This window comes from Klebsiella sp. GG_Kp175 (genome assembly GCF_040062325.1).
Classification (GTDB): domain Bacteria; phylum Pseudomonadota; class Gammaproteobacteria; order Enterobacterales; family Enterobacteriaceae; genus Klebsiella; species Klebsiella quasipneumoniae.
Genome location: NZ_JBEAFX010000002.1, coordinates 574,866 through 615,782, shown reverse-complemented (window position 1 = coordinate 615,782; position 40,917 = coordinate 574,866). Strand labels below are relative to the sequence as shown.

General features: G+C 56.8%; 36 protein-coding genes and 2 tRNA genes (1 of these 38 cut by a window edge). 20 read left to right on the top strand and 18 right to left on the bottom strand.

Features of this window, described 5'->3' with window-relative positions; all coding sequences use genetic code 11:
* Positions 1 to 94: 94 nt before the first annotated feature.
* Both ABLU73_RS06015 and ABLU73_RS06010 read left to right on the top strand, forming a co-directional pair.
* Positions 95 to 170: transfer RNA gene (locus tag ABLU73_RS06015), tRNA-Ala, on the top strand.
* Positions 171 to 379: 209 nt separating this feature from the next.
* The gene (locus ABLU73_RS06010; protein WP_080841613.1) at positions 380 to 2,551 is read left to right on the top strand and encodes an EAL domain-containing protein; all 2,172 of its coding nucleotides are present in this window, start codon (positions 380 to 382) and stop codon (positions 2,549 to 2,551) included.
* A gap of 48 nt (positions 2,552 to 2,599) precedes the next feature.
* On the opposite strand, the gene nupC is transcribed toward ABLU73_RS06010, so the two are convergent.
* A complete protein-coding gene (gene nupC, locus ABLU73_RS06005) occupies positions 2,600 to 3,802 on the bottom strand; it encodes a nucleoside permease NupC (RefSeq protein ID WP_012540950.1) in 1,203 nt (400 codons plus the stop codon).
* A 345-nt stretch (positions 3,803 to 4,147) separates the two neighbouring features.
* Between nupC and ABLU73_RS06000 the strand changes: the two genes are divergently transcribed.
* Positions 4,148 to 5,389 (top strand): Nramp family divalent metal transporter, encoded by a 1,242-nt coding sequence (locus ABLU73_RS06000; protein WP_049093299.1) that lies wholly within the window; start codon positions 4,148 to 4,150, stop codon positions 5,387 to 5,389.
* Between the two features lie 57 nt (positions 5,390 to 5,446).
* Here the strand turns inward: ABLU73_RS06000 and ABLU73_RS05995 are convergent, their stop codons facing one another.
* Both ABLU73_RS05995 and ABLU73_RS05990 read right to left on the bottom strand, forming a co-directional pair.
* Positions 5,447 to 5,806 carry a DUF2502 domain-containing protein gene (locus ABLU73_RS05995; RefSeq protein ID WP_023318845.1) on the bottom strand — a complete coding sequence of 120 codons (360 nt, stop codon included), beginning with the start codon at positions 5,804 to 5,806 and terminating at the stop codon, positions 5,447 to 5,449.
* 130 nt (positions 5,807 to 5,936) lie between these two features.
* Positions 5,937 to 6,929 carry an aldo/keto reductase gene (locus ABLU73_RS05990; RefSeq protein WP_264924702.1) on the bottom strand — a complete coding sequence of 331 codons (993 nt, stop codon included), beginning with the start codon at positions 6,927 to 6,929 and terminating at the stop codon, positions 5,937 to 5,939.
* A 180-nt stretch (positions 6,930 to 7,109) separates the two neighbouring features.
* Between ABLU73_RS05990 and ABLU73_RS05985 the strand changes: the two genes are divergently transcribed.
* Positions 7,110 to 8,771, top strand: coding sequence for a thiamine pyrophosphate-binding protein (locus ABLU73_RS05985; RefSeq protein WP_017899493.1), 1,662 nt, complete (start codon positions 7,110 to 7,112; stop codon positions 8,769 to 8,771).
* Here ABLU73_RS05985 and ABLU73_RS05980 read toward each other — a convergent pair.
* On the bottom strand, positions 8,768 to 10,003 hold the full coding sequence (locus ABLU73_RS05980; RefSeq protein ID WP_023318842.1) for an ion channel protein: 1,236 nt from the start codon (positions 10,001 to 10,003) through the stop codon (positions 8,768 to 8,770). The two genes, ABLU73_RS05985 and ABLU73_RS05980, sit on opposite strands and share 4 nt — an antisense overlap.
* 263 nt (positions 10,004 to 10,266) lie before the next feature.
* Between ABLU73_RS05980 and glk the strand changes: the two genes are divergently transcribed.
* A complete protein-coding gene (gene glk, locus ABLU73_RS05975) occupies positions 10,267 to 11,232 on the top strand; it encodes a glucokinase (protein WP_004202027.1) in 966 nt (321 codons plus the stop codon).
* A 54-nt stretch (positions 11,233 to 11,286) separates the two neighbouring features.
* Here glk and ABLU73_RS05970 read toward each other — a convergent pair whose 3' ends face one another.
* Both ABLU73_RS05970 and ABLU73_RS05965 read right to left on the bottom strand, forming a co-directional pair.
* On the bottom strand, positions 11,287 to 12,024 hold the full coding sequence (locus tag ABLU73_RS05970; RefSeq protein ID WP_004202028.1) for a LytTR family DNA-binding domain-containing protein: 738 nt from the start codon (positions 12,022 to 12,024) through the stop codon (positions 11,287 to 11,289).
* 11 nt (positions 12,025 to 12,035) lie between these two features.
* A complete protein-coding gene (locus ABLU73_RS05965) occupies positions 12,036 to 13,733 on the bottom strand; it encodes a sensor histidine kinase (protein ID WP_136023301.1) in 1,698 nt (565 codons plus the stop codon).
* Between the two features lie 382 nt (positions 13,734 to 14,115).
* Here ABLU73_RS05965 and alaC point away from each other — a divergent pair, with 382 nt between their 5' ends.
* The gene (gene alaC / locus ABLU73_RS05960) at positions 14,116 to 15,330 is read left to right on the top strand and encodes an alanine transaminase (protein WP_004202031.1); all 1,215 of its coding nucleotides are present in this window, start codon (positions 14,116 to 14,118) and stop codon (positions 15,328 to 15,330) included.
* A gap of 69 nt (positions 15,331 to 15,399) precedes the next feature.
* Here the strand turns inward: alaC and ypdK are convergent, their stop codons facing one another.
* From ypdK to ABLU73_RS05945, 3 genes are all read right to left on the bottom strand, one after another.
* On the bottom strand, positions 15,400 to 15,471 hold the full coding sequence (gene ypdK, locus ABLU73_RS05955; protein ID WP_099119320.1) for a membrane protein YpdK: 72 nt from the start codon (positions 15,469 to 15,471) through the stop codon (positions 15,400 to 15,402).
* A gap of 337 nt (positions 15,472 to 15,808) precedes the next feature.
* Complete coding sequence (locus tag ABLU73_RS05950; RefSeq protein WP_106938822.1) at positions 15,809 to 17,005, bottom strand: CynX/NimT family MFS transporter; 1,197 nt, start codon at positions 17,003 to 17,005, stop codon at positions 15,809 to 15,811.
* Positions 17,002 to 17,460 carry a nucleoside deaminase gene (locus tag ABLU73_RS05945; protein ID WP_004202034.1) on the bottom strand — a complete coding sequence of 153 codons (459 nt, stop codon included), beginning with the start codon at positions 17,458 to 17,460 and terminating at the stop codon, positions 17,002 to 17,004. The genes ABLU73_RS05950 and ABLU73_RS05945 overlap by 4 nt, the downstream gene beginning before the upstream one ends.
* A 132-nt stretch (positions 17,461 to 17,592) precedes the next feature.
* On the opposite strand from ABLU73_RS05945, the gene cynR reads away from it, so the two are divergent.
* Entirely contained in the window at positions 17,593 to 18,501 is a 909-nt protein-coding gene (cynR, locus tag ABLU73_RS05940; protein ID WP_017899498.1) for a transcriptional regulator CynR, read from the top strand.
* 30 nt (positions 18,502 to 18,531) lie between these two features.
* Here the strand turns inward: cynR and ABLU73_RS05935 are convergent, their stop codons facing one another.
* The 5 genes from ABLU73_RS05935 to ABLU73_RS05915 all read right to left on the bottom strand — a co-directional run bounded on the left by ABLU73_RS05935 (position 18,532) and on the right by ABLU73_RS05915 (position 23,154).
* Complete coding sequence (locus ABLU73_RS05935; RefSeq protein ID WP_264924701.1) at positions 18,532 to 19,392, bottom strand: hypothetical protein; 861 nt, start codon at positions 19,390 to 19,392, stop codon at positions 18,532 to 18,534.
* A 366-nt stretch (positions 19,393 to 19,758) separates the two neighbouring features.
* Positions 19,759 to 20,241, bottom strand: coding sequence for a WbuC family cupin fold metalloprotein (locus ABLU73_RS05930; protein WP_043520206.1), 483 nt, complete (start codon positions 20,239 to 20,241; stop codon positions 19,759 to 19,761).
* Between the two features lie 118 nt (positions 20,242 to 20,359).
* Entirely contained in the window at positions 20,360 to 21,697 is a 1,338-nt protein-coding gene (locus ABLU73_RS05925) for a sensor domain-containing diguanylate cyclase (protein ID WP_156234154.1), read from the bottom strand.
* Between the two features lie 363 nt (positions 21,698 to 22,060).
* Positions 22,061 to 22,135 (bottom strand) — tRNA-Arg (locus ABLU73_RS05920).
* A gap of 89 nt (positions 22,136 to 22,224) precedes the next feature.
* Complete coding sequence (locus ABLU73_RS05915) at positions 22,225 to 23,154, bottom strand: formate/nitrite transporter family protein (protein ID WP_004201800.1); 930 nt, start codon at positions 23,152 to 23,154, stop codon at positions 22,225 to 22,227.
* 289 nt (positions 23,155 to 23,443) lie between these two features.
* Here ABLU73_RS05915 and mlaA point away from each other — a divergent pair, with 289 nt between their 5' ends.
* Positions 23,444 to 24,205 carry a phospholipid-binding lipoprotein MlaA gene (gene mlaA / locus ABLU73_RS05910; protein WP_004201799.1) on the top strand — a complete coding sequence of 254 codons (762 nt, stop codon included), beginning with the start codon at positions 23,444 to 23,446 and terminating at the stop codon, positions 24,203 to 24,205.
* A gap of 58 nt (positions 24,206 to 24,263) precedes the next feature.
* On the opposite strand, the gene fadL is transcribed toward mlaA, so the two are convergent.
* Positions 24,264 to 25,586 (bottom strand): long-chain fatty acid transporter FadL, encoded by a 1,323-nt coding sequence (gene fadL, locus ABLU73_RS05905; protein WP_004201798.1) that lies wholly within the window; start codon positions 25,584 to 25,586, stop codon positions 24,264 to 24,266.
* Between the two features lie 373 nt (positions 25,587 to 25,959).
* On the opposite strand from fadL, the gene ABLU73_RS05900 reads away from it, so the two are divergent.
* From ABLU73_RS05900 to sixA, 4 genes are all read left to right on the top strand, one after another.
* Entirely contained in the window at positions 25,960 to 26,244 is a 285-nt protein-coding gene (locus ABLU73_RS05900; protein WP_004201797.1) for a YfcZ/YiiS family protein, read from the top strand.
* A 158-nt stretch (positions 26,245 to 26,402) separates the two neighbouring features.
* A complete protein-coding gene (gene fadI / locus ABLU73_RS05895) occupies positions 26,403 to 27,713 on the top strand; it encodes an acetyl-CoA C-acyltransferase FadI (RefSeq protein WP_017899503.1) in 1,311 nt (436 codons plus the stop codon).
* Positions 27,713 to 29,857: a fatty acid oxidation complex subunit alpha FadJ gene (fadJ, locus tag ABLU73_RS05890; protein WP_048295256.1), complete on the top strand. Its 2,145-nt coding sequence runs from the start codon at positions 27,713 to 27,715 to the stop codon at positions 29,855 to 29,857. The genes fadI and fadJ overlap by 1 nt, the downstream gene beginning before the upstream one ends.
* A 209-nt stretch (positions 29,858 to 30,066) precedes the next feature.
* Positions 30,067 to 30,552 (top strand): phosphohistidine phosphatase SixA, encoded by a 486-nt coding sequence (gene sixA, locus ABLU73_RS05885; RefSeq protein ID WP_004201794.1) that lies wholly within the window; start codon positions 30,067 to 30,069, stop codon positions 30,550 to 30,552.
* 19 nt (positions 30,553 to 30,571) lie between these two features.
* Here sixA and smrB read toward each other — a convergent pair whose 3' ends face one another.
* Positions 30,572 to 31,123, bottom strand: a complete 552-nt coding sequence (smrB, locus tag ABLU73_RS05880) for an endonuclease SmrB (protein ID WP_017899504.1) — start codon at positions 31,121 to 31,123, stop codon at positions 30,572 to 30,574.
* Between the two features lie 167 nt (positions 31,124 to 31,290).
* Here smrB and prmB point away from each other — a divergent pair, with 167 nt between their 5' ends.
* From prmB to ABLU73_RS05850, 6 genes are read left to right on the top strand one after another with little or no spacing between them, the layout of a single operon-like run.
* Positions 31,291 to 32,223, top strand: coding sequence for a 50S ribosomal protein L3 N(5)-glutamine methyltransferase (prmB, locus tag ABLU73_RS05875; protein WP_002913346.1), 933 nt, complete (start codon positions 31,291 to 31,293; stop codon positions 32,221 to 32,223).
* A 42-nt stretch (positions 32,224 to 32,265) separates the two neighbouring features.
* On the top strand, positions 32,266 to 33,351 hold the full coding sequence (gene aroC / locus ABLU73_RS05870; protein ID WP_017899506.1) for a chorismate synthase: 1,086 nt from the start codon (positions 32,266 to 32,268) through the stop codon (positions 33,349 to 33,351).
* Positions 33,352 to 33,353: 2 nt separating this feature from the next.
* A complete protein-coding gene (gene mepA / locus ABLU73_RS05865; RefSeq protein WP_004201788.1) occupies positions 33,354 to 34,178 on the top strand; it encodes a penicillin-insensitive murein endopeptidase in 825 nt (274 codons plus the stop codon).
* The gene (locus ABLU73_RS05860) at positions 34,178 to 34,987 is read left to right on the top strand and encodes a sulfite exporter TauE/SafE family protein (RefSeq protein WP_004201787.1); all 810 of its coding nucleotides are present in this window, start codon (positions 34,178 to 34,180) and stop codon (positions 34,985 to 34,987) included. Before mepA ends, ABLU73_RS05860 begins: the two co-directional genes overlap by 1 nt.
* Positions 34,987 to 35,535: an elongation factor P hydroxylase gene (locus tag ABLU73_RS05855; RefSeq protein WP_017899508.1), complete on the top strand. Its 549-nt coding sequence runs from the start codon at positions 34,987 to 34,989 to the stop codon at positions 35,533 to 35,535. The genes ABLU73_RS05860 and ABLU73_RS05855 overlap by 1 nt, the downstream gene beginning before the upstream one ends.
* Positions 35,536 to 35,566: 31 nt before the next feature.
* Positions 35,567 to 35,848, top strand: a complete 282-nt coding sequence (locus ABLU73_RS05850) for a YfcL family protein (RefSeq protein WP_017899509.1) — start codon at positions 35,567 to 35,569, stop codon at positions 35,846 to 35,848.
* 61 nt (positions 35,849 to 35,909) lie between these two features.
* Here the strand turns inward: ABLU73_RS05850 and mnmC are convergent, their stop codons facing one another.
* Positions 35,910 to 37,898, bottom strand: coding sequence for a bifunctional tRNA (5-methylaminomethyl-2-thiouridine)(34)-methyltransferase MnmD/FAD-dependent 5-carboxymethylaminomethyl-2-thiouridine(34) oxidoreductase MnmC (mnmC, locus tag ABLU73_RS05845; protein WP_135731394.1), 1,989 nt, complete (start codon positions 37,896 to 37,898; stop codon positions 35,910 to 35,912).
* Positions 37,899 to 38,056: 158 nt separating this feature from the next.
* Between mnmC and fabB the strand changes: the two genes are divergently transcribed.
* Complete coding sequence (gene fabB / locus ABLU73_RS05840; RefSeq protein ID WP_002913291.1) at positions 38,057 to 39,277, top strand: beta-ketoacyl-ACP synthase I; 1,221 nt, start codon at positions 38,057 to 38,059, stop codon at positions 39,275 to 39,277.
* Between the two features lie 209 nt (positions 39,278 to 39,486).
* Complete coding sequence (locus ABLU73_RS05835; RefSeq protein WP_043520214.1) at positions 39,487 to 40,662, top strand: MFS transporter; 1,176 nt, start codon at positions 39,487 to 39,489, stop codon at positions 40,660 to 40,662.
* 86 nt (positions 40,663 to 40,748) lie between these two features.
* On the opposite strand, the gene flk is transcribed toward ABLU73_RS05835, so the two are convergent.
* Positions 40,749 to 40,917 carry the end of a flagella biosynthesis regulator Flk gene (gene flk, locus ABLU73_RS05830; RefSeq protein ID WP_017899511.1) on the bottom strand. 809 nt of this gene lie beyond the right edge of the window, so the window shows 169 of its 978 coding nt (coding positions 810–978); its start codon lies beyond the right edge, outside the window — the gene reads right to left on this strand; the stop codon is at positions 40,749 to 40,751.

Here is a 40,917-nt window from a genome sequence, read left to right as displayed (position 1 = left end):
GCGCTTGCATGGCATGCAAGAGGTCAGCGGTTCGATCCCGCTTAGCTCCACCAAATTCTGCACCCAGCGGATTTGGTTCGTAAAGAGGTCCTGTGGGGCTATAGCTCAGCTGGGAGAGCGCTTGCATGGCATGCAAGAGGTCAGCGGTTCGATCCCGCTTAGCTCCACCAAAATTCAGAACCCTCGCTTCGGCGGGGGTTTTTGTTTTTATCTATTTTCATGTAAAGCATTTTCTGCTTAAGTCAGTTAATCTCCAGCAATTAAAATCGAAAGTAATTTCAGACTTTTTCCTGATAAATCACCTTGCCTGCCCTAAATAAGCAACATAACATTTCCCCCATTAAACGTAATGAGGTTGCCGGAGTTTTAATTAACAATAATGGTTGATAAAATTAACATTAATATCAAAAAAACTCTGTTGGCCTTTATCGTCTGTTTAGTCGCTATTCCGCTGGCTCGTTTTATTTCACCGCAAACGGTTATTGATGGCAATCTTATTTATATTGCCTGGCTGCCCATTAGCGTGATGTTTTCTGTTATTTTTATCTTTGGCCGCTATGCGATTGCGCCATTAATCCTCGCATTTGCCATCACCAATTGCTTTCTTATTAAATTAACGCTACCGCAGGCGCTTATCTTACTCTTTTGTCAGCTGTTTGCGGTGTTCTTCTCCTGCGCTATTCTAAGACTGATGGTGGGTAAGCGCTGGCGCTGTGGCCCGACGGCAAAACATATGGGAGCGCGGATCTTCTGGGGCGGCTTCTTCGCGCCGGTGCTGCTGAAACTCACCATGTACCTTGCCGGGCAATATTTTGCTTTTCCCTTATCTATTACCAGCTATTTTGGCAGTATGCCATTGATTTATACCGTAATAGATATTCAAAGTTTAATCAGCGCGGCATTAATTTTTACCACTTTTTTATATTATCCAATGCGGATGATTATCAATCCACGCTACGCCCGACGTTTCTGGCGGCAGGAATGTTTACCGTGGCTGGCAGCAAAATATCGTTCCTTTACGCTATATTGGTTTATTGCGCTGGCGGTGATATTAACGCTATTGTGTGCGCCGTATCAGTCTGAATTTATTGCCGGTTATTTAGTTCCGGTGATTTTTATCGTCTACTTTATCGGGATTAGCCGAATTGGTCATGCGCTGCTGCGTATTTCATGGTCGGTCTCGGCTTTTTTACTGGTGGTGTATAACAAAAACTTTCTCCAGGGCGTCCAAAGCGAGTATTCATTATCCTTTGTGCTCTCAGTGCTGATCTCCTTTACTATCTGTTTGTTTTATATGGCAGACACCTATGCCCGTAGCGACCGCAATAAACGCCGCTGGCGTAGTCAGGCGGAAGAAGATCCGCTGACTGGCTTGCCTAACCTGCGCGCGCTGGAGAGCCATTTACAGAGCTGCCCGCAGCAGGTTATCTGCAGCCTGCGTATTCATAATCTCGACTTTCTCAGCAGGCATTATGGCCTGATGATGGGGGTGGACTGTAAACGGCAGATAATTCGGGCGCTGCAACCGCTGCTGGGGGCGGCGGATAAAGTTTTCCAGGTGCCGGGCAGCGAACTGATCCTCGTGCTTGACGGACCGGAGCCTTCGTCCCGTTTGCACCATATGGTCGCGGTTCTCAACCACAAAAAATTCAGCTGGCACAATCAGCCGCTGGATCTGGAGTTTGGCGCGGCCTGGGGCCGCGACGACGGTCAGCGCGAGGGTCTTCACCAGATGCTGGGTCAGCTAAGCTGGCTTTCCGAACAGGCGGGCAGCGAACGTCGGGTGCTGGCCCTGGATGAGGAGCAGGAGCTGGTGGTGGATCAAACCACCGAACAGGTGCGCCTCCTCATGCGCGTCAAGCAGGTGCTCAAAGAGCGGGCGCTGATGCTCTATGCGCAGCCGATTCATAACAGGGAAGGGGAGGGATATCATGAGATCCTCACCCGCATGCGCTGTGGCGATAGCGTCATTATGCCCGATCAGTTTATCCCGTTGATTGTGCAGTTTAACCTCAGCCAACGTTTCGACATGCTGGTGCTGGAGACCTTGTTCAGCGTGCTTCATCAGCACCCTGGCCAGCGATTCTCGGTCAATCTGCTGCCTGCAACTCTGATGCAAAAGGACAGCGCCGCGCAGATTATCGCGCTGTTTCAACGCTATGCGGTCTCACCAGGCCTTATCACTATTGAAGTCACTGAAGAGCAGGCCTTTTCCAATGCCGACATCAGCCAGCAAAATCTTGAAGCGCTGCGCGCGTTTGGCTGTGCCATCGCCATTGATGACTTTGGCACCGGGTATGCGAACTATGAACGACTGAAGCATCTGCAGGCCGATATCATCAAGATTGACGGCTGCTTCGTTCGCGACATCCTCACTGACCCGCTGGATGCCATTATGGTGAAATCGATTGTTGAGATGGCGCGGGCGAAACAGATGAGCGTGGTGGCGGAATATGTCGAAAGCGAACCGCAAAAAGCGCGCTTGCTGGAGCTGGGGGTGAATTATCTGCAGGGCTACCTGGTGGGCAAGCCCCGGCCGCTGGGCGAATGACGGGTAAAAAAAAGCCGGACATTGCCCGGCTCAGAGGACTGGCGCCTGTTACAGAACCAGAGCCGCAATTGAAGCAGACAGTACGCTGACCAGCGTGGAGCCGTAAACCAGCTTCAGACCGAAGCGTGAAACCACGTTGCCCTGTTCTTCGTTCAGACCTTTAATCGCCCCGGCGATGATGCCGATAGACGAGAAGTTGGCGAAGGAGACCAGGAATATAGAGATAATGCCTTCCGCACGCGGGGAGAGCGTCGAGGCGATTTTCTGCAGATCCATCATGGCGACGAATTCATTGGAGACCAGCTTGGTGGCCATAATACTACCCACCTGCAGCGCTTCGCTTGCCGGCACACCCATCACCCAGGCGACCGGGTAGAAGATATAGCCAAGGATCCCCTGGAAGGAGATGCTGTAGCCGAACCAGCCGGTCACGGTAGCGAACAGGGCGTTCAGCGCGGAGATCAGCGCGATGAAGCCGATCAGCATCGCCGCCACGATAATCGCAACTTTAAAGCCCGCCAGAATGTATTCGCCCAGCATCTCGAAGAAGCTTTGACCTTCGTGCAGATTCGACATCTGCAGATTTTCTTCACTCTCTTCCACGCGGTACGGGTTAATCAACGACAGCACGATAAAGGTGCTGAACATGTTGAGCACCAGCGCCGCGACGACGTACTTCGGCTGCAGCATGGTCATATACGCGCCGACGATGGACATCGATACGGTGGACATCGCGGTCGCCGCCATGGTGTACATACGGTTGCGCGACATTTTGCCGAGAATATCTTTATAGGCAATAAAGTTTTCCGACTGGCCGAGGATCAGCGAGCTGACGGCGTTGAAGGACTCCAGTTTGCCCATGCCGTTGATTTTCGACAGCACGGTACCGATGGCGCGGATAACAATCGGCAGGATGCGAATATGCTGCAAAATACCGATCAAAGCGGAAATGAAGACGATAGGGCACAGAACCTTAAGGAAGAAGAAGGCCAGACCTTTGTCGTTCATGCTGCCGAACACGAAGTTTGTCCCTTCGTTGGCAAAGCCGAGAAGTTTTTCAAACATCTCGGAGAAGCCTTTCACAAAACCCAGACCAATATCGGAGTTGAGGAAGAACCAGGCCAGCAGGACTTCAATGACAAGCAGTTGAACAACATAACGAATACGGATCTTTTTACGGTCATGACTGACCAACAGGGCCAGTATAGCCACCACAACGATCGCGAGGACAAAATGCAAGACGCGGTCCATAGTTGCTCCAAATATGAGGCAGGTTAAATTTCCGTGCACATTCTATGCAACGGCTTTAAAGAAAACGAGATCAATTGCACACTATTGCAAGGAACTGTGACCAATGGCAAAAATAGTGATCAAACATCCACTTTTGTTATGTTACGTAAAGGTTTTAAAAGTTGCATTCTTGTACTACTCTTAATATTTGGCGCGATCGGATTTTCTGACGCCCTTTTCCATATCCGGCCAGCAATTGTTCCCTCCTATCACAGCAATTATTATCTCCATTCTAAATGAACTTGATAATCATTCGCATTTTGATAGCATGAAACATAGCAAAGGCTATATTTCCAGAGGCAGAAGATGACTAGCAGTCGCGTTGAGAATAGCAGTAGTCGCGCCGCGCGCAAGGTGAAGTTCGCCTTAATGGGGCCCGCTTTCGTCGCTGCCATTGGCTATATCGATCCGGGTAATTTCGCCACGAATATTCAGGCTGGCGCCAGCTTTGGCTATCAGCTGCTGTGGGTCGTAGTATGGGCCAACCTGATGGCGATGCTGATCCAGGTGCTCTCTGCCAAACTGGGCATTGCCACCGGTAAAAACCTGGCCGAGCAGATCCGCGACCATTACCCGCGCCCGGTGGTGTGGTTTTATTGGGTACAGGCGGAAATCATCGCCATGGCCACCGATCTGGCCGAATTTATCGGCGCTGCGATTGGCTTTAAGCTGGTGCTGGGCGTATCGCTTCTGCAAGGGGCGGTGCTGACCGGGGTGGCGACCTTCCTGATCCTGATGCTGCAGCGGCGCGGGCAAAAACCGCTGGAGAAGGTGATTGGCGGCTTGCTGTTGTTTGTTGCCGTCGCCTATGTCGTTGAATTGATCTTTTCCCAGCCCGCGCTGGCTCCCCTGACCAAAGGGCTGGCGATCCCTACGCTGCCCAACGGCGAGGCGGTATTCTTAGCCGCCGGGGTGCTGGGGGCCACTATTATGCCGCACGTGATCTACTTACACTCCTCGCTTACCCAGCATCTGCACGGCGGGACGCGAAAAGAACGCTATAACGCGACCCGCTGGGATGTGGCGATCGCCATGACCATTGCGGGGTTCGTTAACCTGGCGATGATGGCGACCGCCGCGGCGGCATTCCACTTCAACGGCCATACCGGCGTCGCCGATCTCGATCAGGCTTACAGAACGCTTGAGCCACTGCTGAGCCACGCGGCGGCGACTATCTTTGGCCTCAGCCTGGTCGCTGCAGGTTTATCCTCGACGGTGGTGGGGACTCTCGCAGGCCAGGTGGTCATGCAGGGCTTCATCCGCTTTCATATTCCGCTGTGGTTTCGCCGGGCGGTCACCATGCTGCCGTCGTTTGTCGTCATTCTGCTGGGACTGGATCCAACGCGTATTCTGGTGATGAGTCAGGTGTTGCTCAGCTTTGGTATTGCGCTTGCCCTGGTGCCGCTGCTGATATTTACCAGCAATGCAAAGCTAATGGGAGACCTGGTGAATACCCGTTGGGTGAGAGGCATCGGCTGGGCGATAGTCGCCATCGTGGTGAGCCTGAACGGCTGGTTAATTGTGGGATCGCTGCTCGGGGTGGATTGATGACTTCCTGCTGCAGAATAAAGCAAAGGGGAGCCGATGGGCTCCCCTTTTCGTCTGTTAGTGATGGCCATGTCCATGACCGTGACCGCGTCCGCCGGGACCACGTCCCCAGCCGCCGCGATGGTCGTCGCGGTCGCTCCAGCCCGCGCGATAGCCGCGCTCCCAGGCTTTATCTCTGCCTTTGTACCAGCCTTTGTGCCAGCCGTTGTCATGACGATGCCAACGGTTATCACGCCATTCATAGTGACGACGCCAGTAATCACGGTCGCGCCAGCCGCCACCGTCCCAGTAGTTACCGTAATTGTCACGATCGCCTATTTGTAATTTTACCGATGGCAGCAGGGTGATTTCACCAGCGTTAGCGACTAGTGGCGCTGCGGCCAGCAGTACTGCTGCCAGAATCAGTGACCTGAACATACTCTTCTCCTTCACGATCGGGGCCGTAAGCGGCCTGTTAACCTGATATTACGGGCCGGTAAAGACCCGTCGCATCGGACGAACTCCGAAAGCGCAGAAAAGAGCACTTTTTGCTAAAGTAACATTTGCTTTACAGCGCCAGGATGGCATCAATCGCCGCGCACTCCCCGGCGCTGAAATGACGGTTTTTCAGCATCCCTACCGCATCATCCAGCTGGGCGGTTTTGCTGGCGCCGATCAGCACGGAGGTGACTTTCTCCTCGCGCAGCACCCAGGCCAGCGCCATCTGCGACAGCTTCTGCCCGCGGGCTTCCGCCAGCGTATTCAGCTGACGAATTTTTTCTAATTTGGCGCTGGTCAGTTGCTCCGGCTGCAGAAAACGACTGCTGCTGGCGGCGCGTGAGTCTGCCGGAATGCCGTTAAGATAGCGGTCGGTTAGCTGCCCGCCGGCCAGCGGTGAAAACGCTATACTTCCCACCCCTTCGGTATGCAAAAAATCCAGTAATCCCTCTTCCACACCGCGTTCAAACATGGAGTAGCGAGGCTGGTGAATGACGCAGGGGGTGCCGAGGTCGTTAAGGATTTTCACCGCTTCTCGCGCCTGGGCGAGCGGATAGTTAGAGAGGCCGACGTACAACGCTTTACCCTGGCGGACAAGATGATCGAGCGCGCGCATCGTTTCCGTCAGCGGTGTCTCCGGGTCCGGGCGGTGATGATAAAAAATATCGACATACTCCAGCCCCATGCGCCGCAGGCTCTGGTTCAGACTGGCCACCAGGTATTTGCGTGAACCCCAGTCGCCGTAAGGGCCGTCCCACATGGTGTAGCCCGCTTTGGTGGAGATGATCAACTCATCGCGATAGGGCAGGAGGGCCTCTTTAAGGATGCGGCCAAAATTGCTCTCCGCCGAGCCCGGCGGCGGCCCATAATTATTGGCCAGGTCGAAATGGGTAATGCCGAGATCAAACGCGTGCAGGAGCATCTGCCGGCTGGTTTCCACCCGCGTTTCATCGCCAAAGTTATGCCACAGACCGAGAGAAATAGCCGGGAGCTGAAGGCCGCTGCTCCCGCAGCGACGATAGGCCATCGTTTGATATCGCGTGGTGCTTGCCTGGTAAACCATTCTTCCTCCGCAGATAAAACAGGGTGTGTATACGTTTACACTAATCAATGTTTTGCGTGGAGTACACCGCTTTTTGGGCGTAACTATTGCTTTACACCGGCTTTATCGTCCCCCTTCTGGACAGGCGGATCGCTTATTCAATACTCAAATTACACCTGCACCAAAATGAGGATAATGGACATGCAACCGACCTACACTATTGGGGATTATCTGCTGGATCGCCTCGTTGACTGCGGTATTGACCGCTTGTTCGGCGTACCAGGAGATTACAACTTACAGTTTCTCGATCGCGTCATCGCGCACAGCGCCTTGGGGTGGGTCGGCTGCGCCAACGAGCTGAATGCGGCCTATGCTGCTGACGGTTACGCACGGATTAAGGGGGCCGGCGCGTTATTAACAACCTACGGCGTCGGCGAACTAAGCGCCCTGAACGGCGTGGCGGGAAGCTATGCGGAGCATATTCCGGTATTACATATCGTCGGTGCGCCCTCCACTGGCGCTCAGCAGCGCGGCGAACTGCTGCATCACACCCTGGGTGACGGCGATTTCCGCCATTTTGCGCGAATGAGCGAGCAGATCACCTGTAGCCAGGCGCTGCTGACCGCTGGCAACGCCTGCCATGAGATCGACCGTGTTCTGCGCGATATGCTGACGCATCATCGACCCGGCTATCTGATGTTGCCGGCCGATGTCGCCAGAGCGGCAGCGATCGCCCCAGCGCAGCGCTTGCTGGTGGAGGCCGCTCCGGCGGATCAAAACCAGCTCGCCGGATTCTGCGAACATGCTAGCCGCCTGCTGCGGGGCAGTCGACGCATTTCCCTGCTGGCAGACTTCCTCGCGCAACGCTATGGCCTGCAGAACACGCTCCGGGAGTGGGTAGCGAAAACCCCCGTCGCCCACGCCACCATGCTCATGGGCAAGGGGCTGTTCGATGAGCAGCAGAGAGGTTTTGTCGGCACTTACAGCGGCATCGCCAGCGCGCCGCAGACCCGGGAGGCTATCGAAAACGCCGACACCATCATCTGCATTGGTACGCGCTTCACCGACACTATCACCGCAGGGTTCACCCAGCATCTGGCGCGGGAGAAGACCATTGAGATCCAGCCCTTCGCCGTCAGGGTGGGCGATCACTGGTTCAGCGGCGTGCCAATGGATCAAGCCCTGGCTGCATTAATGACGCTTTCCGCCCCGCTGGCAGCGGAGTGGGCGGCGCCTCAGGTCGTGGCGCCGGAAGTGGAAGAGGAGGGCGAAGGCGAGTTAACCCAGAAGAATTTCTGGTCGACAGTGCAGGATGCGCTGCGCCCCGGCGATATTATCCTCGCCGATCAGGGGACGGCGGCATTTGGCATCGCGGCGCTTAAGCTCCCCTCTGAGGCATCGCTGATCGTCCAGCCGCTGTGGGGATCGATTGGTTTTACCCTCCCGGCCGCCTATGGCGCGCAAACCGCGGCGGCAGAGCGGCGGGTGGTGCTGATCGTCGGCGATGGCGCCGCCCAGCTGACGATTCAGGAAATGGGCTCTATGCTGCGCGATAAACAAAAGCCGCTTATTCTGCTGCTTAATAACGAAGGGTATACCGTAGAACGGGCGATTCACGGTCCGGAGCAGCGCTACAATGATATTGCCCTGTGGGACTGGCGGCGCCTGCCGGAAGCCTTCGCCCCGGACGTTGCCTCGCGCTGCTGGCGGGTTACGCACACTGCTGAGCTACGGGAGGCGATGGCGGAGAGTATCACCTCCGATACTCTCACCCTGGTGGAAGTGATGCTGCCGAAAATGGATATCCCCGATTTCCTGCGCGCGGTGACGCAGGCGCTGGAGGAACGAAACAGCCGCGTTTAGTCGGTATGGTGTCTGGCAATCATTAAGGGCCTCCCGGCCAGCAGCAGCCAGGCCGGGAGCATCACAATGCACAGCAGCGGCAGCAGCGTGGTGTCCGGAACCACCACAGCGGCCATAAACAGGCTCAGCCAGCCGTCGCGGGTGACGACCAGCACCATGCCGAGGATCGCGCAGGAGACGGTAATTGCCGCCGGCACGGCGTCCACGTGGGCATGCAGCATCAGCCCCAGCGCCACGCCGACGAAGACCGCGGGGAAAATCCGCCCGCCGCGAAAGCCGCAGGCCGAGGCGAGAACCAGCGCAGCCAGTTTGACCAGCGCAATGAGCAGATAATCCGAGGCGGTCAGCGTCTGGCTGAAGGCCAACTGCTGCATCTCATCCAGCCCCTTAAACAGCGTTAAATGTCCGCCAATGGTTCCAAGGATCCCTAACAGCAAGCCGCCGAGGCCCAGCGTCAGGATTGGGTTTTTCAGGCGATGCATCAGCGTGTGCAGGCGCGGCAGACACCAGACGGCGACCATACCGACAGCGATAGCGATCAGGGCGACGATCATGCCGCTGACGATATCGACGAAGTGCATCTGGCTATAGTGCGCGATCGGCAGCGTGAAGTGGGGGTGGAAAAACAGCCCGGTCGTCAGCGCGCCCGCGGCGGCGGCAAGCATCGGGGCAAACAGACGATCCCACAGCGGCGACTCGTTGCTGCTGTTCAGGGTTTGCGAAAAAATCAGCGCGGCGGCCACCGGGGTGCCGAAGAGGGCGCCGATGGTGCCTGAGGCCGCGAGAATGGTCCAGTCCAGAGAGCTGACCCGGGGGAACAGTCGGGAGCCGACGGCGACGGCCAGCGCAATATTCACCACCATAATTGGATGCTCCGGGCCCAGGCTGACGCCGCCGGCGAGGCCAAGGATCAGCGCCGCCAGCAGCCCGGGCAGCGCGCCGGTGGCAATAGGCGCGCCGATTAACGACTCGGTCGCCGGGTCCGGCCCGGCGTGCCCCGGGCTGTAACGGACGACCAGGCCCACCGCGATCCCCGTCGCCGTGAGAATGGCGATGATCCACAGCGGGTTGTCGGCGCTCACCCCAAACTGCACAGGCAGATTGCTCCACAGAAAGCGCTGCAGCAACGCGGCAACTTTCATCGCGCCGATCAGGATCAAACTGGAGGCGATGCCAATCAGGATAGCTGGCACCGACAGGATCAGCATTGTTCTGGCGCGAGGATGGAGCATGAAAATGTCCTTGTTAAAGTTCAGGAGCACTACTTTGCCTTTGTCGACGGGGACCGTCGATGCAAATGGTGCTGAAACGATAAAGTTAAGGCGGCGTCTGATACCCGTGGCCTCGTTAATAGGCTACTTTGCATTGATTACAAACTAAATGTGACCTGTGTCGCTAAACAAGGGGCGTCCGCGAGTTGGACGTTGTTGTTAAGCCGCCATGAATTTACAGTGTGCCAAAAGATTTATTTTGACTTTAGCGGAGCCGTAACGGAATGACAAAATTTGCTTTAGTAGGAGATGTCGGGGGGACCAACGCCCGCCTGGCGCTGTGTGATCTGGCGAGCGGAGAGATCTCTCGTGCAAAGACCTATTCCGGGCTCGATTACCCCAGTCTGGAGGCGGTGGTGCGCGTCTATCTCGAGGAGCATCAGGTGACGGTCAGCGAAGGCTGTATCGCCATCGCTTGCCCGATCACCGGCGACTGGGTGGCGATGACCAACCATACCTGGGCCTTCTCCATCGCCGAGATGAAGCGCAACCTTGGCTTTGCGCACCTGGAGATTATTAACGATTTCACTGCCGTTTCAATGGCCATCCCGATGCTGAAAGCTGAGCACCTGATTCAGTTCGGCGGCAGCGCGCCGGTAGCCGGCAAACCGATCGCCGTTTATGGCGCCGGAACCGGGCTGGGCGTAGCCCATCTGGTGCACGTTGATAAGCGCTGGGTCAGCCTGCCTGGCGAAGGCGGCCATGTCGATTTTGCGCCGAACAGTGAAGAAGAGGGCATTATTCTGGAAGAGCTGCGCGCTGAACTGGGGCACGTCTCCGCAGAACGCGTGCTCTCGGGGCCTGGTCTGGTCAACCTCTATCGCGCGATAGTCAAATCGGATGGTCGACTGCCGGAGAACCTGCAGCCGCGTGAGGTCACCGAGCGGGCGCTGGCGGATAGCTGCACCGACTGTCGCCGGGCGCTGTCGCTGTTCTGCGTCATTATGGGGCGCTTCGGTGGAAACCTGGCGCTGACCCTGGGGACGTTTGGCGGCGTGTATATCGCCGGCGGCATCGTGCCGCGCTTCCTGGAGTTCTTTAAAGCCTCCGGCTTCCGCGGCGGTTTTGAGGACAAAGGCCGATTTAAAGCCTATGTCCAGGATATCCCGGTTTACCTGATCGTGCATGACAACCCAGGCCTGCTGGGCTCCGGCGCGCATCTGCGTCAGACTCTGGGTCAGGTGCTGTAAGCGCATTCCTCCCGGGCTACCGCCGTAGCCCGGCAAGGCGGGGCTCCCCGCCGTCTACAGATTCATCAGCTGGCGAAACTCTTTCACTTTACTGCGACTGACCGGAACCTGAAACTCCAGGTCGCGCAGGCGTAGCACGTAGGTATTGTTAAACCATGGCTCAATTTCACGAATTTTGCTGAGATTCACACAGTACGAGCGGTGACAGCGAAAGAAATGTGCGGTGGGCAGTTTGCTGCAGAATTCGGTAATGTTCATCGGCATGACGAAAGACTCCCGGCGAGTGTAGACGAAGGTCATCTTCTCGTGTGCCTCTGCATAATAGATATCATGGATACTGGTGACGATGATCCGCTCATCTTTTATCAGATTGATGGTGTCGTTTTCCCGAGGCGCCGCGCTGGCTAGCCCGGAGGCGGCGTTATTTTGCTGCTGCCAGGCGGCGGTCAGCTTCTGCAGCATATTGATGATGCGCGACTCCTGGTAGGGCTTGAGGATGTAGTCAAACGCCTCAAGCTCAAAGGCTTCCACGGCGTGTTCTTTCCACGCGGTGATAAAAACGATAAAAGGCTTATGGGCGAACTGGCTGATGTTTTGCGCCAGCAGAACGCCGTCCAGCGACGGAATATTGATATCGAGAAAGATGGCGTCGACCTTGTTGTGCTGGAGAAATTTCAGCACGTCCAGGCCGTCGTCAAAGCTGCCGACGATCTCCATCTGGCTGTGGGTGTTGATAAGCCAGGAGAGCTCCTGTTGGGCCAGAAACTCATCCTCCACAATGATAACTTTCATCTTTTCTCCGCTCATGACAACAGAGACTCCGTCAGCGCCTGCGACGTAGAGTGATTGGGGACATAAAAGGCGATTTCCGTTCCTGGCGTCAGGGTGCGGATATGCAGCCCCTCGCCGTAGAGCAGTTTCACCCGATGATGAACGTTGAGCAGGCCGATTTTGTTACCTGGCATTTCATCGGCTTCCACGCGGGCGACCACGGCGGGATCGATGCCGTTGCCGGTGTCGCGAACGCTGATGCGAACCCGATTGCCGCACTCATTGATGCCGATCGTCACCACCCCTTTCCCTTTACACGGCTGAATGCCGTGCACAATGGCATTTTCCACCAGGGGCTGGATAAGCAGGCTCGGGATCACGCAGCTGACGTCGTCGTCAATATCATAGATGACCGTCAGTTTGTCGCCGAATCGCGCCTGTTCAATGGCGATGTAATCTTTGATCTGATACAGCTCTCGTTTGATATCGATCTGCTCATCGTCTTTTAATTCGATGTTATAGCGCAGATAGCGCGACAGATTAAAAATGAGCTGGCGCGCGGTGTCCGGATTAAGGCGAATCGAGGAGGAGATCGCGTTCAGGGCATTGAATAAAAAGTGCGGGTTAATCTTGCTTTGCAGAGCGCGCAGCTCCGCTTTGTTGGCCATCTCCCGCAGCTGTTCGGCGCGGGAAACCTCCAGCTGGGTGGAGATGATTTGTGACAGGCCAATCGCCATCTCCTGCAGCGTCGAGGTGATGCGATGGGCGTGGCAGTAATAGATTTTTAGCGTGCCGGTGACCACCCCCTTTTCCCACAGCGGGATGACCATTAAGGAGTGGATCTCCGGCGTGCGGTGGGCTTCGTCATTGTTTTTTATAATGATCTTTCCATAACGAATGGCCTGTCGGGTGGTGGGGCTGATGACATCGTCATGGTGTTGATAGTTGGCTTCACCGACGCCCACGTAGGCCAGCACGTGTTCCGTATTGGTGATTGCCACCGCGTCGGCGGTAATGTCGCGGCGGATGATGTCGCAAACCTGGCGCAGAGAATCGCTGTTGACCTGACGGAACAGCGGCAGGGTTTTGTTGGCAATGTCGAGCGCCAGTTTCGCCTGCCGCGCGGCGCTGGCCTCCTTTTCCCCTTCCACGCTCTGCACCAGCAGCACGATAAAACCGATGCAGACGCTGCCGAGGATCATCGGGATACCAATTTTCGAGACGATATCCAGGCCGAGGCTCAGAGAGGGCGCCCAGACTATCACCAGGATCATGGTCAGGGTCTCGCAGACCATGCCGGCCAGAATGCCGATTTTCCAGCGTTGATCGCGGGCCACCTTGCGGTTAATCAACCCCGACAGCAGACCGGCGATGATGCTGGTGATAAAGCAGGGTACAGCGGTCACGCCGTCAATATCAATCAGATAGCGGTGCACACCGGCAATCACCCCGACAATGGCTCCCACCCATGGGCCAAACAGGATCCCGCCGGACATCACGGCGATGATGCGCACGTTTACCAGCGATCCTTCCACCGGCACACCGGACCAGGTACTGAAGAGCGCGAACAGCGAGAAGATGGCGGTGACAGCCAGCAGCTCTTTCGGCGTATGCGCTGATTTATGCAGCAGTTCGCGGAACAGGCGCAGGCGAATAAGGAAAAACAGGCAAATAAGCATCAGGGCCGCACGATCATAGACCGCCAGCATCATAGTAAAGATTTCGTGCATGGGTGCGCCGCGTCAGTGGCCAGAAAAGAACATGATAAAAAACCTGACGACAGAAGACCAGCCGCAGAAAAATAATGAGGAAAAGACGCACTTTTAAAAGGGGATTGATTGGTGGGGGGCGATGTACCGCTAGACAGCAGGGGAAACGATAAATACCGGTGATAGAAAAGATATCAATATGTTACCACTTGCATACAAAACGGTATTCATCCCGCGGCGTACTGCCGTATTTAGCGCAGACGATACCCGTTTTTAACGCCAGTGATTATTTTTCGTCAGGGCTCTCGACAACGTGTTTTTTTTCAGGTTATTTTCTAAACGAGCCGCAACAGCGGCAGCGTCGCTCGGACGGTCCGGGCGCTAACGTTAATCAGAGGAACCTATGGCTGAATCCAGTCCTGAACGCCGTTTTACGCGTATCGATCGTCTCCCCCCGTACGTTTTTAATATTACTGCCGAACTGAAAATGGCTGCGCGCCGGCGCGGCGAAGATATTATCGATTTCAGTATGGGCAATCCCGATGGCGCGACGCCGCCGCATATCGTGGAAAAACTCTGCACCGTCGCGCAGCGGCCTGACACCCATGGTTACTCTACCTCGCGGGGGATCCCACGCCTGCGTCGCGCTATTTCGCGCTGGTATGAAGAACGCTATAACGTCGATATCGATCCGGAATCGGAAGCGATTGTCACCATTGGTTCGAAAGAGGGGCTGGCGCACCTGATGCTGGCGACGCTGGATCATGGCGACACCGTGCTGGTGCCGAACCCCAGCTATCCGATCCATATCTACGGCGCGGTGATTGCCGGGGCGCAGGTGCGCTCGGTGCCGCTGGTGGAAGGGGTGGATTTCTTTAACGAACTGGAACGCGCCATCCGCGAGAGCTATCCGAAGCCGAAGATGATGATCCTTGGCTTTCCCTCGAATCCGACCGCGCAGTGCGTCGAGCTGGATTTCTTTGAAAAGGTTGTCGCCCTGGCGAAGCAGTATGACATCCTGGTCGTCCACGATCTGGCCTATGCCGATATCGTGTATGACGGCTGGAAAGCGCCCTCCATTATGCAGGTGCCCGGCGCGCGCGATGTCGCCGTCGAGTTCTTTACCCTGTCGAAAAGCTATAACATGGCCGGCTGGCGCATTGGCTTTATGGTCGGGAATAAGACCCTGGTGAACGCGCTCGCCCGCATCAAAAGCTACCATGACTACGGCACGTTTACGCCTCTGCAGGTGGCGGCGATAGCGGCCCTGGAGGGCGATCAGCAATGCGTGCGGGATATCGCTGAACAGTATAAGCGCCGCCGCGATGTGCTGGTGAAAGGGCTCCACGAGGCCGGCTGGATGGTTGAGTGTCCGAAGGCGTCCATGTACGTCTGGGCGAAAATTCCGGAACCTTATGCCGACATGGGCTCGCTGGAGTTTGCGAAAAAGCTGCTTAACGAAGCGAAGGTTTGCGTCTCTCCGGGGATTGGCTTTGGCGATTATGGCGATACCCATGTCCGCTTCGCGCTGATCGAGAACCGGGACCGGACGCGTCAGGCGATCCGCGGCATCAAAGCGATGTTCCGCGCTGATGGCTTACTGCCCGCTGCGAGCTAGCGCTTCGGCGAATACGCTATAACAAAAACGGGAACCTGTGGGCTCCCGTTTTTTTGACACCGCTGCAGTCTAGATCATCAGGGCAAAAGTACCGGCCCAAACGATGACCATAAAAGAGAGACCCATAAAGAAGTATTTCACGACTCATTACTCCACGCGCTTATGCGACGTTCAAATGAATTAATTGTTCTGTTTTTCAAGGGCTGTCGCCGGTGAAATCTCACCCTGCGGCAGCTCGCAATTCTGTGCGTTTAGTGCTCCAGATGGCGCTAATGTACGCCTAAAAAATCAGGGAAACAAGGGGCATTTTTTTATTAATTTTTAGTTACTTACGAGTGTCGTGATTCGGCGACACATTAATTTCGCCCGATAATAAATTTAGCGCCAGCGACGCTACCAAAACGGGTTTCTCGTTAGTGAGATTAGCGGGGCTAGTCAGGCTTGGCGCGCGGCATTCAGGTTGCCACGCGCCGCCGGTTTAATGCAGATCAGAGGCGCGCTGTCGCCACTCGGCCGGGTAGTGCGCTGGGATAAAGCGCAGCGTGAGCGCCATGAGTAACAGGACACAAAGCGCATGCCAGGACCAGTCAAGGGTGTAGTTCCCGCTCAGGCTACGCAGCAGGCCGGAAAGCCAGGGCGACAGGCCGGCGATGATAAATCCGATACCTTGCATAAAGGCTACCAGCCGGCCGGCCACCGTCGGTTGCCCGGCGTGATCGAGGGCCAGCACCAGGCACAGGGGAAACGCGCCGCCCAGACCCACGCCGCAGGCGAGGGCCCAAAGCGCTGGGAAGTGCTGCGGCAGCCAGATGAAGCCGCAGAACCCAATCAGCTGTAGCGCCAGAGCAAGCAGCAGAAGCTGGCGCCGGTCATCCTGGCGAGCCAGCGCCGGCAGCAGCAGCGCGCCCGCGGTTTGCCCAACCGTCAGCAGCGCCAGCAGCGAGCCGCTGTACTGGGCGCTGTCGCCAAGCTGCATATAGTAGGGCGGCAGCCAGGCGATTAGACTGGCGTAGCCGGCGTTGATCAGTCCGAAATAGATTCCCAGCGTCCAGGCGCGGCGCTGGCCAATAATCGCCACCCGGGGCGCGGCGCTGGTCTGATGCGGGGCGCGGGGCAGGTGCCGACAAATCGCCAGCCAGCTGAACAGGGCGAGGAGGGCGGGGAGCGCCCACCAGGCCAGCGCATCCCGCCATGCTGTGCTATGCGACGCCAGCCATGGCGTAAACGCAGCGCCTAACCCGCCACCGCCCATTAGCGCCGCTGACCATAGCCCCATCACCAGCGGCGTCCGGCGGGCGAACAAGCGCTTAATTACCGCCGGGATGGCAGCCTGGATTATGCCGATGCCAACGCCTCCGGCCAGGGCGCTGGTGAGCAGTAGGCCGCTATTCGGAGCGATTTCCCGCAGCAGGGCGCCCGCCGCGATAATCAGCAGGCTTAGCGCAATGCTACGGTTTTGACCGACATAACGATCGACCGAACCGGCGGCCAGCGCCAGCACGCCCATCGCTATCACCGGCAGGGCGGTCAGTAGCGCGGCCAGGGTATAGCTCATCCCGCTGGCGGCGCGGATCTCCGGAAGCAAAGGGCCGATGGAGGTGAGCAGCGGTCGCATATTTATGCCGATCAGCACCAGGATCCCCAGCGTCAGATTCTGTCGCAATACGGCTTTCATGGCTGCTGTTCCGCCCACCGCTGATAAACTGCCAGCCCCTCCGGCTGCGGGCGATGATGGATCGGCAACGTCTGCTGCGCCAGCGGCTGCTGCAACTGCTGATAAATCGCGGCGGTAGATAGCTGGAAAGGTTCTCCGTCCTGATTGCTGTTGGCGAAAAACACTTCCCGCACGCCGGTTAAATAGAGGGCGCTAAGACACATCGGGCAAGGTTGTCCGCTGGCGTAGATAACGCACTCGCGCAGAACCTCGCTCCCCAGCCTGGCGGCAATATCGCGGACGGCATTCAGTTCGGCATGCGCCGTTGGGTCGCCGCTTAGATGAAAGGTATTGACGGCTTCGGCGACAACCTCGTCATGGCGCACCAGCACGGCGCCAAAGGGACGACCGCCGTGGCTGATGTTGTGGTTTGCCAGCGTTAGGGCGCGCTGGAGATAGCGATCGTGAGCGGACATAGTCACTCCTGCATAAGATGCTGTTCAGGGAAAAAAAGGCAACGGGTCGTGCGTAGAGGGTACGTAACTTGTTTCATAAGTTAAAAGACTTATTTATGATTAACCCTAGTTGAATTACTTATAGGTAAGCGGATGCTCCTGCGCCATCTTTCCTACTTTATCGCCGTGGCAGAACACCGTGGCTTTACTCGCGCCGCCGCGGCGCTGCACGTCTCCCAGCCTGCGCTGTCACAGCAGATCCGCCAGCTTGAAGCCATGCTGGAGGTTCAGCTTTTCGATCGTTCTGGCCGTTATACCCGGTTAACCGATGCCGGAGAGATCTGGCTGGAGTATGCCCGCCGGGCGTTACGCGATCTTGAGGAAGGGCGGCGCGCTCTGCATGACGCTGAGGATCTGCAGCGTGGCAAACTCCGCATTGCCATGACGCCGACCTTCACCACCTATATGCTGGGACCGCTGGTGGAAAACTACTATCGACGCTACCCCGGAGTGAAATTGCTGATTCAGGAGATGAACCAGGAGCGCATGGAAACGATGTTGCTGCAGGATGAACTGGATGTCGGCATTGCCTTTGACGAAAGCCGTTCCCGGGATATTGTCGTTCATCCGCTGCTGACGGAAACCCTCGCGTTGGTGGTGAGCCGCAGTCATCCTCTGGCCAGAGAGAACGCGCTCCGGCTGCAGGCGCTCGACGCGCAGCCGCTGATTTTACTGAGCAGCGAGTTTGCCACCCGGGAGCAGATCGATCGTTATTGCCGTCGTCATCGGCTCGAACCTGACGTGCGGATGGAGGCCAACTCTATCGGCGCCGTTATGTCGGTCATTCGGCGCACGCCCCTTGCGACACTGCTGCCGGCGGCGATCGCCGGGCAGTTTGATGATGTAGTGGCTATTGAGCTCGAACCTGCGCTGCTGCAGCGAACGGCCTGTTTGCTACAGCGCAGGGATGCATGGCAGAGCGCCGCGGCACGCGAATTTATCGCCCTGGCGCGGGAGATTGCGCTAACGCTTGAGCAGGAAAACCGCCTGCCTCCTGCCTGACGGCCTGCGTCGCTCGGCGGCGAGCCTGGACTAACTGTGGGTTGCGCTGCTGAAGTCGGCCTCATTGGGCAGGACATCCTCTCTCAGCATGACTTCCTCCTTAAGCCTTTCCAGCACGTGATGAAAGAGCTGGGTCTTGTCTGGCTCAGCCATCTTCTGCAATTTCACATTAAATAAAGTATGGGACTGAATTAGATCGTGGATAAATTCCAGCAGTACCTCACTTTGCGGAAGGGAGGTTAATTCCTGATGGATATAACCGGTTTGTTGCCGTAGCGGATTTTTTGTGACATCCATCGGTCGGGCGCTAATGCTATGGGCAAATATTTTCTCAATTGCCTGACTGGTAATATAGAGCCGGTTCAATGACAGGGTGGGGTTTTCTGCCTCCTGCGGAATGAAGTGACAATATACAAACGGTTTCTCAGGCAGCATCATGCTGAGCCTGTTTTCATGATGAATATCGTCAGGCGCCTCCAGTAACGCCATTAAATTCCGGCTGTGCGGATGCCAGAGACCTGACGCAGTGACCTTGACGTTGAACTGCGTGACGGTATTCCCGCGCAGGGTTTCCATGACGGGAATATCGCCATCAAGCCGCAGAATGCTATGGACATGAGAGTGTGGCGACCAGAAGGTTTCCACCGTCTCCGATGAATTGAGTGGATTAAATGTGCTGGTTACTTCTTTTTCCTGATGAGAAAGGACGGCGAGTTTTAATGTTCCCCGCGTCGGGTTAAGCTTCAGGCATAGATTGATCGCGCCGATATCATGCCAGTGAAGAATATCTTCAATTTCGCAGTTTAGTAATTTTTGCGCCCGGGGGAGAGAACAATACTCCATTGGCGGTAAATTATTTAATTTCCAGATATTCCGTTCTGTTATATTCATAAGGTTTTTTTGTTGCTGAAAAAATAGCGGTTAGTATTGGGCGTAATCATCTAACAGCCACGTTTTATTGCCTGGGTTTAATGACCTGATTAATGAAATGCATTCACGTTGAGAATATTATATCGATAAGTTGATTATTCTTATTGTTACGTCAGATATTAACTTGACTGCGTAATCCTATCATTTGTTTCGCTCGAGAAAAATAGTTTGCTTAGCGCCTGAATACAACACTTTTTTGTTATTTTTTATTAATGACTCCGACGAGGGAGAACACAGCATGAGGAAAATGCGGCTCTCGAGATAAATGCCATGACGACAGGGATAACGCAAACGGACGCTCTCGGCATCCGTTTGCGGCGGCCATGCTTATCGGCTGACAGAGGGATAGCGATCCCCCGGCTGCGCGATGGCATACCAGGCCATCATCTCCGCGGTTCCCGGCTGCCCTTCGGCTGGCGCCCAGTCCATGGTGTCGATTTCAGCAAGCGGCTGATAAGCGCCTTGTTTGACTTCAAATACCATTCCTCCTGCGTCAAGTGAGAGCACCGTATGCCAGGTGCCGGGCTCCATTTCCAGGGCCGTGCAGGTTTCACCCAGCACCACCCGGTTAGTAATCACGCCATGGTCATCAAAATTTAGCACCACAAAGCGGCCTTTCAGCGACAGCAAAAGTTCAAAAGTATGTCGGTGCCGGTGCGGGCGGATATAGGTGCCGGGTTCCATAGCGATAGCCAGGCGCTGCACCGGATCGCTCAGCTCAGGGTGAAAATTGCGATGGGCACGTAAGCGCGGGGAAGTGGCTGCCGCTTCGCTCTGCTGCTGCATATCGCTAAGGGTGATCTGTTTCATACCAACGCCTGGCTCCTTTGTTGTCCAGAGAGTGTTTCATCGGCAGGGCGGCAGGTTGACGCCCAGGCCACGCGATATTGTACGCAGAAAGCGTGTTGCTGTCGGTTAATTGTCGAGGCTATCGAGTACAGGAGGACTTCTGCCAGGCAACCACACAATTCCTTCCTGCTTTTTTTGCCTGGTACAGGGCGTCGTCGGCGCGGTTAAGTAATTCAGTCTCTACCGTTTTAGGATCCTCCGTAGTGGCAAGGCCGATACTGATCGTGACGCTCTCGGGGAGTTTAACCCTGCTGCTGACGTCGCCTGGGGAGATAATAGCCTGACGAATCCGCTCGGCGATGAGTTGCGCCTGCAGTTGGCCAACGTCAGGCAGTAATAGTGCAAATTCCTCGCCGCCTGTTCTGGCCACAATATCATCTCTTCGAACCTGATCCTGAAGAACCCAGGCTACATACTGAATAACAAGATCTCCCTGAAAGTGGCCATATTTGTCATTTATGCGTTTGAAATGATCGATGTCGCATAACAAGATAGACAATGGTTTTTGCACAGAGACCCGTTGCATTTTTTTTGTCAGCGCAAGGTAAAAATAGCGACGGTTGTACAGCTGCGTCAGATAATCACGAATCGAGTTCTGATAGGCATTCTCATATTTATTGTTGGATAATTGATAAAGCTTAAACGCATTAAGGAAAATAATAATAATAAAGATCAGGGTGCCCAGCGTTTCGAAAAGCCTCGCTTTATACCATGTGTTTTCGCTAGCGACATCTGCGGTTGTTAAGAAAGAGAAGGTTAAGATATAAACGAAGCAGTAAAAATAGATTCCTGTCCAGAATATATTTCTGAAGCGGGTTAATGCAATCGTCGTGAAAAAGAGGAGCGTCCACATGTAAACCATTATATTACTGGCTAAGCGTATCGTTGGTTCATACAAGTGCATTGAGGAAAATCCAACAATCAGGACGATAGCTAAAGTAAGGCTTATGCAGGCAAAGGTAATAATAATGTGATTATGGGAGGCCAGCAGGCGATGCGAACGAAATCTGGATACTAATGCCGCGGTGGTGATTTGGGTGAGTGTTAAGGCGTTGCGGTAAAAGTAATATCGCAGAAATTCATTGTATGAGATTGAGTCGTTGAGATTGCAATAAAACAGTTTGCTGTAATTTTGTAACGCAAGAATCATCATTATGGCAGAGCCAATAAAGGCACAGGCTACGGGTATGAGAAACAGACAGCGTTTATCACTTAAGTATTTTAAAGCGATAGTTATTGATATTAAAAAGTAAAATATCAGAATAATAAGGGTCATGCCGTAAAACAACAACGGCGCCGGGGTCGTTATCGTGTTAATGTAGGTTGTGGTAAAATTAATTAAGCAAAATAGCGCCAGTATAGATACTATAAAAAACAACGGTGTCCGGAGCGTTGATGAGGCTGAAGGCCTGTTCATTAGGTCATACCTGTCAGGGTAAGAAAACTATGTTGTTATGATCGTGAATATCAATATTGTGAATGACGGTGAGGAGTGAGCAGTATGCTTTTCGTGCGGTTGCTGCTGACGATATCATTACGTTTTACAACTCATCTTTTCCTGTGAGTCTTTCTTTTTATTTGTAAAATGATCACTGGTGTTTTCCTCTTTTTAAAAAGAGGAATGGCGCAACGGGTTTTATATCTATAAATAAATCACTTTGTGCGTTAACAGGGAGGGGCATTGATGATCAGGTCGGTACTAGCTTGAGTGAACTATCTACCGGAGCTGCAGAAAAATCATCAAAAATCGCCGTGGATCCGTCATAAAACAGGAGGGGCGTGGTGTCCCCTGCAGGAATCGAACCTGCAACTAGCCCTTAGGAGGGGCTCGTTATATCCATTTAACTAAGGGGACAAGGCGGCACGAGTATAGCGTTTTTCGCCCGCCTGAGTAAGTGCCATACCGTCTGACTGCTTAAACCCTCGCCATTCTGAGCGCTTTTTTTATGCCCGGTCGGCGTTTTTGGCTTTTCCGGCGGCCTGCGCGCGGGCTTCTGCTTTTCGCTTGTTGCTCATGTCGTTACGGATCTGCGCATGGCTCAACAGCGCGAAGATGAAGGTTCCGCCGCAGATATTTCCCGCCAGCGTCGGCAGGGCGAACGGCCAGATGAAGTCGCTCCAGGGAAGGCTTCCGTTAAATACCAGATAGAGGATCTCTACCGAGCCCACCACGATATGGGTGGTATCCGCCAGGGCGATAAGCCAGGTCATCAGAATGATCACCACGATCTTGGCGGCGCCGGCAAGGGGAAACATCCAGACCATGGTGGCGACCAGCCAGCCGGAAATAATCGCATTGGCGAACATCTCCGTCGGGCTGTTTTTCATCACATCTTCGGCGATGCTGACGAAGGCCTGGCGGGTCGGCTCATCAAAAACAGGCATATAATTGAAGGCCCATGCGGCCACCGCGGTGCCGATGAGATTGCCCGCCAGTACCACCGACCATAGCCGCATCAGCAAACCGACGTTTCCGGGGGTGGGATTGTGCATCACCGGCAGTACGGCGGTGACCGTGTTTTCCGTGAACAGCTGCTGGCGGGCCATAATCACGATAATAAAGCCGAAGGTATACCCGAGGTTCTCGAGTAAAAATCCGCCAGGGATCCCCTCCAGCTTGACGTGAAAAATCCCTTTCGCCAGCAGGGAGGCGCCCATCGACAGACCGGCCGCAATCGCCGACCACAGCAGGGCCAGCGCATCGCGCTCCATCTCTTTTTCCCCTTCCTGGCGAATATGTTCATGGATCGCCATCGCCCGAGAGGGAAGGCGATCTTCGTCAACTTCTATCTCTTCACCGCGCTGTTTTTCTTCACTTTCGACCTCGCGTTCGTCATCCGCAGGCTTTAATTTGTTATCGTCTGGTTCATCCATTTCACGGCCCTCGCTGACAAGTTATCTAGTTAAAGCGTAGCGGCTTTCCCTGGCGACTGGCTGGGGATACTCTTAAATCGCAAAAATGGTTACGCCAGATTTTTATCGCTCCGCTAGAATAGGAGCCCCGCGATCTCGTTATTCCCAGGCTATGATCAAATCAACAACTTGGGTGATATAGACATCGTTCAACGTGCTGTTACAATCGCTCACATCTTTACGGGCGGAAACGTTGTCTTTCCGTCATGGATGGCAACTCGCGATAGCCATAAAAACCAGGGAGACATCTATGAATTATCGCCTGTCGGCGCTTGCGCTTGGCGCCACATTGCTGGTGGGATGTGCCAGTTCCAGCTCTGGCGATCAGCCGCAGGGGCGCTCAGACCCGTTAGAAGGGTTTAACCGCACGATGTTCAATTTCAACTTTAACGTGGTTGATCCTTACGTGCTTCGTCCCGTCGCGGTGGCATGGCGTGACTATGTTCCGCAGCCGGCGCGCAATGGCTTAAGTAACTTCACCAGCAACCTGGAAGAGCCGGCGGTGATGGTGAACTCCTTCCTGCAGGGCGACCCCTATAAAGGGATGGTCCACTTTACCCGCTTCTTCCTGAACACCATCCTCGGGATGGGGGGGCTGATCGATGTCGCCGGGATGGCTAATCCGCAGCTGCAGCGCGTTGAACCGCATCGTTTCGGCAGCACGCTTGGCCACTATGGCGTCGGCTATGGTCCGTATGTGCAACTGCCATTCTACGGCAGCTTTACCCTGCGCGACGAAGGCGGCGATATGGCCGATGGCCTTTATCCGGTGCTCTCCTGGCTGACCTGGCCGATGTCGATCGGCAAATGGGCGGTGGAAGGCATTGAAACACGCGCTCAGCTGCTGGATTCCGACGGCCTGCTGCGCCAGTCTTCCGATCCTTACATTATGGTGCGTGAAGCTTACTTCCAGCGTCATGACTTTATCGCCAACGGCGGTAAGCTGACCCCGGCGGACAATCCGAACGCCCAGGCCATTCAGGATGAACTGAAAGATATCGATTCACAGTAATCGGCAAAGAAAAAAAGGGTGAACATGATGTTCACCCTTTTTTGTTGTGTGCCGCTTATCAGAAGCGGTAGTTGAAGTTGGCGCCGTACAGCCAGGCGGTCCCTTCGGAGCGGAAGGTATACGGGCCTTCCTTGATTTCAACATGCTGCCCGTGCATATAGGAAATCCCGACGTCAACCGACGCATCCTTGTTGAACGCGTAGGTGGTACCCGCGCTCAGCCACAGGCGATCCTGATCCGGAATGGAAATGGAGCGATTGTTGGCTGGTACCGGGCTGTCATCGAAGGCGATACCGGTGCGGAAGGTCCAGTTATCGTCATAATAATAGGTGGTCCCCAACGCAAGTCGGTAGGCGTCCTTAAAGCCTTCCTCTTTATAGAACAGCGTCTGGCCGTTGCTGCCGGTGGCTTTCAGCTCCTGGAACTGACTCCAGCTGGTGTAGGTCAGACTGTAGTGGACCGCCCACTGCGGCGCTACGCGGTTATAACCCGACAGCTCCCACATTTCCGGCAGGTTAAGGGTCAGTGAACCGTCGGTGGTTTGGCCATTAGTACCTGCTGGCAGACCGAAGTTGCCGAGGATCTGGTTATAGGCTGCCGGCAGGCTGCTGCGGTAGTTACCGTCGAAGTCGATCTTGACCTCGGAACGGTAGGTTAAACCGTAGCGGTTATTTTTATCCAGCTCGTAGAGGATACCGGCGTTCCAGCCAAAGCCCCAGGCGTTGCCGTTAAGATGGGCGATCTGCGTGTCGGCCGGGATCTTCGCTACCTGGCCCGCCAGCGCCGGCGGCAGCGCGCCCGAGCCAGCGACAATCTGCCCCAGATCGCCAGCATAGCGCTCGATCTTCGCCTTAGCGTAGACCGCGTCAAAGCCTAAGCCGAAGCTCCAGTTGCTGTCGAGACGGTAGGCGCCGCTCAGGTTAAAGTTCGCGGTGGTCAGGTCGGTTTTCCCGCCCATGCTGCCGGCGGCATAGTCATCGTTGTATTCGGTTGCCAGGCCGTAGTTGGAGGTGATGGACGCCCCCCAACCAAACTGATCGTTAATCGGCGCGACAAAGTGGAAGTTAGGTACCCACGCCGTCGGGGCGATATTGTCTGCATTCAGGCTTTTGCCGGTGGGTGAAGTCCCGGAGACATTGACGCCCGGGTCGACAAAAACGGCGCCCGCCGACATGGTCGGACGGTCAAACATCATAATTAATGCCGGGTTACGACTGGCATTGCCTGCATCGTCTGCGATAGCCCCTTCACCGGAATAGGCCCGACCCAGCCCTGATGAAGAGAATTCGTTGAGCTGGAAGCCTGCTGACCAGGCCTGGGTGGAAACAAGTGCGACAGCCACTGCAAGGGCAGATTGGGTAAAGCGGGTTTTCTGGCTCATGCCCATAACCTCATTGAGTTATTTTTTTTTAAACTATGTTACATGCCGTAACAGAAGCGCGGAAGTGTAGGGTCTGCGGTACAACAGAGAAATCAGACCAGTGCGCTGAGTATAGGTCTGACCAGATGAGTTGTTGCAAGTTTGTTTATGAAGTTTTTCAATTGTGATAACAGAAACGCGATCCAGCTGGCAAAATTGTCGGGGGGAAGGAGAGAGAAAAAAGGTGATTTTTGTTTTAGATCATTTTTAAGTGTGATTTCTGTCACTTAACGCCGCGATGGCGATTATCGGCTGGAGGCAGACCAGAGAGCGGGCGTAAAATAGGCACATAAATTGTCTGGCACCGCAGGTGCATATCCAGAGGAAATCTACGATGAGTAAATGTAGCGCTGATGAAACCCCGGTTTGCTGCTGTATGGATGTTGGGACCATTGTCGACAACACCGACTGCACCGCCTCATACAGCCGCGTATTCGCCAACCGTGCGGAAGCAGAGCAAATGCTCGCCGCGCTGAGCGAAAAAGCCCGCAGTGTGGAATCTGAACCGTGCAAGATTAATCCCGTCTTCGCCGACGTTGACGGCGGCGTACAGCTGGATATCGATTTTGTGTTTAGCTGTGAGGCCGAATCCCTGATCTTCCAGTTGGGTCTGCGTTAATCCCTCCGCTTAACGCCCCGTGAAAGGGGCGTTATCTTTTCCGTTCAATGTGTTTTGGCTCGCAATTTTTCGCTTCCCCGATTGGCTTAATGTAAAAAATTAGTTAACAATGCTATCAGGTCAGACCACTTGTTTGTCTTGGTTAACAGGGGAGAGTTATGAGTCAGGCATTACCGCTTATCACCCGGCAGGGCGATCGCATTGCCATTGTCACAGGGTTACGCACGCCGTTTGCGCGTCAGGCGACGGCATTTCATGGCATTCCCGCCGTTGATTTAGGAAAAATGGTGGTTGGCGAAATGCTGGCGCGCAGCGACATTCCTGCGCAAGCCATTGAGCAACTGGTCTTCGGTCAGGTCGTGCAGATGCCGGAGGCGCCGAATATCGCCCGGGAAATTGTGCTCGGTACCGGAATGAGCGTGCACACCGACGCTTACAGCGTCAGTCGCGCCTGCGCCACCAGCTTCCAGGCCGTGGCGAATGTCGCCGAAAGCCTGATGGCCGGCACCATCCGCGCCGGTATCGCCGGCGGTGCCGACTCCTCCTCTGTGTTGCCTATCGGCGTCAGCAAAACGCTGGCCCGTGCGCTGGTAGATGCGAACAAAGCCCGCACGCTGAGCCAGAAACTGAAGCTGTTTTCCCGCCTGCGGCCGCGCGACCTGCTGCCGGTTCCCCCGGCGGTTGCTGAATATTCAACCGGCTTACGGATGGGCGATACCGCCGAGCAGATGGCGAAAAGCTGGGGGATCACCCGGGAACAACAGGATGCGCTGGCACATCGTTCACACCAGCTGGCAGCGAAAGCCTGGGAGGAGGGCAAGCTGTCCGCAGAGGTGATGACCGCCTATGCTTCTCCCTTCCGCGAACCGCTGGAGCAGGATAACAATATCCGTAAAAATTCAACCCTCGCGGATTACCAAAAGTTACGTCCGGCCTTCGACCGTAAACATGGCACCGTTACCGCCGCCAACAGCACGCCGCTGACGGATGGCGCGGCGGCGGTGATCCTGATGACCGAGTCGCGGGCCAAAGAGCTGGGTCTGACGCCGTTGGGTTATCTGCGCAGCTATGCCTTTACCGCCATCGATGTCTGGCAGGATATGCTGCTGGGGCCCGCATGGTCCACGCCGCTGGCGCTGGAGCGCGCTGGCCTGACGCTGGCGGATCTCACGCTTATCGATATGCACGAAGCTTTCGCCGCGCAGACGCTGGCCAATCTCCAGTGTCTGGCAAGCGACCGCTTTTCCCGCGAGGTGCTGGGCCGCGCGCAGGCCACCGGTGAGGTGGATGAGAGTAAATTTAACGTCCTCGGCGGCTCTATCGCCTACGGTCACCCCTTTGCCGCCACCGGCGCGCGGATGATCACCCAGACGCTGCATGAGCTGCGGCGACGGGGAGGGGGATTTGGTCTGGTGACGGCCTGCGCGGCAGGCGGTCTGGGCGCGGCGATGATTGTGGAGGCTGAATAATGGATACTGTTTCCGCTTTTAAGCTTGAGGTCCGTGAGGACAAAATCGCGGTGATCACCATTGATGCTCCGGGTGAAAAAATGAATACCCTGAAGGCCGAGTTCGGCAATCAGGTGCGGGGACTGATACGCCAGATACGCGACGATAAGTCGGTGCGCGGCGTGGTATTTATCTCCGCCAAAGCCGATAACTTTATCGCCGGCGCAGACATCAACATGATTACCCGCTGCCGCAGCGCGCAGGAGGCGGAAGCGCTGGCGCGCCAGGGGCAGCAGATTATGGCCGAAATCCATGGCTTGTCGATTCCGGTCATTGCCGCCATCCATGGCGCCTGTCTGGGCGGCGGACTGGAGCTGGCGCTGGCCTGCCATGGCCGCATCTGTAGCGATGACGAAAAAACCCGACTCGGGTTGCCGGAGGTACAGCTTGGTCTGCTGCCGGGTTCCGGTGGGACGCAGCGTTTACCGCGGCTAATCGGCGTCAGCACGGCGCTGGATATGATGCTCACCGGCAGGCAATTACGGCCGCGCCAGGCGCTGAAGGCCGGTCTGGTGGACGAGGTGGTGCCGCAGACAATTTTACTGCAGGCGGCGGTGGAGCTGGCGCTGAAGGGACGCCCGACCAGCCGCGAGGTGCCGGTTCGCGAACGCGTGCTGGCGGGCCCCCTCGGTCGCCATCTGTTATTTCAGTACGTTGGCAAGCAAACGCAGCGCAAGACCCAGGGCAACTACCCGGCGGTGAAGCGAATTTTGCAGGTCGTCGAGAATGGTCTGGCCCACGGCTGCAGCAGCGGTTACGCCGAAGAGGCCCGCGCGTTTGGCGAACTGGCGATGACCCCGCAGTCGCAGGCGCTGCGATCGATCTTCTTTGCCAGTACCGATCTGAAAAAAGACCGTGGCGCCGAGGCGGAACCCGCTCCGCTGAGAAGCGTTGCAGTCCTGGGCGGCGGCCTGATGGGCGGGGGGATCGCCTATGTGACCGCCTGTAAAGGCGGACTGCCGGTGCGAATTAAAGATATTCAGCCGAGCGGGATCAACCACGCCTTAAAGTACAGCTGGGATCTGCTGAACAAACAGGTTCGCCAGCGCCGACTGCGCCCCAGCGAGCGCGATCGTCAGCTGGCGCTGATCACAGGCACTACCGACTATCAGGGCTTTGCCCATCGCGACGTGGTGATTGAGGCGGTATTCGAAGACCTGGCGCTGAAACAGCGGATGGTCAGTGAAGTGGAGCAAAACGGCGGGCCGCAGACTATCTTTGCCTCGAATACGTCGTCGTTACCGATAGGCGATATAGCCGCCCATGCCAGCCACCCTGAGCGGGTGGTCGGCCTGCACTTTTTCAGTCCGGTGGAGAAAATGCCGCTGGTTGAGGTGATCCCGCATAAGGGAACCGATCCGCAGACCATTGCCACGGTGGTGCAACTGGCTAAACGTCAGGGGAAAACGCCGATCGTCGTGGCGGACAAAGCGGGCTTCTATGTGAACCGCATTCTCGCGCCGTATATAAATGAAGCGATGCGTCTGCTGGTGGAGGGAGAACCGGTTGAGGTGATTGATAAGGCCCTGGTGAAATTCGGTTTTCCGGTGGGACCGGTTCAACTGCTGGATGAGGTGGGTATCGATACCGGCACCAAAATTATTCCCGTACTGGAGAATGCCTTTGGAGAACGTTTTAGCCCGCCTGCAAACATCATTGACGCGATTTTGAAGGACGATCGCAAAGGTAGAAAAAATAATCGTGGTTTCTATCTTTATGAGATAAAAGGGCGTAAAAGCAAAAAACGGCCCGACCCGGCAGTCTATCCGCTGCTGGGCATCGACCGCCCGCAGTCGCGGTTGTCCGCGCAGCAGGTGGCCGAGCGCTGTGTGATGCTGATGCTTAACGAGGCGGCGCGCTGCTTTGATGAGCAGATCATCCGTAGCGCGCGCGATGGTGATATCGGCGCCGTATTTGGTATAGGGTTTCCGCCATTTCTTGGCGGCCCGTTCCGGTATATGGATACTATCGGCGCGGGTGAAGTTGCCGCGATCCTGCAGCGCCTGGCCGCCCAGTACGGCCCACGTTTTACACCCTGTGACACTTTGTTACGCATGGCCGAACAGGGGACCACCTTTTGGCCAGCGGATGAACGGCTGACCTAAGTTGTGGTCAAAGAAGGTAAATCCGGCTGCGGATGACGCTGTTGATTGGCTGTTTTGTAAACAATCATTGACTATACTTACGCCATTGAGGTAAAAAACAGCGTTTCATTCGTTGAATGGATCAGGCACAATGCCCGGCCACCGGGTTGCCTGCGTATTGTCTTCGCAGGCTAAACTTCGGTGCTTCTGGTTAACAAAAGCGGTGCAATATGCAAGTTTTTATTATGCGTCACGGCGACGCTGCCCTCGATGCAGCCAGCGACTCGGTTCGTCCATTAACCGTATGCGGTTGTGATGAGTCTCGTCAGATGGCAACCTGGCTGAAAGGTCAAAAAGTGGATATTGAGCGCGTTCTTGTCAGTCCCTATCTGCGTGCGGAACAGACGCTGGATATTGTTGGGGAGTGCATGAACCTGCCGAAACATGTCGACGTGATGCCGGAACTCACGCCGTGCGGCGATGTAGGTATGGTGAGCGCCTATCTGCAGGCGCTGGCAAATGAAGGCGTGGCGACGGCGCTGGTCGTCTCCCACCTGCCGCTGGTGGGGTACCTCGTCTCAGAGCTGTGCCCGGGGGAAACGCCCCCGATGTTCACCACCTCGGCTATCGCCTGCGTCAATCTGGACGCCGACGGCAAGGGTGAATACCTCTGGCAGAAAAGCCCCTGCAACCTCAAAATGGCCAACGCCATCTGACGGCCCCCGGAGCTCGCCGTCAAGGCAGCTCCGGTGGTTGCCACTCCTCGACCTCTATCAGAATCAGCAGTGCGGCGTCACCGCCGTACTCTTTTGGCGCCTGATGAAAAGCCATGATGTGTGGATGCTGCGCCAGCCACAGCGGGGTTTGCTGTTTGAGAATGTGCTTGCCGTGCCCGTGCATCACGCAGGCGCAAAACACATGCTCGCGGCGGCAGGCGGCAATCAGCGCGCCCAGTTCCTGTTTGGCCTGCTGCTGGGTGAGCCCATGCAAATCGAGAAACAGTTCCGGCGAATAATCCCCACGGCGCAGCTTTTTCAGCTCAAAATGGCTGACGTCGGCGCGGACATATTTCGTCGAGCCTTCGGTATTCAGTAGCGGCTGAAACTCATCGGAAAAATAGTGGCTGTTGTCGGCCTGTTCCTGCAACAGACGCTTAGGGGCAACCTCGGTGATTTTCTTGCGCTGCGGGCGGTGCACGATGGTGTCCTGTTTGATCTGCCGCGTGCCAGTCATCAGCTGACGGAACAGCGCCTGATCCTCCTCGCTAAGCGATGTCTTCTTTTTCATTGTCCGCTCTCATTAATACTTTGCGCTAGTTTACCCGACTCAATATCCCTTCGGGCAAGGAAAACCTGTTTTTTCCCCCGCCACCCCACGCAAGAATGCTGATTTATCGCCGTCTTCATGGCACACTAGCCGCCGAATTTATAGCAGAGTGTGCCCTGGAGGATGTCGTGGATAAAATTTTTGTTGATGAGGCAGTCAATGAGCTGCATACCATTCAGGACATGCTGCGCTGGGCGGTAAGCCGTTTCAGCGCTGCTAATATCTGGTACGGTCACGGGACTGACAACCCGTGGGACGAGGCGGTACAACTGGTGCTGCCTTCGCTGTATCTGCCGCTGGATATCCCGGAAGATATGCGCACTGCGCGCCTGACCTCCAGCGAGAAACACCGCATTGTAGAGCGGGTGATTCGCCGCGTGAACGAGCGTATTCCCGTCGCCTATCTGACCAACAAAGCGTGGTTCTGCGGCCATGAGTTTTACGTTGATGAGCGGGTGCTGGTGCCGCGCTCCCCGATCGGCGAACTGATCAATAACCAGTTTGCCGGTCTAATTAACCATAAGCCGCAGCATATCCTTGATATGTGCACCGGCAGCGGCTGCATCGCCATCGCCTGCGCCTATGCCTTCCCGGAAGCCGAAGTCGACGCCGTGGATATCTCCCCGGACGCGCTGGCCGTCGCCGAGCACAACGTGGAATCCCATGGCCTGATCCATCACGTGACCCCGATCCGTTCCGACCTGTTTCGCGATCTGCCGAAGCTACAGTACGATCTGATCGTCACTAATCCGCCGTATGTCGATGAAGAGGACATGGCCGACCTGCCGGAAGAGTATGAGCATGAGCCGGTACTGGGTCTGGCCTCCGGAAGCGATGGCCTGAAGCTGACGCGCCGCATCCTCGGCAATGCGCCGGATTATCTCAGCGACGACGGCATTCTGATTTGTGAAGTCGGTAACAGCATGGTACATCTGATGGAGCAGTATCCGGACGTGCCGTTTACCTGGCTTGAGTTTGATAACGGCGGCGACGGCGTCTTTATGCTGACCAAACAACAGCTGATTGACGCTCGCGCGCACTTCGGTATTTATAAAGACTAAAAAAAACAACACGCCAACATAACGACAAATAATGGAGCCGTGATGGCAGGAAATACAATTGGACAACTCTTTCGCGTCACCACCTTCGGCGAGTCGCACGGCCTGGCGCTTGGCTGCATCGTTGATGGTGTGCCGCCGGGCATTCCTCTGACCGAAGCCGATCTGCAGCACGACCTCGATCGTCGTCGCCCGGGCACCTCGCGTTACACCACGCAGCGTCGCGAGCCGGATCAGGTCAAAATCCTCTCCGGCGTCTTCGAAGGCGTCACCACCGGGACCAGTATCGGGCTGCTGATTGAGAACACCGATCAGCGTTCGCAGGATTACGGCGCGATCAAAGATCTGTTTCGTCCTGGCCATGCGGATTACACCTACGAACAAAAGTATGGTCTACGCGACTATCGTGGCGGCGGTCGCTCCTCCGCCCGCGAAACCGCGATGCGCGTGGCGGCCGGGGCGATTGCCAAAAAATTCCTCGCCGCGAAGTTCGGCATCGTCATTCGCGGTTGCCTGACGCAGATGGGCGACATTCCGCTGGCCATTAAGGACTGGGAACAGGTTGAACAGAATCCCTTCTTCTGCCCGGATCCGGAGAAAATCGACGCTCTCGATGAACTGATGCGCGGTCTGAAAAAAGAGGGCGACTCCATTGGCGCCAAAGTTACCGTCGTCGCCGACGGCGTACCGCCGGGCCTTGGCGAGCCGGTCTTTGACCGCCTTGACGCCGATATCGCCCATGCGCTGATGAGCATCAACGCCGTGAAAGGCGTGGAGATTGGCGACGGTTTCGAGGTGGTGAAGCTGCGCGGCAGCGAAAACCGCGATGAGATCACCAAAGCCGGATTCCAGAGCAACCACGCCGGCGGCATTCTTGGCGGCATCAGCAGCGGTCAGCAGATCGTTGCCAACATCGCGCTGAAGCCGACCTCCAGTATTACCGTTCCCGGTCATACCATTAACCGCTTTGGCGAAGAGGTGGAGATGATCACCAAAGGGCGTCACGATCCGTGCGTCGGCATTCGCGCCGTACCGATCGCTGAGGCCATGCTGGCGATCGTTTTAATGGATCATTTTATGCGTCAGCGCGCGCAGAATGGCGACGTGACGACGACAATTCCACGCTGGTAACCATGAAAAACACCGTTATCGCCCTGTTGGCGCTGCTGGCCAGCGCCGGCAGCCTGGCCGCCACGCCATGGCAGAAGATATCCCAGCCAATCGGCGGCAGCGCGCAGTCGATTGGCGCGTTCTCCAATGGCTGTATCGTTGGCGCCGAGGCGCTGCCGCTGAACGCTGTCGGCTATCAGGTGATGCGTACCGATCAGCGGCGCTACTTCGGTCATCCGGATCTGATTCAGTTTATTCAGCGCCTGAGCAATCAGGTGCACAATAAAGGCATGGGGACCGTGCTGATTGGCGACATGGGGATGCCGGCAGGCGGCCGTTTTAACGGCGGCCACGCCAGCCATCAGACGGGCCTCGATGTCGATATCTTCCTCCAGCTGCCGCAGACGCGCTGGACATCGTCCCAGCTGCTGAAGCCGCAGGCCCTGGATCTGGTCGCCAGCGATGGCAAACGCGTGGTACCGTCGCTGTGGAGTCCGCAAATCAGCCAGCTGATCAAGCTGGCGGCGGAAGATAGCGAGGTGACCCGCATCTTCGTCAACCCGGCGATTAAACAGCAGCTGTGCCTGGACGCGGGAAGCGACCGCCAGTGGCTGCGCAAAGTTCGTCCCTGGTTCCAGCATCGCGCCCATATGCACGTCCGTCTGCGCTGCCCGGCAGGCAGCCTGGAGTGCGAAGATCAGGCGCCACCGCCGGCCGGCGATGGCTGCGGAGCGGAGCTGCAGAGCTGGTTCGAGCCACCTAAACCCGGGTCTACCCCACCTGTGAAGAAGACGCCGCCGCCGTTGCCGCCTTCCTGCCAGGCGCTACTGGATGAGCATGTGCTGTAATGGATAGTTTTATCGAGTTGTTTTCCGTATCGCCGCTGGTGCTGGTGGTGCTTTTTTTTGTCGCCATCCTGGCCGGTTTTATTGATTCACTGGCCGGGGGCGGGGGCTTACTGACCGTGCCAGCGCTTATGGCGGCAGGCATGCCGCCGGCCCAGGCGCTGGCGACCAATAAGCTGCAGGCCTGCGGCGGATCGCTGTCGGCGACCCTCTACTTTGTCCGGCGCAAGGTGGTCAATCTCGCCGATCAGAAGCTGAATATTCTGATGACCTTTATCGGTTCAACCGCCGGCGCGCTGCTGGTCCAGCACGTGCAGTCCGATATTCTTAAGCAGATCCTGCCGTTGCTGGTGATCGGCATCGGTCTCTATTTTCTGCTGATGCCGAAACTGGGCGAAGCGGACCGGCAGCGTCGGCTCTACGGTCTGCCGTTTGCGCTGGTCGCTGGCGGCAGCGTCGGGTTTTACGACGGTTTTTTCGGCCCCGGCGCCGGTTCGTTTTATGCGCTGGCGTTTGTCACCCTCGCCGGGTTTAACCTGGCGAAGTCGACGGCCCACGCCAAACTGCTCAACGCCACCTCGAACGTCGGCGGCCTGCTGCTGTTTATTATCGGCGGGAAGGTTATCTGGGCCACCGGCTTTGTGATGATGGCCGGACAATTTATTGGCGCCCGCGCCGGCTCCCGGCTGGTTCTGAGTAAAGGGCAATCGCTGATCCGACCGATGATCGTTATCGTCTCGGCGGTGATGAGCGCGAAGCTTCTCTACGACAGCCACGGGGCGGAGATTTTGCAGTGGTTGGGAATTCATTAATGCAACAGCAACACCATTATCAGCAGCTGATCGATCTCTTCGATAGCTGCTTTGCCGCAGATTTTAATACTCGCCTGGTGAAAGGCGACGATGAGCCGATCTACCTTCCGGCAGACGATGGCACGCCATATCACCGTATCGTCTTCGCGCACGGTTTTTTTGCCAGCGCCCTGCACGAGATCTCCCACTGGTGTATCGCCGGCAAAGCCCGCCGCGAGCTGGTGGATTTCGGCTACTGGTACTGCCCGGACGGTCGCGATGCAATGACCCAAAGCCAGTTTGAGGACGTCGAGGTGAAACCGCAGGCCCTGGAGTGGCTGTTCTGCGTGGCGGCGGGATTTCCGTTTAACGTCAGCTGTGACAATCTGGAAGGTGACGTCGAACCCGATCGCATCGCCTTTCAGCGCCGGGTACATGCCCAGGTGATGACTCTGCTTGAACAAGGGATCCCCGAACGTCCGGCGCGTCTTATTCGCGCACTACAACACTATTATCAAACGCCGCCATTGACGGCAGAACACTTTCCGTGGCCGGAAGACCTGCACTAAGGCCACACATTACATGACAAGAGGTAAGACGATGATCGCGGAGTTTGAATCACGCATTCTGGCGCTGATTGACAACATGGTAGACCACGCCAGTGATGATGAACTGTTTGCCGGCGGTTATCTGCGCGGCCACCTGACGCTGGCGGTGGCTGAGCTGGAAGGTGAGGGCGAGCATTCAGCTGAAGCGATACACAGCAAAGTCAGCCATAGCCTGGAGAAAGCCATCGGCGCTGGCGAGCTGTCGCCGCCGGACCAAATTCTGGTGCAGGGCATGTGGGAAAACCTGTATCTGCAGGCGAAAAATCAGGCCTGAGCCATGTTGTAGCCCGGGTCAGGCGTCAGCCGTACCCGGGAAATAGCCTGCCCTCATGGTTTTATTTCACCGCTTTTCCCTTCAGCAGTTTTCTCACCCATAGCCGATTCGGATTCAGCGCCGCCAGGGTGTCGCTATCCAGCGGCAGCGGTTCAGCGCTCATCTGCGCCGCCAGTATCTCAGCGCTTAACGGCGCGGTGCAAATGCCTCGCGATCCGAGGGCGCCAAGCATAAACAGGTTATGAAAGATCGGCGCGCTACCGGCGCTATCCTGCCGTTCGTGGAGGTTGGCGTATTGCGTCAATGTCGCCGCATAGTCCGGCACGTTGCCGACCATCGGCAAATGATCGCGGGTGGCGCAGCGCACGCCGCAGCGGGCGTCACTTGCGCTGATATCCACGTCCTGCGGCCACTCCGCGCCCGGGAAGCAGTCGACCAGCCGTTGCCGGTTGTGCTGCTGATCTTCTTCGCTGAAGGTGGTGTCGGTTTTGCCGCGATGGTAGCTGGCGCCAATACAATGCTGCTGGTTTTGCGGATTCTGCGGCGTCAGGTAGCCGTCGTAGCACAGCACCTGGCGCAAGGCGGAAAGCCGCGGGGTGGTGGGTATATGGCTGACCTGGCCACCCACGGGATAGACGGGCAACGGCGCGGTTTGCGCAAAATCCGCGATGCGGTGGCCGTTGGCCAGCACGACCGCCTGATGATAGCGCTGGTGGTTGAGCAGCCAGCCATCGCCTTCCACACTCAGCGTCTCGACCTGATAACCATAATGCACGTGCAGACCGCGAGTTGCCGCCAGCGCCAGCAGCTCGGCGGTGAGCTGCTGTGGATACAGCCAACCGCCGGCCGGATAGGTTATGCCGCCGCAGCCGGTCTCGACGCCGGTCAGCTCCGCGGCCTGATCCGCCGTCACCGCGCAGGCGATATCAGGGGGCAACTCCAGGGCCAGCATCTGGGCGATTTTGTGCGCGCTTTTTTCATCCCAGCCAAGCTGGGTGACCCCGCACCATTGATGATCGAACAGCACCGGCAGCGCGTCGTAGGTGCGGCGGGCGAAGGTAAAGGCGGCGGGGAAAAAGCGCGCCAGCGCCGGATCGTGCTGGCTTAACAGCGGGTAGAGCGCGCCCTGGCGATTACCGGAGGCGCCCTGCGCCGGGGCGTCGTCCGCGCAGTAGAGGGTCACCTGCCAGCCGCGACGCAGCAGCGCCAGGGAGAGCAGGGCGCTGGCGATACCGCCGCCGACGATGGCCGCTTCGCGGGCCTCGCTGCCGCGGCGGGCGAACCAGGGCGCGCGCGCCGGAAAGGCCAGCGTTTGCGCCATCTCGCCGGTCAGCATCTCCCGTTTGCGGCCGAAGCCCTTGGTTTTACGCAGGGTAAATCCGGCTTCCTGCAGACCGCGGCGGACAAAACCGGCGGAGGTAAAAGTGGCCAGCGTTCCGCCGGGACGCGCCAGGCGCGCCATGGCATTGAACAGATCCTGGGTCCACATGTCGGGATTTTTCGCCGGGGCAAAGCCGTCGAGAAACCAGGCGTCCACCTGCTGATTCAGCGAATCATCCAGCTCTCTGGTCAGCTCGTTGATATCGCCAAACCACAGATCGAGCGTCACCCGTCCGCCGTCGAGCAGCAGACGATGGCACCCGGCGAAGGCCGAAGGCCATTGCGCCTGCAGCTGTTCTGCCCATGGGGCCAGCTCTGGCCAGCGCTGGTGCGCCAGGCGGAGATCTTCCGCCTTCAGCGGATATTTCTCAAAACTGATGAAATGTAACCTTTGCAGGGTAACGTCCGGGTTATCGCGAACAAAAACGTCAAACGCCTGCCAGAGGGTGAGGAAATTGAGCCCGGTGCCGAAGCCGCTCTCCGCGACGATCAACAGCGGGCGAGGGTGGCTGGAGAAGCGCTCCGGCAGGCGATTACCGCCGAGAAAGACGTAGCGCGTCTCTTCCAGACCGTTGTCATTGGAAAAGTAAACATCGTCGAAATCTCGGGAAACAGGTGTACCCTCAGCATTGAATTCCAGGTTGGCGGGTTGTATAGCGTTTTGTTTCACGTAAGTTACTCGAATCACAAGGCGTAGCGCGATCTTAGCGATGTGTGCCTGAGGGCGCAAATTTATACACAAAATGTCTGATCGGACTTGTTCGGCGTACAAGTGTACGCTATTGTGCGACACGAAACTTAAAATAGTGCGACTTACAGAGGTATTTAATGAAACGTGCAGTGATTACTGGCTTGGGCATCGTTTCCAGCATCGGTAATAACCAGCAGGAAGTCCTGGCATCTCTGCGTGAAGGACGTTCAGGGATCACTTTCTCTCAGGAGCTTAAAGATTCAGGGATGCGCAGCCACGTATGGGGCAACGTCAAACTGGATACCACTGGCCTCATTGACCGCAAAGTAGTGCGCTTCATGAGCGACGCCTCCATCTATGCTTACCTGTCCATGGAACAGGCCGTTGCCGACGCAGGTCTGGCGCCGGAAGCATACCAGAATAACCCGCGTGTCGGCCTGATCGCAGGCTCCGGCGGCGGCTCCCCGAAATTCCAGGTCTTCGGCGCTGATGCCATGCGTAGCCCGCGTGGTCTGAAAGCCGTGGGTCCGTATGTGGTCACCAAAGCGATGGCTTCCGGCGTTTCCGCCTGCCTCGCCACGCCGTTTAAAATCCACGGCGTTAACTACTCCATCAGCTCCGCCTGCGCCACTTCCGCACACTGCATCGGTAATGCGGTAGAGCAGATTCAGCTGGGCAAACAGGATATCGTCTTTGCCGGCGGCGGCGAAGAGCTGTGCTGGGAAATGGCCTGCGAGTTCGACGCCATGGGCGCGCTGTCCACCAAATACAACGACACTCCAGAAAAAGCCTCCCGCACCTATGACGCCAACCGTGACGGCTTCGTTATCGCCGGCGGCGGCGGTATGGTCGTGGTGGAAGAGCTGGAACATGCTCTGGCGCGCGGCGCGCACATCTATGCCGAAATCGTCGGCTATGGCGCAACCTCCGATGGCGCAGACATGGTAGCTCCATCGGGTGAAGGCGCAGTGCGCTGTATGCAGATGGCGATGCACGGCGTGGATACCCCGATCGACTACCTGAACTCTCACGGCACCTCCACGCCGGTCGGCGACGTGAAAGAGCTGGGCGCGATCCGCGAAGTGTTCGGCGATAACAGCCCGGCTATCTCGGCGACCAAAGCGATGACCGGCCACTCGCTGGGCGCGGCAGGCGTACAGGAAGCTATCTACTCCCTGCTGATGCTGGAGCACGGCTTTATCGCGCCGAGCATCAACGTCGAAGAGCTGGACGAGCAGGCAGCCGGCCTGAACATCGTCACCAAACCGACTGACGCTAAGCTGACCACCGTGATGTCCAACAGCTTCGGCTTCGGCGGCACCAACGCCACGCTGGTGATGCGTAAATACAACGCCTAATCAGCACGCGATGCACTGAGGGGAGCCACCGGCTCCCCTTTTTTGTCATCTTGACAGGGTAAGGTCCCGCAGGCACACTGCTGGCGGATCCATTAGTCTCTCCACTAATGCGTAAGCGTTTAACGTCAACCAACGCGCCTTAACCCTGATAGTCAGGTGGAGGGGGCGTGTCGCTTTGCTCGCCTTACTCTGCGAATCTGGAGTAATGCATGTCCGCAGTCACTGAAACAACATCTCATTCTTCCGCGAATTTTTCGCTTTTTCGCATTACATTCGCCGTCTTTTTGACCTATATGACCGTCGGTTTGCCGCTGCCGGTGATCCCGCTGTTTGTCCATCAGGAGCTGGGATTTGGTAATACTGTGGTCGGCGTGGCGGTGGGGATCCAGTTCCTCGCCACCGTTCTGACCCGCGGCTACGCCGGGCGTCTGGCAGACCAGTACGGCGCCAAACGTTCCGTCCTGCAGGGGATGCTGGCCTGCGCCCTGGCCGGTGCGGCCTGGCTGGCCGCTGCGCTGCTGCCGCTGCCGGTGTTCGCGAAGCTGGGCCTGTTGCTGCTGGGCCGCCTGATCCTCGGGTTTGGCGAAAGCCAGCTGCTGACCGGCAACCTGAGCTGGGGGATGGGCCTGGTGGGGCCGGCCCGCTCCGGCAAAGTGATGTCATGGAACGGCATGGCGATGTACGGTTCGCTGGCGGTGGGCGCCCCGCTGGGATTGTTAATTTATAGCCATTTTGGCGTGGCGGTCCTCGCCTGCGTCACCATGACACTGCCGCTCGTCGCCTGGCTCATCAACGGGACGGTGCGCAAAGTGGCGGCGCACGGAGGCGAGCGGCCTTCACTGTGGAGCGTCATCGGCATGATCTGGCGGCCGGGGATTGGTCTGGGCCTGCAGGGCGTCGGCTTTGCGGTGATCGGCACCTTCGTCTCCCTCTATTTTGCCAGCCATCACTGGCCGATGGCCGGCTTTACCCTGACGGCGTTTGGCGGCGCTTTTGTGCTGATGCGGGTGCTGTTCGGCTGGATGCCGGATCGGTTTGGCGGCGTTAAAGTGGCGATGGTCTCGCTGCTGATAGAGGCGGTCGGTCTGACGCTGCTGGGGCTGGCGTCGGGCGTCTGGGTAGCGCTGGCCGGCGCGGCGCTGACCGGATGCGGCTGTTCGCTTATTTTCCCGTCGCTTGGTGTGGAGGTGGTGAAGCGCGTCCCGGCGCAGGTGCGCGGCACTGCGCTCGGCGGCTATGCGGCCTTTCAGGATATCTCTTATGGCCTGACCGGGCCGCTGACCGGTCTACTGGCCACTTCGCTGGGCTACTCGTCGGTATTTCTTGCCGGCGCCCTCTGCGCGGCGCTGGGGATCCTCGTCACCCTCATCTCATTTCGCCGCTAGGTTGTTGTCCGGCCTGAAACCGCTGTAGTCAACACCGTGGCGTTTGGCATGAAAGGGAGCCGTGAACGCCACCTGTGCCTGCTGGGCTACAGCAGGAGCCACAGCACCAGGAGCAGGACAACCGCGCCCAGCGCCAGCTGCCAGGGCTTAGCGGCCCATGTCCGCCTGGTCACGGGCTCCTCCTGCGGGATCGCCAGCGTCTCCTGGGCGCGGGCTACCCGCAGCACAAACACCTTGTTCAACAGCGCCAGGATC

Excerpts from the sequence above, each read along its gene's own strand:
- ABLU73_RS06010 (WP_080841613.1), top strand. The coding sequence starts at position 380 with ATGGTTGATAAAATTAACATTAATATCAAAAAAACTCTGTTGGCCTTT.
- nupC (WP_012540950.1), bottom strand. The coding sequence starts at position 3,802 with ATGGACCGCGTCTTGCATTTTGTCCTCGCGATCGTTGTGGTGGCTATA.
- ABLU73_RS06000 (WP_049093299.1), top strand. The coding sequence starts at position 4,148 with ATGACTAGCAGTCGCGTTGAGAATAGCAGTAGTCGCGCCGCGCGCAAG.
- ABLU73_RS05995 (WP_023318845.1), bottom strand. The coding sequence starts at position 5,806 with ATGTTCAGGTCACTGATTCTGGCAGCAGTACTGCTGGCCGCAGCGCCA.
- ABLU73_RS05990 (WP_264924702.1), bottom strand. The coding sequence starts at position 6,929 with ATGGTTTACCAGGCAAGCACCACGCGATATCAAACGATGGCCTATCGT.
- ABLU73_RS05985 (WP_017899493.1), top strand. The coding sequence starts at position 7,110 with ATGCAACCGACCTACACTATTGGGGATTATCTGCTGGATCGCCTCGTT.
- ABLU73_RS05980 (WP_023318842.1), bottom strand. The coding sequence starts at position 10,003 with ATGCTCCATCCTCGCGCCAGAACAATGCTGATCCTGTCGGTGCCAGCT.
- glk (WP_004202027.1), top strand. The coding sequence starts at position 10,267 with ATGACAAAATTTGCTTTAGTAGGAGATGTCGGGGGGACCAACGCCCGC.
- ABLU73_RS05970 (WP_004202028.1), bottom strand. The coding sequence starts at position 12,024 with ATGAAAGTTATCATTGTGGAGGATGAGTTTCTGGCCCAACAGGAGCTC.
- ABLU73_RS05965 (WP_136023301.1), bottom strand. The coding sequence starts at position 13,733 with ATGCACGAAATCTTTACTATGATGCTGGCGGTCTATGATCGTGCGGCC.
- alaC (WP_004202031.1), top strand. The coding sequence starts at position 14,116 with ATGGCTGAATCCAGTCCTGAACGCCGTTTTACGCGTATCGATCGTCTC.
- ABLU73_RS05950 (WP_106938822.1), bottom strand. The coding sequence starts at position 17,005 with ATGAAAGCCGTATTGCGACAGAATCTGACGCTGGGGATCCTGGTGCTG.
- ABLU73_RS05945 (WP_004202034.1), bottom strand. The coding sequence starts at position 17,460 with ATGTCCGCTCACGATCGCTATCTCCAGCGCGCCCTAACGCTGGCAAAC.
- cynR (WP_017899498.1), top strand. The coding sequence starts at position 17,593 with ATGCTCCTGCGCCATCTTTCCTACTTTATCGCCGTGGCAGAACACCGT.
- ABLU73_RS05935 (WP_264924701.1), bottom strand. The coding sequence starts at position 19,392 with ATGAATATAACAGAACGGAATATCTGGAAATTAAATAATTTACCGCCA.
- ABLU73_RS05930 (WP_043520206.1), bottom strand. The coding sequence starts at position 20,241 with ATGAAACAGATCACCCTTAGCGATATGCAGCAGCAGAGCGAAGCGGCA.
- ABLU73_RS05925 (WP_156234154.1), bottom strand. The coding sequence starts at position 21,697 with ATGAACAGGCCTTCAGCCTCATCAACGCTCCGGACACCGTTGTTTTTT.
- ABLU73_RS05915 (WP_004201800.1), bottom strand. The coding sequence starts at position 23,154 with ATGGATGAACCAGACGATAACAAATTAAAGCCTGCGGATGACGAACGC.
- mlaA (WP_004201799.1), top strand. The coding sequence starts at position 23,444 with ATGAATTATCGCCTGTCGGCGCTTGCGCTTGGCGCCACATTGCTGGTG.
- fadL (WP_004201798.1), bottom strand. The coding sequence starts at position 25,586 with ATGAGCCAGAAAACCCGCTTTACCCAATCTGCCCTTGCAGTGGCTGTC.
- ABLU73_RS05900 (WP_004201797.1), top strand. The coding sequence starts at position 25,960 with ATGAGTAAATGTAGCGCTGATGAAACCCCGGTTTGCTGCTGTATGGAT.
- fadI (WP_017899503.1), top strand. The coding sequence starts at position 26,403 with ATGAGTCAGGCATTACCGCTTATCACCCGGCAGGGCGATCGCATTGCC.
- fadJ (WP_048295256.1), top strand. The coding sequence starts at position 27,713 with ATGGATACTGTTTCCGCTTTTAAGCTTGAGGTCCGTGAGGACAAAATC.
- sixA (WP_004201794.1), top strand. The coding sequence starts at position 30,067 with ATGCAAGTTTTTATTATGCGTCACGGCGACGCTGCCCTCGATGCAGCC.
- smrB (WP_017899504.1), bottom strand. The coding sequence starts at position 31,123 with ATGAAAAAGAAGACATCGCTTAGCGAGGAGGATCAGGCGCTGTTCCGT.
- aroC (WP_017899506.1), top strand. The coding sequence starts at position 32,266 with ATGGCAGGAAATACAATTGGACAACTCTTTCGCGTCACCACCTTCGGC.
- mepA (WP_004201788.1), top strand. The coding sequence starts at position 33,354 with ATGAAAAACACCGTTATCGCCCTGTTGGCGCTGCTGGCCAGCGCCGGC.
- ABLU73_RS05860 (WP_004201787.1), top strand. The coding sequence starts at position 34,178 with ATGGATAGTTTTATCGAGTTGTTTTCCGTATCGCCGCTGGTGCTGGTG.
- ABLU73_RS05855 (WP_017899508.1), top strand. The coding sequence starts at position 34,987 with ATGCAACAGCAACACCATTATCAGCAGCTGATCGATCTCTTCGATAGC.
- ABLU73_RS05850 (WP_017899509.1), top strand. The coding sequence starts at position 35,567 with ATGATCGCGGAGTTTGAATCACGCATTCTGGCGCTGATTGACAACATG.
- fabB (WP_002913291.1), top strand. The coding sequence starts at position 38,057 with ATGAAACGTGCAGTGATTACTGGCTTGGGCATCGTTTCCAGCATCGGT.
- ABLU73_RS05835 (WP_043520214.1), top strand. The coding sequence starts at position 39,487 with ATGTCCGCAGTCACTGAAACAACATCTCATTCTTCCGCGAATTTTTCG.